Here is a 55,683-nt window from a genome sequence, read left to right as displayed (position 1 = left end):
GCGCGAGGTGGCGCCGACGAATCCGGTGACGCCGGGGGTGTTGCGGACCGCGCCCCACGACTCGTCGTTCAGATCCATCCGGACCAGGATGTAGCCGGGCAGCACCTTGCGCTGCACGTTCTTGCGCTGGCCGTTCTTGATCTCGGTGACCTGCTCGGTCGGCACCTCGACCTGGAAGATGTAGTCCTCGAGTCCGAGGTTCTGCACGCGGGTCTCGAGGTTGGCCTTGACCTTGTTCTCGTAACCGGCATAGGAGTGGATGACGTACCAGTCGCCCGGCGCGCGACGCAGCGCGGCCTTCATCGCGGTGACGGGATCGACTTCCTCGTCGACAGGGGCTTCCTCGGCGGGCGCGGCCTCAGGGGCGGACTCCGCGGACTCCTCGACCTCCGTCGCGGCGAACTCGTCCGCCACGTCGTCGACCAAGAATTCCTCGGTTGTGCCGTTCTCCGGGGTGCTCACTGCGCACTCGCTTCCTGTGTCGTCACTAACTTCCTCTGCGTTCCGGACGTCGAATCACCGCAGATGACATCCGCACCATGCACGTGGGAAATCTGTCACCCACGCCGACGGCCGACTAGCCGAACAGCCAGTTGACGCCCCAGTTGAACGCCAGATCCAGCAACGAGATGAACGCGACCGTGAAGACCACGAACACCAGGACCACCGTCGTATAGGTGACCATCTGCTTGCGGCTGGGCCAGATCACCTTGCGCAGTTCCTGAACGACTTCCTTCAGGAACTTCACCAGGCGTTTGAACGGATTACCCATACCGCCACCGGCCTTCTTGCCGGAAGACTTGGCCGCCTTGCGCGACCCTTCGTCCCGACCGGAGCGCTCGATCGTCGCGACGGAACCCGTCTCGTGATCCGAGGAACCGGAACGAGCTCGCCGAGACGACCGCTTACCGGTCGGACGACTCACCGCGCGGGTGTCATCGTCATCGGACACGTCGATCCTCTCTCGTCGCTGGGCATCTTGCAGGGGTGACAGGACTTGAACCTGCAACCTGCGGTTTTGGAGACCGCTGCTCTGCCAATTGAGCTACACCCCTTCGACCGGACTGATCCGGCACGGTGATCATTCAGTTGTACCCGGGTGGCCACACGAGACGCGCGCCACCCCTGTGGTGTTCCGGCACCGGCGGAAATCCGCCCGGAACCGGCCCGTTCGGAGCAGCGCGCAGCGGCTGGTGTCCCCAGATTTCCGAGTGTACGGTACGCCCCCCTCGCACCGCCAATCCGGGTCCCGGGGCCACCGCGACCACCCGATCCGCGCTGCTGACGCGGGTCAGGCCAGCTGCACGGTCGCGGTCGCGCGCCCGAAGATCTTGCGTCCGGCGGACTTGGCGACCATCGCGACCACCGCGGTCCGAGTCTCCGGATCGACCGACTTGATCTTGCCGGTGTACTCGATCTCCGCGGGCTCGTCGGCCGCCACGTAGACCGGGCTGGTGAACCGGACGTTGTACTCCTTGATCGCACCCGGATCGCCCAGCCAGGAGGTGACGAAACCGCCGCCCAGGCCCATGGTGAGCATGCCGTGCGCGACCACGTTGTCCAGGCCGGCGAGCTTGACCATCTCGTCGCTCCAGTGGATCGGGTTCGCATCGCCCGAGACGCCGGCGTAGTTGACCAGATCGCCGCGGGTCAGCCGGACCACGCGCGTGGGCAGTTCGTCGCCGACGCTGACGTCCTCGAAACGCACCGCGTGCGTACTGGCCGCGAGTTCGGGGACGGTGGCGACCGGCACGGGCGGCGCGGTGACCGGCGGGGTGGTGCGCGGGTGATGGCCCGGCGCCTCGCCGATGCCGTGCATCAGCACGTTGCGCACGGCCTGGGCGATGTTCGGGTCGACATCGCCGCCGCTGCGGCCGACCAGGGTGGTGTAGGTGGTCAGGACCAGTTCGTCGCGCGAGGTGACAATGTTCTTCGTGACGATGATGTCGCCACCGAACGCCTGCCGGAACGAGTGCAGATAGACGTCGCAGACCAGCTGATCGCCGACCCGGATCGGCCGGTGGAATTCCAGGATCTGGTCGGTCTGCATGATCTGGCTCAGGTCGTAGCCCGTGACGACCTGCTCGAACAGCTTGCGCTGCGCCAGAATTCCGACCAGCGAGATGAACGTCACCGGGGCCAGCAGACCGTCGTAACCGTATTCCTGGGCGACATCCTCGTCCCAGTGCACCGGGTGGTAGTCCTGCACCGCGCGGGCGTACTCGCGCACCTTCTCACGGCCGACCTCGTAGTAGTCGTCGACGCGGTAGTGGTGGCCGACCATCGCGGCCGCGTGCGCGGCCGGATCGAACTCCTCGACGATGTCGGTTCCGGTGTCGGTGGTCCCGGCTTGTGTAGTCACGGAAGAATGTCCCTATCTGACCCCGCTACGGGATCTGCCGAAGCACACACTGCCGCGGATACACCAAATGCCGGAGTGGGTTCACACCCAGCTCCGGCACCGAAGGCTGACTCGAATTGCGACATACGCGGGGACCTGGCAGCTACCTGAGCTTCCCGCAGCCGCACCGTCGTCGCACGCGGCAGTGGCACGCGTGGAGGATTAGCGAGATTCGCGGTGAGCCCGGTGCGTACCGCAGTTCGGGCAGAACTTCTTCAGCTCCAGCCGATCCGGGTCGTTGCGCCGGTTCTTCTTGGTGATGTAGTTGCGGTGCTTGCACTGCTCGCAGGCCAAGGTGATCTTCGGCCGGACATCTGTGGACTTCGCGGCCACGATTTGCCTTCTTTCGGTCTACCTGACGGGAGGTATCGGTCTTTGTAGCGATGGCCGGACTTGAACCGGCGACACAACGATTATGAGTCGTTTGCTCTACCGACTGAGCTACACCGCCATACGAGTCGGCTTGCGATGGCGCCTGACCCTGGAGATGCCGTCGGCTACCACCGGCAATCCGGCGAGCCCCCTAACGGAATCGAACCGTTGACCTTTTCCTTACCATGGAAACGCTCTGCCGACTGAGCTAAGGGGGCATGGCTACCTGCGCTCCTGATCGCGATCACTCGCACCCGGGGCGCTGAAGCCTTGAACGAGAGTACACACTGCACCGCAGACTTACCAAACCGGCAGCTCAGAGCCGATTTTCGACGATCCGCACAGCCATCGTCCGCGCACCGGAACCGGAGCCGCACACCGTGGCGCACAACGGCAGTCCGACATCTCACAGAATTCCCGGAAACGACTCAGGGCCCTCCCCGATTCGGAGAGGGCCCTGAGAGTGTGGCGGATGAAGGATTCGAACCTCCGAAGCTTGCGCGGCTGATTTACAGTCAGCTCCCTTTGGCCGCTCGGGCAATCCGCCATACACGCTGCGTAAGCGCGCTGAGCAGAATACAACGATCAGGGCCCCTGGATGCAAACCGGCAGGCCAGCGGGGGTAGCGTCGGGCGCTCGGCGGCTAGTGGCGGCGCGGGCCGCACGGCACTAGCGTCGAAGCCGGAATTCGCGAGACAGGAGCGCAGTGTGGCCGATTCGTCATTCGACGTCGTCAGCAAGGTCGACCGTCAGGAGGTCGACAACGCCCTCAACCAGACGGTCAAGGAGCTCTCGACCCGATACGACTTCCGCGGCACCGGCGCGAGCATCGAGTGGTCCGGTGAGGAGAAGATCGTGCTCACCGCCGAGGCCGAGGAGCGGGTCAAGGCCGCGCTGGACGTGTTCAAGGAGAAGCTGATCCGCCGCGACATCTCGCTCAAGGCGTTCGACGCCGGGGAGCCGCAGGCGTCCGGGAAGACGTACAAGATCACCGGAACGCTGGTGCAGGGCATCTCCACCGAGAACGCGAAGAAGATCGCCAAGAAGATCCGCGACGAGGGCCCCAAGGGCGTCAAGGCGCAGATCCAGGGCGAGGAGCTGCGGGTCAGCAGCAAGAAGAGGGACGACCTGCAGGCCGTCATCGCGCTGCTCAAGGGCGCGGATTTCGATCTGGCGTTGCAGTTCGTCAACTACCGCTAGCGCCGGGGTCAGTAGCGTCTGGGACCGCCCGCCATGTTTTCGAGGCGGGCGATGCGCTCGGCCATCGGGGGGTGGGTGGAGAACATGCGGGCCATGCGGTCGCCGGCGCGGAACGGGTTGGCGATCATCAGGTGCGATTGGGCGGTCAGCCGCGGTTCTGGGGGCAGCGGGGCGGCCGCCACCCCGCGTTCGAGTTTGCGCAGGGCCGAGGCCAGGGCCAGCGGATCGCCGGTGAGTTGCGCGCCGTCCTGATCGGCCTGGTACTCCCGCGAGCGCGAGACGGCCAGTTTGATGAGCGTCGCGGCGATCGGGCCGAGTAGCGAAACCAGAAGTACGCCAAGGATATTCGGGCCCTCGCCGTCCCGATTGCCGCCGCCGAGGCCCGCGAAGAAGGCCAGGTTGGCCAGGCCCGAGATCACCGCGGCCAGCGCGCCGGCGACCGAGGAGATCAGGATGTCGCGGTTGTAGACGTGCGAGAGCTCGTGGCCCAGCACCGCGCGCAACTCGCGTTCGTCGAGCAGTTGCAGGATGCCGCTGGTGCAGCACACCGCGGCGTGCCGGGGGTTGCGGCCGGTGGCGAAGGCGTTCGGCGCGGCCGTGGGGCTGATGTACAGCCGCGGCATGGGCTGGCGCGCCGTGGTCGCCAGTTCGCGGACGATCCGGTAGATGACCGGGGCCTCGAGTTCGGAGACCGGCTGCGCGTGCATCGCCCGCAGCGCCAGCCGATCACTGTTGAAGTAGGCGTAGGCGTTCATGCCGACGGCCAGCAGGATCGCGATCACCAGGATCGCGGGGTTGCGGAACAGCGCGCCGATGCACACGATCAGCGCCGACATACCGACCATCAGGCCGAACGTCTTCAGCCCGTTCGCATACCCACCGTGCATGGCCGGTCCTCCATCTCACCTACCCCGTCGCTCATTATCGTTACACCAGGTCAACGATGCGGGGCCCACTCGGAGTTCCGAGCAGCACTTTCGACGGCGAGAGTGTGTTTCGGCTCACGGGCGCCCGATATCGGCCCAGCCGCATGCCTTCGGGTATGGCGAATACGCGCGAGGGTCCGCTATACCGAACGTTCGATGGTGTAGCGGACCAGGCGTTCGAGGGCGGCGTTGGCGGGGCCGGACGGGAGGGCGTCGAGTTCGGCCTGGGCGAGGTCGGCGTAACTCTGGAGTTTCTCCTTGGCCAGGACCATGCCCCGGGAGCGGGACAGCAGGTCCAGGGCCTCGGTGACCTCTTCGTCGGTCTGCAGGGGGTGGGCCAGCAGGGTGCGCAGGCGGTCGCCGTCGGGGCCCTCGTCGCGCAGGGCGTAGAGCACGGGCAGGGTGTGCACGCCCTCGCGCAGGTCGGTGCCGGGGGTCTTGCCGGATTCCTCTGCGGCCGAGGAGATGTCGATGATGTCGTCGGAGATCTGGAAGGCGGTGCCGACCAGGTCGCCGAGGCGGGCCACCCGCTCCACGTGTTCGCGATCCGCGCCGGAGAAGGTGCCGCCGAAACGCCCCGAGGCGGCGATCAGCGAACCGGTCTTCTCCCACACCACCCGCAGATAGTGTTCGACCGGATCCTGGGATTGCTTGGCGCCCAACGTTTCTCGCATCTGGCCGGTAACCAGTTCGGCGAACGTCTCGGCGATGATGCGGACCGCGTCGGGGCCGAGGGTGGACACCAGCCGGGAGGCGTGCGCGAACAGGTAGTCGCCGGACAGGATGGCGACGCTGTTGCCCCAGCGCGAGTTCACGCTCGGCGCGCCGCGTCGCATCGGGGCCTCGTCCATGACGTCGTCGTGGTAGAGCGTGGCCAGATGCACCAGTTCGATGACGGTGCCCGCGGTGATCAGATCCGGATCGGTCGGGCGCGGGCCCAGCTGTCCGGTGAGGATGGTGAACAGCGGCCGGAACCGCTTGCCGCCCGCGCGCGCCAGGTGCAGCGCCGCCTCCTGGAGGAACTCCGCCCCGTCGGACAGCTCGGCGATCAGCAGTTTCTCGACCTCGACCAGACCGTTGCGCACGGTCGACGCGAGCTCGTGGTCGCCGAGATCCACCCCGGCCACCACCGTGCTCTCATCGCTGATCGCCGATGCACTCATGTCGTCTCCCAATGCCGCGTCCGTCCCCACGCCCCACAACCTAGCGTGTCGGGTTCCGGGTACCCATGAACACCATCACAACATCGCCATTGTGGGACGAATCCGACACCGCCGCACCCCCGCCCGCGCCGCTCACACGGGCCGGTCGCGCCTCGACACGGCTCGGGCGTCGCTCGGCGTTACCCGTTGTCCGTTGCCCGGTATCGGCGGATACGACTCGCGGCACGAGCCACCGCAACATCCGCCATACCGGTCATCGGCTCCAACCCGACTCGCTCGTACGGCCGGCGCAGGCCGTACGACCGGTCACGACTGCCACCCCCGCTCGGCCGTCGCGACCCGGCGCGTCGACGGCGTCCGTACGACCCTGTCAGGATGGGGTGCATGGGTTCACCGGATGCCACCAGCGGGGGCGAGCGCGTGCCGCACGCGCTGCCCGCACATGCCGACGTGCTGGTCGTGGGCGCGGGACCGGCGGGGTCGGCGGCGGCGGCCTGGGCCGCGCGCGCCGGGCACGACGTGCTGCTCACCGATGCCGCGGTCTTCCCGCGCGACAAGACCTGCGGCGACGGGCTGACCCCGCGCGCCACCGCGGAGATGGAACATCTGGGCCTGGGCGACTGGCTGCGGGCGCACACGGTCAATCGCGGGCTGCGGATGGGCGGGTTCGGGCGCGAGGCGCTGCTGCCGTGGCCGGGCGGGTCGTTTCCCAGCTACGGGAGTGCGGTGCCGCGGCTCGAACTCGACGACAAACTGCGTGAGACCGCTGTCAAGTGGGGTGCGCGGATGGTCGACGGGGCGCGGGTGGCGGAGGTTGCCCGCGAGGGCGATCGAGTGACCGGCGTCAGCGTGCGCACCGATGCGGGGACGCGCGAAATCACCTGTCGCACTTTGATCGTCGCGGACGGGGTGCGGTCCCCGGTGGGCAAGCTGCTGGGCCGGACCTGGCATCGCCGGTTCGCCTACGGGGTGGCCGCGCGCGCCTACATCCGTTCCGCGCGCAGCGATGACGAGTGGATCACCTCGCATCTGGAACTGCGGGACGCCGAGGGCACGCTGGTGCCCGGGTACGGCTGGGTGTTCCCGCTGGGCAACGGCGAGGTGAACATCGGCGTCGGCTCACTGGCCACCGAACACCGGCCGTCCCACATTTCCCTGAAACCGCTTCTGCAACACTATGTTTCGCTGCGCCGGGAGGAATGGCAGTTCGACGGCGAGGCCCGCGCGGTCGCCTCGGCGCTGCTGCCGATGGGCGGTGCGGTCTCCGGGGTGAGCGGGCGCAACTGGGCGCTGGTCGGCGATGCGGCGGGCTGCGTCAATCCGCTCAACGGCGAGGGCATCGACTACGGCCTCGAGGGCGGGCACCTGCTGGCCGGACTGCTCGACGAACCGGATCTGACCACGCTGTGGCCGGATCTGCTGCGCGCCCGCTACGGCCGCACCTTCTCCGTCGCGCGCCGGATCGCGGCCATGGCCACCCATCCGCGCATGGTGCCGACCGGCGGGCCGCCGATGATGCGTTCGAAGCTGTTGCAGCGCACCGCGGTTCGAGTGATGGGCAATCTGGTGAGCGAGGAGGACGCGGATCTGACCGCCCGGCTGTGGCGCACCGCGGGCCGCGCCTCCATGCGCTTCGACGAGCCGACCCCGTTCAGCTGATCGCGGGGCGGGAGAGCGAGGAGGCGGTATGGCCGAGCAGCCGCGAACGGTCCCCGAGGACCTGCTCCCCCACCTGCGCCGGGCCCGCGATCTGGCCGACCGGCACTACGCCGAACCGCTGGACCTGGACGGTCTGGCCGCCGCGGCCGGGGTGTCGAAATACCATTTCCTGCGCTGTTTCGCCGCGACCTACGGCCGGACTCCGGCGTTGTACCTGGCCGAACGCCGGATCGAGCGGGCCCAGGATCTGCTGCGCGCGACCAATGTGACGGTCACCGAGGTGTGCATGCTGGTCGGATACAGCAGCCTCGGGTCGTTCAGTCGTAAATTCACCGAGTTGGTCGGCATGTCGCCGTCGGCCTACCAGGCGAAATTCGTCGCCGAGGGGATGCCGCGCATCCCGGGCTGCTACGTCTTCATGCACGGACTCTCGGACCGGAAACGCATCTGAAAGCGCAGCGACAATCGGCGTACTGCAACCGGTCCCGAGGGAACGGGTCGTCGATTCACGCAGGGCACGAATATTCCGGCGTGAACCGAGACCCGCAGACGCGACACAGCAATTTCGGAGAAGCGCTCGGCTGCTTCGAGCTCATAGCCTGGTGACATGACAACCATCACCAATGTGTCTCTGGTCACCGTGCACGTCACCGATCAGACCGCGGCGAAGAACTGGTACATCGAGAAGCTCGGCTTCGTGGAGATGACCGATATCACCATGGGGGACAACGGTTTCCGCTGGGTGTCCATCGCCCACCCGGATCATCGGGAGCTGGAGATCACCCTGATGGCGCCGGGTCCGCCGCTGGCCGAGGATGTGGCGGAGGCGATTCGGCGCGCGCTGGCCAACGGCACCAACGGCGGGCTGGGGCTGCGCACCGACGACTGCCACAAGGCGTACGAGGAATTGACGGCCAAGGGCGTGGAATTCGTGCAGCCGCCGTCGGATCGGCCGTACGGGGTCGAGGCGATCATCCGCGACAACTCCGGCAACTGGCTGGTGCTGGTGGAGCCCAAGGAATTCGACGGCGGCGACTTCGGGCCGGGCGCGCAGTAGCGCCGCCGCAGGGCTTTTCGCGCACCGCCGCGTGAGACCCGCACACCGCCGCGCGACGCCTTGCATGCGAGCACTCGAAATCCGCTCGCATGCAAGGTTTTCGGCCCGGATCAGCGACTCAGGCGTCGGCCTTGGCGGCGAACCACTTCTCGATGAACTTGCGTTCGCTCTCGATCACGCGGTGCTGCAACTGTTCCGCCAGCGGCTCGATCGCGCCACCGACCAGCGGCACCTTCACCGCGACGGCGCCGGACACCACGATCTCCGAACCCGTTGCGGCGGATCGCATCTCGTAGGTCCCGGACATCTTGGTGGTGATGCCCTGCGACGTGCCCGAGAACACGCCCCGGGCGGTGTCACCCTCGAGCGGTCCCCAGTTGTCGGTGCGCTCGACCACCAGATCGTTCTTGAGCACCTTGCGCACCAGCGCCGGAATCTTGTCCGGCCGTGCGGTTTCGGTCATGTGCACGCGAATGGTGCCGGGGCCGTCGTCGTGAGCCAGGTCCAGGGTGGCCGTGGCCGCGCCGTCGAAACGGTCCTGCCACAACTCGTCACTGGTGATCGCCCGGTGGAGCTCCGCGACCGGGACGCTGTAAGACACGGTGAAGCTGAATTTTCGGGACATGGGCGCACACGCTATCGGAGCGATGCAATAGCCTGAAGTCGTGTCGGAGAACAGTCAGTCCGCACATCGGCGTACGCGGCGTCTGCGACGGATTCGGATCGGTGTGCTCATCGCGGCGACGGCGATCAGCGCGCTGGCGGTGCTGCTGGTCCTGGCGGCCTGGCGCGACGACGTGCTGATCACCTCGGACAAGGGTGTGGCCAGTGCGGAGGTGCTCTCGGCGGGTCGGCTGCGTTCGGCGGTGACATTCGTCACTCCCGACGGCGTGACCCGCAATCCCCGCCTCGGTGTGTTGTACCCCACCAGGCTCACGGCCGGTGAACGCATCAACGTCGAATACAGCCGGGCCGATCCCGAACTCGTGCGGGTCGCCGGTCGGGACGCGCGGGTGGCGATCGTGCCCGCGCTGTCGGTGATCGTGGTGGTGTGGGCGATCGCGCTGCCGGCGTTGTGGCTGATACGGCGGTTGCGGTTGCGTGGTCCGCAGCCGGTGCCGGAAGTCGCCGGAACTCCCTGAGTAAGCCGCTCGGTCGGCCGCGCGCCGCGTGGTGAACGCAGATGTTCGCCGGAACTTCGCATACCCGTCACATGGTCGTGGCGGCTTCGCGTCGCCGCTCGAACACACTCGAAGGGTGCGTGTAGCGATCGTTTCGGAGTCGTTCCTGCCGAATATGAACGGCGTCGTCAACTCCGTGCTGCAGGTGCTCGGGCATCTGGAGCGGCACGGCCACGACGCGCTGATCATCGCCCCCGACACCCCGCGCGGGGAACCACCCGCGCCGCGGTCGTACGGGAAGTTCCCGGTGGTGCGGGTGCCCGCGGTGATGGTGCCGAAGATCAGTTCGCTGCCGGTCGGGCTGCCGCAGCCCGGGATCACCGCGGCGATCGAGGAGTTCGACGCCGATATCGTGCATCTGGCCTCGCCGTTCCTGCTCGGGGCCGGGGGGATGTCCGCGGCGCTGCGGCTGGATCTGCCCGCGGTGGCGGTATATCAGACCGATGTCGCCGGATTCGCGCAGAGCTATGGGCTCGGCCCGGCCCGGCGGGCGGCGTGGGCGTGGACCCGGCGCATCCACCAGCGCGCCGCCCGCACCCTCGCGCCCTCCTCGGCTGCCGCGGAAGATCTTGCGCGGCACGGGATTCCGCGTGTGCACCGGTGGGCGCGCGGGGTCGACATCGCGCGCTTCACGCCCTCGGCGCGGTCGGCGGAACTGCGCGAGGCGTGGTCGGCGCAGCAGCGTCTGGTGGTCGGGTTCGTCGGGCGGCTGGCTCCAGAGAAGCATGTGGAACGGCTCGCCGTATTGGACGGGGATCCGGATATTCAGCTGGTCATCGTGGGTGACGGCCCCGATCGGGCGCGCCTGGCCGAGTTGATGCCCTCGGCGATCTTCACCGGCGAGCTCGGCGGCGACGAACTGGGCCGCGCCTACGCGAGCCTGGACGTGATGGTGCACGCGGGCGAACACGAGACCTTCTGCCAGGGCGTGCAGGAGGCACTCGCCAGCGGCCTGCCGGTCGTCGGCCCCGACGCGGGCGGCCCGCGCGACCTGATCGCCCACTGCCGCAACGGATATCTGCTCCCGGTCGACCGTTTCAGCGAACTGCTCCCCAGCGCCGTCGGTGCCCTCCAGGACCCCGCCCACCGCGCCCGCTTCGCCGCCGCCGCCCGCAAATCCGTCCTGCACCGCACCTGGCCCGCCATCTGCGACGAGTTGATGGGGCATTACGCGGACGTGCTGGGGACGACGACCGACCAGATCTACCGCAGCGCGTAGGCGTCACACGGCCACACGCCCGGCCCGAAGCTGGGAATCGGCTGCAAGATCACTCCGGAATCGGCATCGATCCGGATGCGGTGCGGCGGGCGGGAAGTGGCCCGGGTCGGCGGCGCGGGCGGATCAGGCTAGGGTCGGGGACGTGGCGAAAACAGAGTCGTTCCGTGCCTCGCTGGACAAGGAACCGCACGAGGTCGCGTCGATGTTCGATGGGGTCGCGAAGCGGTACGACCTGACCAACACCGTGATTTCGGCGGGGCAGGACAGGTATTGGCGGTGGGCGACCCGGCAGGCGCTGGCGTTGCGGCCCGGGGAGCGGGTGCTGGATCTGGCGGCCGGGACCGGGGTGTCGACGCTGGAGTTCGCCAAGTCGGGGGCCTGGTGTGTGGCGGCGGATTTCTCGCGGGGGATGTTGGACGCGGGGCGGTTCCGCAAGGTGCCGATGGTCGCCGCGGACGGTACGCAGCTGCCGTTCGCCGATGATTCCTTCGACGCGGTCACCATTTCCTATGGGCTGCGCAACTTCTCGGATCCCGACGGGGCGATGCGGGAGATGCTGCGCGTCACGAAACCCGGTGGGCGGCTGGTGATCGCGGAATTCTCGACGCCGGTGTTCGGGCCGTTCCGGACGATCTACATGGAGTATCTGATGCGGGCGCTGCCGCAGGTGGCGCGGGCGGTCAGCAGTAATCCGGACGCGTACGTCTATCTGGCCGAGTCGATTCGCGCCTGGCCGAATCAGCGTCAGCTGGCGCTGCGGATGACCGACGCGGGTTGGTCATCGGTCAAGTGGCGCAACCTCACCGGCGGCATCGTCGCGCTGCATCGGGGTTACAACCTCGGTTAGGGCGCGTAGATCGGCGGCCGTGCGAACGAGTGCGGCGACCGCGCGGGAGCGGCTGTGCGACGGCCAGGCGATGACGGTGGTGACGTCCGGGGCGTCGACGACGGGGACCGCGACGTGTTCGGGCCATTGCCATGCGCGGCTGGATGCGGGGATGACCAGCAGGGTTCGGCCCAGGGCGACGAGTTGGGCGAGCTTGGATTGGGTGCGGACCTCGGGGCCGGGGCCTTCGGGGTAGGTGCCGTCGAGACGGGGCCAGCGGGCGATCGGCAGGCCGGGGACGTGGCTGACCTCGGCGAGAGTGAGTTCTTCGCGGGCGGCGAGAGGGTGGGTTGCGGGCAGGATCGCGACCTGGCCCTCCACGTGCAGGTCCTCGGTGTCGAATCCGGCCAGGTCGTCGTAGGGGCGGTGCATGATCGCCACGTCGGCGCGGCCGTCGCGCAACGCGCCCGCCTGCTCGCCGACCTCGCACAGCAGGATCTCCACCGACGCCGCGTCCGGGTCGGCGGCGTGGGTGTCCAGGAGTCGGCGCAGCAGATCGTGCGACGCCCCGGCCTTCGTGACCAGGACCAGCGAATTCGTCGACGCACCGGCACGCTGGGTGCGACGGGCGGCGGCCGCGACCGCGTCCAGCGCGCTACCGGCCTCCCGAACCAGCACCCGACCGGCCGCGGTCAGCGCCACCCCGCGCCGGTCCCGATCGAAGAGTTGCACGCCGAGCCGCCGCTCCAACTGGCGAATCGCGCGGGACAGCGGCGGTTGCGCCATGCCCAGGCGTTCGGCGGCCCGCCCGAAATGCAGTTCCTCGGCGACGGCGAGGAAATAGCGCAGCTCGCGGGTTTCCAGATCCACCCACGCAGCGTAGCGCGCTGATACCCGGCGAGTATCACAGCCGATCCGGTTGATCTTGGACGCCGCGTTCGGCCCGGTCGAGCATGGATCTCGTGAAGGATACGAAGACCGCGCTGGTCACCGGCGCGAACAAGGGCATCGGCTTCGCCATCGCGCAGGGGCTGGGCACGCTCGGGTACACGGTCGCGGTGGGGGCACGTGACGACGGCAGGCGGGCCGACGCTGTCGAGAAACTGCGGGCCGAGGGGATCGACGCGTTCGGGGTCGCGCTGGATGTCACCTCCGACGAGAGCGTCGCCGCGGCGGCCGCGGCCATCGAGCGGCTCGACGTGCTGGTCAACAACGCGGGCATCGGCGGCCGGGCCGACGACGGCGCGCAGGATCCGACAACGCTCGACCTCGGCGTCGTGCGAACCGTGTTGGATACCAACGTCTTCGGCGTCGTCCGGGTGACCAACGCGATGCTCCCGCTGCTGCATCGCGCACCCGCGCCCCGCATCGTCAACGTCTCCAGCAACATGGGCTCGCTGACCTTGCGGACCGGCCCGATCATGGCTGCCTACGCCCCGTCGAAATCCATGCTCAACAGCCTCACCGTGCAGTACGCGCGCCGACTCGCCGAAACGAACATTCTCGTCAACGCCTGCTGCCCCGGTTATGTGGCGACCGATTTCACCGGGCACAATTCGACCCGCACCCCGAGGGAGGGCGCGGCGATCGCGATCCGGCTGGCCACCCTGCCCGACGACGGACCGCGCGGCGGCTTCTTCGATGACGCGGGCGTTGTCGCGTGGTGAGGTCCGACTAGCACCGATCCGGGCGGATTTCCGCTGCGTCCGCCGGTTTTCCGGTGACATCGCTCACTCCTCACAAGATCGACTACGGCGTGTGCGGAGTTTTGTCACCCGCCGATAACGTTCGGTAAATCCGGCGCAATCGCGGCTCGCGATGATCGAGTCATGTCCCCTGCACCCTCCGGCCCGGCGAACGTCGACACCACGTGTTCGTACTGCGGCGTGGGGTGCGGGATCACGGTCGAGACGAAGGTGGACGAATCCGGCGCGCCCGTCATCGCGTCCGTGCGCGGTAACAAACTGCATCCGGTCAACGCCGGACGGCTGTGCACGAAGGGCGCCACCCACGCCGAGATGATGCGCGCGCCGGGCCGGATGACCACGGCCCTGCGTCGCGACGAACGCGGGCACGAACCCACACCGGTCGCGATGGACGACGCGGTCCGCGAGGTCGCCGGGCGGCTGCGGGCCATCCTGGACACGCACGGGCCGGACGCGATCGCGCTGTACGTCTCGGGGCAGATGTCGTTGGAGGCGCAGTACCTGGCCACCAAACTGGCCAAGGGCTATCTGCGCACGGTGCACATCGAATCGAATTCGCGGTTGTGCATGGCCAGCGCGGGCACCGGATACAAGCAGTCGCTCGGCGCGGACGGGCCGCCCGGATCCTACGACGACATCGACAATTCCGATCTGTTCCTGGTGATCGGCGCGAATATGGCCGACTGCCATCCGATTCTGTATCTGCGCCTGGCCGACCGCCGCAAGAGTGCCGGGGCCAAACTCATCGTGGTCGATCCGCGACGCACCGAAACCGCCCGCAACGCAGACCTTTTCCTGCAGATCGCGCCCGGCACCGATCTCGCGCTGCTCAACGGGCTGCTGTATCTGCTGGTCGAAAACGGTGACATAGACAGCGATTTCATCGCCGCGCACACCGAGGGCTGGGAGGCGATGGGCGAATTCCTCGCCGACTATCCCCCGGACCGGGTCGCGGAGATCACCGGGCTGGCCGAGGCCGATATCCGCACTGCCGCAACGTGGATCGGTGAGGCGGGCGAATGGATGTCGCTGTGGACGATGGGGTTGAACCAGTCCACGCACGGCACCTGGAACACCAACGCGCTGTGCAATCTACATCTGGCCACCGGCGCGATCTGCCGCACCGGCAGCGGGCCGTTCTCGCTGACCGGGCAGCCGAATGCCATGGGCGGCAGGGAAATGGGGTACATGGGTCCGGGGCTGCCCGGTCAGCGCAGCGTGTTGTCCGAGGCCGATCGGACGTTCGTGGAGACCGCGTGGGGGTTGGCGCCCGGGACGATTCGTACCGAGTCCGGGCCGGGCACGATCGAGATGTTCCGGGAGCTGGCCGACGGGAAGATCCGGGCGTGCTGGATCATCTGTAGCAATCCCGTTGCGTCGGTGGCGAATCGGAAGACGGTGATCTCCGGGTTGGAGGCGGCCGAATTGGTCGTCACCCAGGACGTCTACGCCGAGACCGCGACCAATGCCTACGCCGATGTGCTGCTGCCCGCGACATTGTGGGCCGAGGCAGACGGTGTGATGGTGAATTCCGAACGCGATGTGAGTCTGTTGCAGCGGTCCATCGATCCGATCGGCGACGCGCGTCCGGATTGGTTGCTGATCGCGCAGGTGGCCACCGCGATGGGGTTTCCTGGATTCGAATTCGCTTCCAGTGCGGAGGTTTTCGAGGAGGTACGCGGGTTCGCCAACCCCGCTACCGGATACGATCTGCGCGGGGTCTCCTACGAGGAATTGCGGGCCGGGCCGTTGCAGTGGCCGTGTCCGGATCCGGCGCGGCGGCGCAATCCGATTCGTTATCGCAACGACGGAGTGAGCCAGCACCTGTTCACCGACGCCGCGGGGAACACCCCCGAACTGGCCTTCGCGACGCCGAGCCGCCGCGCGGTGTTCTGGCCGCGCCCGCACCTGGAACCGCGCGAAATGCCCGACGACGACTACCCTTTCGTGCTCAACACCGGACGGCTGCCGCATCAGTGGCACACCATGACCAAGACCGGCAAGGTCGCCAAACTGACCAAGCTGAACGGCAAACCCTTCGCCGAGATCCACCCCGAGGACGCCGCGCGGCTCGGTGTGCGACCGGAGGATCAGCTCGAAATCACTTCTCGCCGTGGACGTGCCGTGCTGCCGGTGCAAATCAGTGACCGGGTGCGGCCGGGCAACTGCTTCGCGCCCTTCCACTGGAACGACGAGCAGGGGGAATACCTGACGGTGAACGCGGTGACCAATGACGCGGTGGACGACGCGTCGCTCCAGCCGGAGTTCAAGGCGTGCGCGGTCTCGCTGCGCCGGATCGCGGCCGAGCCGCCCGCGCCCATGCAGACGCCGCCGGTCACGGCACCTGCGCCCGTGACCTCGGGAAACGGGCACCCGCTGGCCCGGATGCTCGGGCTGGACACCGCCGCCGCGCCGATGCTGAGCGATACCGAGCGGATCTACCTCGGCGGGTATCTCGCGGCGCTGGATTCGCTTCCGGTGCAGGGACAACCGGTGCTGCCCGAATCCGCGCCGATGGCCCGCAGCAGTCGGCTGTGGATCGACGGGTTGCTCGCGGGGATGTACTCGCGGGCCACGGGGGGCGGGGTCATCGAGACCGAACACGTTGCGGCGGTGGCGGAACCGCGTGTGGTCACCGTGCTGTGGGCCTCGCAGACCGGGACCGCCGAGGAGTTCGCCGCCGAGGCCGCGCGGAAATTGTCCGAATCCGGTTGTGCGCCACGGTTGTTGGAGATGAATTCCGGGGAATTGGCCGACCTGGACGGTGATGTGCTGGTGATCACCAGTACGTTCGGGGACGGCGGGCCACCGGACAACGGTGCCGAATTCTGGGATATGTTGTCCGACAGTTCGATTCGCCTGAACAATGTGCGTTATGCGGTGTTCGCCATCGGGGATTCGTCATACGACGACTTCTGCGGTCACGGGCGGAAACTGGACGAGCTGCTCGCGAAATTCGGTGCCACCCGGTTGCTTCCGCGCGTGGACAGCGAGCCGGATCATGGTGAGTTGTCGGCGAAGTGGCTCGAGGATGTGCTCGGCGCGTTGGGGCCGGGCGACGATTCGGGTGCCGGGACAGGCGATTCCGGAGCTGGCGGACCGGGCCACACCGGGTCCGGAAGCGCGCCCGCCGGGCTCGGTGGCCACGGCCAGGCAGGATCGAGCCCGTCGGGCGTCGGCGTACTGAGTCCTGCTCGCACCCAACAGGTTTCATCGACCGAACCCAAATCTCGCCCGGCCGCACCGGCATTCACCCGCAACGCCCCCACCCCCGCCCCGCTCGTGCGCAACGAACTCCTCTCCCGCCCCGGATCCTCGAAGGAGGTGCGGCAGTTCGGATTCGATCTGCGCGACCGGGGCGCGACCTACGAGGTCGGCGACTCGCTCGGCGTCTGGCCCACCAACGACGAAACGCTCGTCGCGCAATGGCTCGACGCGACCGGCCTGGACGCGCAGCACCCGACCGAGATCGAGGATCGCGAGGTATCGCTCGAACACGCGCTGCGCACCCACTACGACATCACCCGGGTCAGCAACGATCTGCTGACCTTCATCGCCGCGCACAACCCCAGCCCGCAGCTGGCCAAACTGCTGCGCCGCGACAACCGCACCGAACTCGACGGCTACCTCTGGGACAAGCAGGCCGTGGACGTGCTGCGCGACTTCCCGATGCGCGCCGATCCGGTGGACTGGCTCGGCGCGCTGAAAAAGCTACAGCCACGGCAGTATTCGATCTCCTCCAGCCCGCTGGTCGATCCGCACGAGGTCCAATTGACCGTCGGCGTGGTGCGTTACGGCGATCCGGCCGCACCGCGCGGCGGCGTCTGCTCCACCTTCCTGGCCGATCGCGGTGCGGGCGCGCAGATTCCGATCTTCCTGCAGCGTGCACCGCATTTCCGCCCGCCGCTGGACCCCGGGGCGCCGATGATCATGATCGGCCCCGGCACCGGCATCGCGCCGTTCCGCGGGTTCCTGCACGAACGCCGCGCCCTGGGCTGCCGCGGCCGCAACTGGCTGCTGTTCGGCGATCAGCACGCCGCCGACAACTTCTACTACCGCACCGAACTCGAGGACATGTTCCGCGACGGCTTCCTCACCCGCCTCGACCTGGCCTTCTCCCGCGACCAACGCGAGCGCGTCTACGTCCAGCACCGCATGCTCGAGCACGGCGCGGAACTGTGGTCCTGGCTGCAATCCGGCGCCCACATCTACGTCTGCGGGGACGCCAGCCGCATGGCCCGCGACGTCGACCAGACGCTGCTGACCATCGCCCAGATCCACGGCAATCTGACCCCCGAGGCCGCCACCGCGTACAAGAAGCAGCTCACCACCGAGAAGCGCTACGTTCGCGACATCTACTGACCGGGTTCCCGCCTACACGGCCGGTGGGTTGAGCCGGGCGAAGTCCGGTAGCCGGTAATAGGGGTAGTACGGATACGGCGGCGTACGGCCGCTGACCTTGTCCAACCGGGCGATCTGGTCGGCGTCGAGCTGCCAGCCGACCGCGCCCAGATTCTGACGTAGCTGCTCCTCGGTGCGCGCGCCGATGATGACACTCGCGACGGTGGGCCGGGACAGCAACCAGTTCAACGCGATCTGCGGAACCGAACGTCCGGTCTCGGCGGCCAACTCGTCGAGGACATCGACCACGTCGTAGAGCAGTTCGTCGTCCACGGGCGGTCCGGCCTCGGCGGTCCGATGCAGTCGACTGGTCTCCGGAAGTGGTTGTCCGCGACGGACTTTCCCCGTCAGCCGCCCCCAACCCAGCGGACTCCACACCACCGCGCCGACGCCCTGATCCAGCCCCAGCGGCATCAGCTCCCACTCGTAATCGCGACCGAGCAGCGAGTAGTACACCTGATGCGCGACATAGCGGACATGCCCGTTCCGTTCCGCTGCCGCAAGGGATTTCATCAACTGCCACCCGGCGAAATTGGACGCGCCGACATACCGGATCTTGCCGCCGCGCACCAGATCGTCCAGTGCGGCAAGCACTTCCTCGACCGGGGTGCCCGCATCGAACGCGTGCAGCTGGAACAGATCGAGATATTCGGTGCCGAGACGACGCAGCGCGCCCTCCACCGCGCCGATCAACCGCGAACGCCCCGATCCGGCCTCGTACGCCGCCGGACCCGTGGGCAGGGATGCCTTGGTGGACAACAGCACTCGATCGCGACGTCCTCGAATCGCCTCGCCCAGAACCTGTTCCGACGCGCCCTCGGAATACACGTCCGCGGTGTCGAACATGGCGACGCCCGCGTCCAGCGCGACGTCGACCATCCGGCGCGCCTGCCGCGCATCGGTGTCACCCCACGCGCCGAACAGTTCGCCGCGCCCACCGAAGGTGCCCGCACCGAAACTCAACGCGGGAACCGTCAACCCCGAAGCACCCAACCGCCGATACTCCATGACCACTCCTAACGGAACAGAAGTTTCATTAACAATGCCCACGCTACACTCGGGCGACCGTTAACGGAACTGGAGGACCGTTATGAATCAGGACACCACCACTCCGGGCTCACTGCGCCCCGGCGGCCGCACCGCCCGCGTCCGCGAATCAGTCCTGCGAGCAGCCGGTGACCTCCTCGCCGAACGCGGTTTCGCCCACCTCGACCCCGCCGAGGTCGCCGCCCGCGCGGGCGTCGGCAAAACCACCGTCTACCGCCGCTGGCGCACCCCCGCGGGCCTGGTCGCCGACCTCCTCACCGAGATGGCCGAAACCTCACTCCCCCGTGCCGACACCGGCTCCCTGCGCGAGGACCTGCTCGCCAACGCCCGCCTGGTCGCCCACACCCTCAACGACCCCCGCCAGGGCAAACTCTTCGCCTCCCTGATCGCCGCCGCCACCGCCGACCCCACCACCGCCACCGCCCTGCGCCACTTCTACGACACCCGCCTCACCGAATGGACCCCCTGCATCGAAGCCGCAGCGACCCGAGGCGAGATCCCTCCCGAAACCGACCCTCGCGCAGTCCTTTCCGCCGTCGCCGCCCCCCTCTACTACCGCCTCCTGACCACCGGCGACCCCATCGACGACCACACCGCCACCCTCGCCGCCGAATCCGCCACCCTCGCCGCCCACTCCGGCCTCTTCACCCCCTAACCACCCCGCCCCAACGCATTACGACCTCAGAAACGTGTCGTACCCCTACGTCATACTTCCGAACATGGGGATGAAGCTGTACGTTCGCACACTCGCAGGGGGCATCAGCTGCTCGTCGCGTTCGGCCAGGGGTCTCGGACAACCGCGCGACACCGTCGATGGAATTGCGCATGTCCGGCGGCGTCTCGGAGAACGCGTCCGAGAGCACCTCCACGCTCCTGGCCGACTGCGCGGTATCGGTCTGCTCGATATTCTTCGCAGCGTCCTGGAACGCCTCGTTTCACCGAGGCCACGCAGCGGATCGGGCACGCCGGTCCTTCGGGTCTTCGGGCTGCTCGTGGGCGGGGTGGTCGACGCGCTCGGGATTCAGGCGCGCCAGGCCGGGTCGCGGCCGGTGAGGGCGATGACGCGGTCGAGGAGGGAGGCTTCGGGGGTGACGGGTCTGCGGGGGCCGAAGAGGCCGGGGACGCCTTCGGGCGGGGTGTCGGCGAGCATTTCCAGGAGGGGGACCAGGTCGTGGTCGGTGGGGGTGAAGGGTTGGGCGGTGGCGCGGGCCAGGTCCCAGCCGTGCACGATGACCTCGTCGAGGGCGAACAGGGCCATTCCGGGGGCGGGGGCGGTCGCGCCGCCCACTTCGGTTTCGCCCTCCCAGGCGGTCGGCTCGCGCCAGGCGGCGACCAGGGCTTTCAACTGGGCGGGGACGAGGGAACGCCAGTCCCGCGGGAGGGTTTGCGGTGCGGCCTCGGAGGGTGGGACCGAGGCTCCGATGCCCTCCTTCGTGGCTCCGCGCCGGAATCCCTCGGTAAATCCGAGGACGTGCTGCACCATCTCGCCGACCGTCATATCGGTGGGAGTCGGGTTGTCGAGCTGGTCGTCGGTGATTCCGGCGACGACCAACTCCAGCAGCGTCGCGGCATTCTCCAGATCGAACAATGGTGTGGTCATGGTTCTCCTCGCATGCGGCGGCCCGGACATACCGGTCCCTCGCAGATCTGACGACCCGCACTCGTCGAATTCATCGGTGCGCGTGCGGAACTCCCCGAAATGCGGTCACCAGCATCGGAACACCTCGCACGCGATCAGATCGCCGACAGGTTGCCAGTCTCTCCCGAACGGAGGACTCTCGACCTTGTAGAGCAGCAGCGGGCGACTCGCCCCCGCCGGACAGGAGCACCCGATGACCGATCGCATCCTCACCATCGATGACGTTCCCGAGGCCGATCGCGCCGAACAGTCCGTCCCGGCCTACCGCACCGACGACGCACCCGAACCCGAATTCCCCACGGCCGCAGCCGATCGCGAAGCCGACGAAGCCGACATCATCGAGCAGACCCTCGAGGTCCCCCTCGACGACGACTACGCCGAGAACTCCGAAGACGCCGACACCGACTACTGACCGCGCCCCACCTCCGGCCGAATACCGCCGGCCCGTCCCGAGCCCTGCGCACCCTCCGACCGGTAACCGGTCATCAGCCACCCGACCGCTGGTCGCAATCGTCGACTCGTCCGGCCGCCTACCCGCTGATCCCCGCCCGCACCGCAGCGTGCAACTCCCGCAGACTCGACCGCTCGGTGGCCACCTCCAACACCCGCATCCCATGCGCGTGCCGAGTCAGCTCCACCCCCAGCTCGGCCGGATCGACCTGCCGATGCGGCACCCGATACGCCGCGCACATCGCCGCCAGATCCATCCCGTGCGGCGTCCCGAAAACCCGCTCGAAAACCCCGGCGTACTGCGGATCCCCCTGCTCGAGCAGTTCGAAGATGCCACCGCCGTCATCGTTGGCGACCACGATGGTCAGATCCTCCGGACGCGGCTCCCCGGGCCCGATGAGCAGCCCCGACGCGTCGTGCAGGAACGTCAGATCGCCGATCAGCGCGATGGTGCGGCCGGGATGACTCAGCGCCGCGCCGACCGCGGTCGACACCGTGCCGTCGATCCCCGCGACGCCCCGATTGGATTTCACCGTGATCCCGGACCGCGGATGCGACACCAGGGCCGCGTCCCGCACCGGGTTCGACGCGCCCAGCAGCAGCTGATCGCCCTCGCGCAACGCGTCCATCACGACCGCGGCCACATGCAGTCCGGTCGGCTTGGGATGCCCGGCCAACTCGTCCCGCACGACGCCGGAAGCCTTGGCGTTCAACGCCGCACACCGCTCGAGCCACGCCGGATCGGGCGTCCCCCGGGTGATCGCGCGGGTCCCGGTGCCGATCACATTGCCGGACACATCGGGCCACCGCGGACCGGTGGTCAACGCGAACACCTCGACCTCGGGATCGGCAAGCACCCGCGACACCTGCCGATGCAGCGTGGGCCGCCCGGTGATGATCGCCTGCCGGGGTTTCAACAGCGGCAACGCCAGCGGATGCAAGGCCGGACCGTGCCGCGGCGCGGTGGGTTCGGCGACGGTCGGCAGGTCGGCCAGTTCGGGGCGCAGACCCGCGCCGTGCCCGGAGATGACCACCGTGTCGGGCGTCAGATCCAGTTCCAGGGGCACCTCGAGTGTCGCGTATTGCGTTGCGGTCCAAGCGGATCCATCCGCTCGCCCGGCCGGAATCACCTCGCCCGGCGCGAGATCGGGTACCAGCGGCTCCCGCAGCGGAATATCCAGCTGCACCGGACCGGCATTACCCGACCGCGTCCCGCGCGCCGCGGCCAGCACCCGGCACACCGCCGCCCGCCAAACGCTGTTCTGCCGCCGGTAACCGTCCTCCTGCTCGGCCAGCCCCAAACTGTTCGACAGCCGTACCTGCGACCCGAACAGCCCGAACTGCTCGACGGTCTGATTGGCCCCGCTGCCCAGCATCTCGTACGGGCGATTCGCGCTCAGCACGATCAGCGGCTGCCGCGCGTAATTGGCCTCCAGCACGGCCGGACCCAGATTGGCCACGGCGGTCCCCGACGTCATCACCACCGGTACGGGACTGCCACTGGCGACGGCCAGGCCGATCGCCAGGAATCCCGCGGTCCGTTCGTCGATGCGCATGTGCAGCCGCAACCGCCCCGCGGCATCGGCGGCCTGCAAGGCGAAGGCCAGTGGCGCATTGCGCGAGCCGGGGCACAGCACGACGTCCCGGACGCCGCCGCGTGCCAATTCGTCCACGACGACCTGGGCTTGCGCTGTCGAAGGATTCACACCCCCACCCTGTCAGACTGTTCCCGCCAGTGGTGCGTGGACCCGCTCACACCTACCTCCGGGAGGAGCCTTCGGGCCGCGAACCGCGACACCGAAGGCTGTGCACCACTCAGCCGGCGTGACGCTGAACCAGGTCACCGACCCGCGGCAGCGCCTCGGCGACATTCTTCTTGGCCGAGGACCGCAGCGAGGAGTAGACCTTCTGCAGCGCCGGACGCGAGGAGCTCTCGGCCCGCGCGTCGGTGACCGACAGCAGCGCCTCGGCAACCTCGTCCTGCTTGGAAACCAGCAGGTCGGCAAAGTTGCCGCCGCCGTTGCCCTGGAATTCGGCCCAGTACGGCTCGAGCTTCTCGACGAACTTGGGCGCGAACGATTCCAGCGCATCCGCGACGATCGACGGGCTGACCTTCTTCACCGCGGCGTATCCGCCCTTGACGGCCAGGCCCGACGCGCCACCCTTATCCGACACCTCTGCGTCCAGCACCTCTTTGGCGTCGGCCAGGAATGCCGGACGCTTGGCGTCGTCGAGCAGGGATTCAGACAGTGCTGCAACCACTTTCAGGTTCCTCCGGATTGATTTTCGATGAGCGAGCGCACGCAACTATACGCACCGGACGTTCCAGGCACACTGTCCTACAACCAACTACGGCTGCCAGGGCAGCAACTGCACCATGAGCCCTTCACATTCCGCCAGCAAGTTATCCGATTCGTCGCGCAGGCGCGCGCTGACGAAAACCTTGCGTCCCTCGGCCCGATCGACCGTGCCCTCGACCTTCAACGGCGTGTGCAGCGGGGTGACTTTTCGGTAGTTGATGTGCAGGAACGCGGTTCTGCTGATCGGATGTCCGGCGTAGTGCACGAGCGCGCCGAACAGGTCGTCGAACATCAGCGGCAGCACCCCGCCGTGCACGGCACTGTTGCCGCCGAGGTGGTAGCGGCGGAATTCCCCGCGCATGGAGATGCCGTTCGGCCCCGCCTCGACGATCTGCCACGGCGGCATCAGCAGGCTGCCGCGGCCGGGCAGGGCGCTGACGCGGCCGGCCGGGCCGACGGTCTCCGGTGCGCGATACGGCTCGAGGAGATCGTTGAGCTGGCGCACCCGTTCCAGCGCCTCGCCGAAGACCTCGTCCGGACAGTCCACCGAGACCGCCAGGTCCTGCAACGTGCGCATGGCCTCCACGAACGGCGCGAAGTTCGGCCCCGGCTGGGCCTCGGCGACCTTGGGAAATCCACCGTGCTCGGCGTAACGAGCGGTATCGATCGCACTCCGGTCGATCAACGGCTCGGTGTGTTCACTCATCTCTGCACGGTAACCCGCATTCTTACGGCGTCCAATGGAACTGGCCAGTAGGTGATATTTCAGACAGGCCGCTGACCTGGACCGTTAGAAGTACCAGGGGTACGGGGACCAGTCCGGCGAGCGCTTCTCCAGGAAGGCGTCCCGGCCCTCGACGGCCTCGTCGGTCATGTAGGCCAGGCGGGTGGCCTCACCGGCGAACAGCTGCTGCCCGACCAGACCGTCATCGGCCAGGTTGAACGCGTATTTCAGCATCCGCTGCGCCTGCGGGGACTTGCCCAGGATCTGCGCGGTCCATTCCAGGGCCTCGTCCTCGAGCCGCTCGTGCTCGACCACCGCGTTGACCGCACCCATATGGTGCATCTCCTCGGCCGTGTACGCCCGGCCCAGGAAGAAGATCTCGCGCGCGAACTTCTGCCCGACCATCTTGGCCAGATACGCACTCCCGTACCCGGCGTCGAAACTGCCCACATCCGCGTCGGTCTGCTTGAACCGCGCGTGCTCCCGGCTCGCCAAGGTCAGATCACACACCACGTGCAGGCTGTGCCCGCCACCCGCGGCCCACCCGTTCACCAGGGCGATGACCACCTTGGGCATGAACCGGATCAGCCGCTGCACCTCCAGGATGTGCAACCGCCCCGCCCGCGCCTTGTCCACCGTCTCCGCGGTGTCCCCCGACGCGTACTGATACCCGCTACGCCCCCGGATCCGCTGATCCCCACCCGAACAGAACGCCCACCCACCGTCCTTGGGACTGGGCCCGTTCCCGGTCAACAACACCGCCCCCACATCCGAAGTCATCCGCGCGTGATCCAACGCCCGATACAACTCGTCCACAGTGTGCGGCCGGAACGCATTACGCACCTCGGGCCGATCGAACGCCACCCGCACCGTCCCCTGCTCGACGTGCCGGTGATACGTGATATCGGTCAGATCCTCGAACCCCACCACGGGCTCCCACAGCTTCGCATTGAACACCCCGCCATCTTGCCCCCGCGCCCTCCCGACACAAGCCCCACCCGGCGACACGCCCCGCCCGGGTGTGTCCGGAACCGTGCCACCCACGACTATCGCCGCACGTTGTCCATAGCCCCGCTGGCCCCTCGACATGCACTGCCGGGCGCACACGAACCGATGCGACATCCGGGCAGCGCACGAGACTCCACCCCAAGCGTGCACCGAGGCGGAAGGTATTCGGCGAGTGCGGGATCCGGCAACACCGCATCTACGGTCGCAGCGGACGACGACACCGGTGGCGGCGCACCGCCCGACAGGCACCGCCGCACGGATGCACCGCTCGGGCTCGAAAGATGTTCGGCGGATAGGGAATCCGCGACCGTGGACTGCGGGTCCGGCGACGAGATGGTCGCGGCGGGAGCGATATGCCGGTCGGGGTGGGGGCCTCGCCCTACGCTCGGAGGGTGGACATTCTGAGTAGTCGGGTGATTCTGCGGCCGGTCGATTACGGGCGGACCGTGGAGTTCTATCGGGACGGGTTGGGGTTGGCGGTGGCGCGGGAGTATCCGGGCGGGACGGTGTTCTTCGCGGGGCAGTCGCTGATCGAGGTGGCGGGGCACGGGCGGGACGCGGGGGCGGCTGTCGGGTTCGCGGGGGCGCTGTGGTTGCAGGTGCGCAGTGCCGATGAGACGGCGGCGACGCTGGTGGCGCGGGGTATCGCGCTCGAGCGCGGGCCGGTGCGGGAGCCGTGGGGGTTGATCGAGATGTGGTTGCGGGATCCGGACGGTGTGCCGATCGTGCTCGTGGAGGTGCCGTCGGATCATCCGCTGCGGCGGGACAGCCGGGTGCACGAGGACTGAATCGCGGCGATGCCCGGTTGTCCGGCAACCCGATTCCACTCGATGGCAAATCTGTAGCACCCTCGATTCGGCAGACACGCGCGAAGGTCTCGATTCAGCGGAACCCACGGGTCGGTTTCCCGGCCGTAGCGCACACTGAAACGGTGACCGCCGAACTGATCGTTCTGCTCATCGTCATCATCACCGCCCTTGTCTTCGACTTCACCAACGGTTTTCACGACACCGCGAACGCGATGGCCACCTCCATCGCCACCGGCGCGCTCAAACCCCACACCGCGGTCATCCTGTCCGGCAGCCTGAATCTGGTCGGCGCCTTCCTGAGCGTCGCGGTCGCCGCGACCGTCGCCGAGAGGATCGTCCGACTCGACCAGGTCGACGGCAGCGATCTGCTCGCTATCGTCTTCGCCGGGCTGGTCGGCGGCATCCTGTGGAATCTGCTGACCTGGCTGCTGGGCCTGCCGTCGAGTTCCTCGCACGCGCTGTTCGGCGGCATCATCGGCGCCACCATCGCCGCGCTGGGCTGGGGCGGGGTCATCTGGACCGCGGGCAGCCAGGGCGTGCTGACCAAGATCGTGATCCCGGCGGTGCTGTCGCCGGTGGTGGCCGCCCTGATCGCGACGATCGGCACCTGGCTGGTGTACCGCATCACCCGCGGCAGCGACACCGGCGTGGTGAACCGCGGTTTCCGCTGGGGTCAGATCGGTTCGGCCTCGCTGGTCTCGCTCGCGCACGGCACCAACGACGCGCAGAAGACCATGGGCATCATCTTCCTGGCCCTGATCGCCTACGGCTCGAGCAAGCAGTCGGACTCGCTGCCGCTGTGGGTGATCGTGGCCTGCGCCGCGGCCATCGCGGCCGGAACCGCGCTGGGCGGCTGGCGGATCATCCGCACCCTGGGCAAGGGCCTGGTCGACATCAGCCCGCCGCAGGGTCTGGCCGCCGAATCCACCAGTGCGGCAATCATTCTCACCTCCGCGCACTTCGGGCTGCCGCTGTCCACCACGCAGACCGTCACCGGCGCGATCCTGGGCACCGGGCTGGGACGTCCGGAGGCCGAGGTGCGCTGGAACGTGCTGGGCCGGATGGTGGTGGCCTGGCTGTTCACCCTGCCGCTGGCCGGAGTGGCCGGGGCGATCTGCTGGGCACTGGCGCACGGGATCGGCGGGCTGCCCGGCGTGCTGGTGGTGTTCGCGCTGCTGCTGGTGCTGGCCGGGTACATGTATCTGCGCTCGCGTCGCACACCGGTGCACGCGGGCAACGTCAACGATCAGTGGCAGGGCTCGCGGGAAGACCGGGAAGACCGCGCCGGCCCACCCGACGCTCCGGCGGCGACACGATCCTCCTCGGCCGGGAGGGCGTGATGCATACTCTGCTGACCGATCTGCGGGAGTTGTGGCGGGTCACCCTCGCCGCGCTGATCTTCGGGGCCGGATTGCCCGCGATCTTCGCGGTGGGGATTCGATTCCAGTCCGTCGCCCGGGTCGGCGTATCCGGAACGTCCGAGGTCACCCCGCTGTCCCGCCGACGAGCCGCGGTCGCCATGGCCGCGCTGTGTTACGCCGTCGTGCTGGCGGTGGTGGTCGCCGGAGTGTTGTTCGTAGCCAAGGCTTTTCTCGCTTCCCGTCTCGGCATCCATCTGTTCGGACAGGAATGACCACGGAAAGGACGATCCGTGACCACCGGAGCGGAACCGTCGCAGGAACCGGAACCATCGCGCGAATCAGACCAGCCCCCCGCCCCGAAACAGCAGAGCGCGGCGGAGCGATCCCACGTACCGGAGCAGTCCCGTGATTCGGAGCAGCCGCTCGCACCCGAACGAGCCCGCGCGCCGGAACAGCGCCCGGAACGCGAACAACCGCCGAGCACCGAGGCGAGGCGATCGCTTCTGGGGAAGGTGCTGGCTTGGCTACGCGCGGGTTATCCCCAGGGCGTTCCGCCGACCGATTACGTCGCACTGCTCGCGGTCCTGCACCGCCGACTCACCGATTACGAGGTCCACGCCGTCGTGGACGAGCTGATCCGGGAGCGCGCCGGGGACGACGAGATCGCCCGGCACGAGATCGAGGACGCGATCGGCCGAGTTGCCAAAGAGCTGCCGGGCGAGGACGATATCGCACGAGTGACCTCCCGGCTCCAGGCCGGCGGCTGGCCACTGGCGACACCGACGTCCGAAAGCCCCAACCCCTGAGTTGACCGAAGGGAGGCGGGGACCCGTAACCGGGTCGTCGGCCCCGACATGACACCATCGCGAACGTGAGCACTCTGCGGACCCTCCCCATGCCTACCGGAGCCGCGGTGGGTGATGTCCTGCCGCATCTGCGCGAAGCCCTCGAGGGCGGCGGACCGGCCTGGCTGCCCGTCCCGGGCGGCGACCGGAGGGAGACGACCAGGCTGTCCGGAGCACTGCGTCCGGGCGAACCGATCGATGACGACGTCGCCCTGGTGGTGACGACCTCCGGCACCACCGGTGTGCCCAAGGGCGCGATGCTCACCGCGTCCGCCCTGCGCGCCAGCGGCGAGGCCACCCACGAGCGTCTCGGCGGTCCGGGCCAGTGGTTGCTGGCGCTGCCGACCCATCACATCGCCGGTTTGCAGGTGTTGCTGCGCGCCATCCAGGCCGGGACCGAGCCCGCGGTGCTGGACGTCTCGGGCGGATTTCTGACCAGCGGCCTGACCAGCGCGATCGCCGGGATGACCGGGGAGCGCAAGTACACCTCCCTGGTCCCGACCCAGCTCATCAAGGCCCTGGAGGATCCGGCGTGCGCGGCCGCGCTGGCCACCCTGGACGCGATTCTGGTCGGCGGCGCGGCGACCCCGCGTCCGGTGCTCGAACGCGCGACCGCCGCCGGAATCACCGTGGTGCGGACCTACGGTTCGAGCGAGACCTGCGGCGGGTGCGTCTACGACGGGGTTCCGTTGACCGGGACGAATATCCGCATCCAGGACGGCCGCGTCCTGCTCGGCGGCGCGACGCTCGCCAAGGGTTATCGCGGCATCCCGGATCATCCGGCGTTCGCCGAACCCGGCTGGTTCCGCACCGACGACGCCGGCACCTTCACCGACGGCGTCCTGACCATCACCGGCCGCCTCGACGAGGCCATCACCACCGGCGGTCTGCTGGTGATCCCGCAGGTTGTCGAGGCCGTGCTGGCCGATCATCCGGCCATCGCGGAATGCGTGATCCTGGGCCTGCCCGACGAACGCCTGGGTCAGCGGGTCGCCCTGGTGGTGGTCCCGGTTCCGGGTGCGACGCCGACGCTCGAGGAGATCCGCGATTTCGTGATCGCCCAGCTCGACACCACCGCCGCGCCGCGCGAACTGGCTCTGGTCGAGGAGATCCCGATGCGCGGTCCGGGCAAACCGAACCGCGCGGCCCTGCGCGAACGTCTGATCAGCTCGACCACGCACTGAGCACTTCGCCCACACACCGCCCCCCTCCCCCACACACCGAGTTCTCGGACTCCGCTCCGAGGACTGCCGCGTTACTCGATTCGGGCGGAACCGATGTCGCGAACTCACCTGGCGCAGTGGACTGGCGTGAGCGGCCGAGGCGCGCAATGTGCACGCAAGGGGCATGCAAGACCCGCCCCGCACAGTAATGCCATGACTTCCTACGCACCTGCCGACGCACTCGCCATCGAGGCGGACGGGCTGGTCAAGGTCTTCGGGGAACAGCGTGCCGTCGACGGCGTGAGCCTGACGGTGCCGCAGGGCGCGGTGTACGGCGTGCTCGGACCCAACGGAGCCGGTAAGACCACGACCATCCGCATGCTCGCCACCCTGTTGCGCCCGACCGCGGGCAGCGCGCGGATCTTCGGCCACGACGTGGTCGCCGAGCCGACCGCGGTCCGCTCGCTGATCGGCGTCACCGGCCAGTACGCCTCGGTGGACGAAAAGCTCAGCGCCACAGAGAATCTGATCATCTTCTCGCGCCTGCTCGGATTGAGCCGGGCCGAGTCCCGGCGGCGCGCGACCGATCTGCTCGAGGAGTTCGGGCTCACCGACGCCGCGACCAAACCGCTGGAGAACTTCTCCGGCGGTATGCGCCGCCGCCTGGACCTGGCCGCGAGCCTGATCTCCACCCCGCCGCTGCTGTTCCTGGACGAACCCACCACCGGCCTGGACCCGCGCACCCGCGCCCAGATGTGGGAGACCATCCGCCGCCTGGTCCGCGAGGGCGCGACCGTGCTGCTGACCACCCAGTATCTGGACGAGGCCGATCAACTCGCCGACCGGATCGCGGTCATCGACCACGGCCGGCTGATCGCCGACGGCACCTCCGACGAGCTCAAGGCCTCGGTCGGACTGTCCACCCTGCAACTCACCCTGACCGACCGGACCCTGCTCGGCAAGGCCGGTGACCTGCTCGGCGAATTCCTCGGCCGCGCCACCGGCAAGCCCGTGGAGACCACCATCACCCCGGAGGCCGGCCGGATCACCACCCCGCTGCACGATGCGAGTCTCACCGCGGATCTGCTGATCTGGTTGCGGGACAACGACATCCGCGTCGAGGAGATCAACGTCAGCAAGCCGAGCCTGGACGAGGTGTTCTTCGCCCTCACCGGGCACGGAGCCGAATCCGACACCAGCACAACCGATTCCGAGAGGAGCGCGGCGTGACCACCACAGTCGCCGTCCCCACCGGCGAGCGCGCCACGCGTGCCGTCATACCCGCTGTCAGCAACCACATTCCGATCCGCCAGGCCGTGGCGAACTCGCTCACCATGGCCTATCGCGGGATCCTGAAGATCAAGCACAATCCCGAGCAGTTGTTCGACGTGACGCTGCAACCGATCATCTTCACGCTGATGTTCACCTACATCTTCGGCGGGGCGATCTCCGGTGACGTGCACTCCTACCTGCCGGTCATCATCCCCGGCATCCTGGTGCAGACGGTGATCACCACCTCCATCGTCACCGGCACCCAGCTGCGGGAGGATATGGACAAGGGCGTCTTCGACCGGTTCAAATCGCTGCCGATCGCCCGGATCGCGGCGTTGGCCGGGGCGCTCACCGCCGATATGGTCCGCTACGGCATCGCCACGGTGCTCACCATCGTGATGGGCCTGATCATGGGTTACCGTCCCGGTGGCGGCGTGGTCGGCGTGGTCGCCGCGGCCGTGGTGATCGTGGCCTGCTCGTTCGCGGTCAGCTGGATCTTCGCCCTGATGGGGGTGCTGATGAACAGCGCGTCCTCGGTGCAGGGCGTGTCGATGTTGATCCTGTTCCCGCTGACGTTCATGTCCAGCGCGTTCGTCCCGGTCAAGACCATGCCGGGGTGGTTGCAGGGATTCGTGAACGTCAACCCGGTCACCCACCTGGTGTACGCGTGCCGGGAGCTGATGAACAACGGCAACTTCACCAGCCCGCATCTGGCCTGGTCACTGCTGGGTGCGGTGGTCGTGGTGCTGATCTTCGCACCGCTGACCGTCCGCATGTACATGCGCAAGGCTTGAGTTATCGGCCTCCGCTCCGCTCCGGCGGGGTCGGGGCCCCCAAGGCTCGATTCTTCCCTCCTCCGCTCCTCCGCTTCGCTCCCCCGCTCCGTCAGTCCAGAATCGAGCCGGGCCCCGACCCTTTGCAGTCGGCGTTATCCGGAGCTGGCGGAACTGGGTGACCCAATAGTGTTGTTGCTCAGGAGTATCCGGCCCGTCGGTCACGACTGTGACCGACGGGCTCGGTGTTTCGCTAGACCTTGCCCGAAAGTTCTTGCAGCAGTGCCATGACGCGACCGGCGGCGCTGCGGCGACCGGTGCGGGCGGCACGGCGGTATGCCTCTTCCATCAGCTCCGGCGTGGTCAGCGCGGCGTGGTGGGCCAGGTGCCGATCGATGCGCATGGACGGGGTGTCCTGGCGGGCCACGGTTTTCGGGGCGAGCGCGATCAGTTCCCGGCCGATGTCCGGGAAACGTTGCACGGCAAGCAGATACGAGCCGATCGCCAATGCCACCGAACCGATCTGCGGGATATCGATGTAGTGGCCGAGATGGTCGCGGCCGTTGTCGATCAACTCCTGCGCCAACGTCGGCACCGCGTCCAGACCCCCGTGCAGCACATGGGCGTCCAGCACTCCGGCGGCCACCGCGACCGCGCCGGGGCCACCCCGCATCGGCATGTCCGGCCAGCCGTGCATGGCCAGCACACCGCGCGAGCGCCGCAGTCCGGCCTCCCGATCCCCTTGCGCCAGCGCAAGTTCCGCCCAGCCGACCTGCACGGTGGCCCGGCGGTGGTTGGGTCGCAGCACCGGATCGTCCGGTCCCGGACCGTCTTCCACGAATCCGGCCGCCATCTCCAGTTCCCAGCGGGCCTGTTCCAGATCACCCGAGCCGACCAGTTCGACGGCCAGATAGCTGGCGAGTTCGGCGATCTCGTCGAAGGAATGCAGTTGCCGCAGTGCGGCTATCGCCCGGCGGTAGTTGTCCGCCGCCTCCCGGTAACGCGCGGTCTGGGCCAGCAGCTGGGCCAGATGCTGGAACAGCATCGCCGAACCCCACACGTCACCGGGGGCCAGATCCCGCATGGCACATTGCGCGTCGCGCATCGAACCGTTCACGTCACCGGCGTTCTCCCGCACGTTGGCGCGCAACAGCCGTGCGGCCCAACGGATCTCCCGATCATCGGACCGGCATCCGACGGCCAGCCGCCGCGCGACGTGGATCGCCCGGGGCCGCACACAGATCAGTTCGGCCATGAAACGCGACCCCGGGGACAGCTGCGACGAGGCGCGCAGCAAGCGCCGCAACCGAATTCGCAGCAGCGCCGCGTGCCGCAGCCGGGTGTCGCCGAACGCCAGGTGCATGCCGATCAGCGCGTGCGAGATCACCTGGAGGTCGTCGGCCGCGGACCCGGCGGCCGGGGGCGGCGGCATGCCCAGCACCCGGGCCGACCAGCCGACGAATTCCCCGTGCGCGCCGCGCATCACCCACAGCATGCCGGGCAGCGGGAACACCTGGTACACGGTCACGGCGTCGCCGATATCGCAGGCGTACCGCAGTACCGCGAGCAGGTTGTCGAGTTCGGTGCTGACCCGCGCGACCGTCGCCACCTGTTCCTCGGAGGTATAGCGATTCAGCACCTCGACGGCGAATTCCCTTGCCCACCCGGACATCCGGCTCATCACCGCATCCGCCTCACCGGCGGCGGCGAGCTGTTCCTCACCGAATTCCCGGACGGTCTCCAGCATCCGATAACGGATCCCGGCGCTCTCGTCGTCCAGCACGGACAGCAGCGACTGGCTCACCAGGCCGTCCACGGCGGCGGCGATATCCCCGATATCGGGTCCGTCCGCGACGATGTCGGCGGCGGCGAAGGTGAATCCGGCCGGGAACCGGCACAGCCGCCGCAGCGCGATACGCTGCGGTTCGTCCAGCAGATTCCAGCTCCACTCGATCACCGCGTGCAACGTCCGATGACGTTGCGGCGAGGTGCGATCCCCGCTGCGCAACAACGTGAATCGGTGTTCCAGGCGCGCGTCGATCTCCTCGACGCTCATGGTGCGCACCCGCGCGGCGGCCAGTTCGATCGCCAGCGGCAGTCCGTCCAGGGTACGGCACAGCCGCGCGACCACCTCCGGATCCAGCCGCACCGAGGGCCGCACCGCGCGGGCCCGGGTGCGGAACAGTTCGGTGGCCGGGGAGCCGTGCGCGTCGATCGCCAAGGGCGGCAACGGATATACCGTCTCGGCGGTGATCTCCAGCGGCGCGCGGCTGGTGGTGAGCACGGTGAGCCGGTCGCACGCGCCGACCAGATCGGCGACCACCTCGGCCACGGCGTCGATGAGATGTTCGCAGTTGTCCAGGATCAGCAGCATCGGCCGCGCGGCCACGGCGTCCCGAAGACGTTGGCGCGCATCGATTTTCCGGCCCGGTCGCAGACCCGAACCGTCCCGCGCGGCCTCGGCGATACCGAGCGCCGCGCTGATCGCGGCCTCCACCTCGGCGCGGGCGTCCTCGGGCGCGGCGCGCACCGAGGCCAGTTCGATCAGCGCCACGGGGACGGCCGCGGTCATCCGCTGGCCCAGTTCGTTTGCCACCCTGGTCTTTCCGGTGCCGCCGGGGCCGAGCACGGTGGTCACCCGCGACGTACCGAGCAGATTGTGCAGCGCGCCCAGGTCGGCGGTGCGGCCCAGCAGCGGATTCGGCGCGGCGCGCAAACCGATCGCCGCACCGGAATTCCCCTGTGCGACATCATGTTCGGTATCATCATCCGGCGTGGCCGAGCGCGGCACCGGCGCGCCGTTCGCGCGCGACGTCACCCCGCCCATCGGCTCACCGCGCAGAATCGCCGCGTTCAACTCGACCAGCGCCGGACCCGGATCCGCGCCGAGTTCGTCGACCAGCCCCGCCCGCAGGGTCACGAAGACCTCCAGCGCCTCGTTGGCGCGTCCGACCGCGGCGAGCAGTCGCATCAGGGTGCCGTGCGCGGATTCGTCCAGCGGCCGGGCCGCGGCGATCCGCCGGGCCATCCGCACCGCGCCGTCCAGATCCCCGGACGCTTCCCGCGACGCGAGTTCCAGCTCGTCCAGGGCGTGCCAGCGGGTCACGGCCAGTTCGGCGAGTTCGTCGGCGACCGGTCCGGGCGGTAGGTCCGCGCCCGGTTCGCCGCGCCACAGCGCCCGCGCGCGGGCCACCAGATCCAGGCAGTGGTCGTCGCGCCCCGCGGCGTGCATCTCCCGGCCCTGCCGTTCCAAGCGACGGGCCAGGGTCAGATCGACCTGCTCCTCGCCCAGAGCCAGCCGGTAACCCGCCGGACCGACCTCGAGCGCGCCGTCGGGCAGCGCCGAACGCAACCGGGAGACCTGGGTGTGCAGGGCGTTCATCGGGGCGCGCGGGGGCTGTTCGCCCCAGATGTCCGCGATCAGTCCCTGCGCGCTGCGGCTGCGTCCGGGATGTAGCGCGAGGGCGGCCAGCAGCAGCCGGGCCCGCGCGCCGGGTACCGCGGCCAGACCGGAATCCGCGCGGCACAGCGCGACCTCACCGAGGACCGATACGCGGACCGAGGTATGCGCGGATACCTCGTCGGACCGGTCCCGACCCGATCGGGTGTTCGTCGTCCCGGCACCCGCGGAGCCGCTCTGATCAGGAATCATGCCGTTCACCATCGTATGTGAGCAGTCCACCGATTATTCGGCTCACAGTGCCGGGACCACCCCTCACCAGCATGCACCATGAACCCCGCAATCATACTCCGATATATCGAAATAAATCTACCGATAGGGTGGCCGATACCACCCGACCCGCGACCCGTCCCCGCTGCCGGGATGCGCATAGGCTTCGACCCATGGCTAGTGCAGCACAGTGGCTCGAAGGCGCGCGACCGCGAACGCTCCCCAACGCGATCGCCCCGATCCTGGTCGGCACGGGTGCGGCCGCCTCCCTGGACGCGGCGGTCTGGTGGAAGGCCCTGCTGGCGCTGGTGGTCTCGCTCGCGCTGATCATCGGCGTCAACTACGCCAACGACTACTCCGATGGCATCCGCGGCACCGACGACGAACGCGTCGGCCCGCTGCGCCTGGTCGGTTCGGGCGTGGCCTCGCCGGGCGCGGTGCGGGCCGCGGCGATCGCAAGCCTGAGCGTGGGCGCGGTCGTCGGACTGGTGCTGGTGTTCACCACCGCGTGGTGGCTGCTGCTGATCGGCGCGGGCTGCCTGGCCGGGGCCTGGTTCTACACCGGCGGCCGGAAACCCTACGGCTACAGCGGTTTCGGTGAGATCGCGGTGTTCGTCTTCTTCGGCCTGGTCGCGGTCCTCGGCACCGAATTCGTGCAGGCGCACCGGATCGACTGGGCCGGTGCGGTCGGCGCGGTGGCGGTCGGCGCGTTCTCCAGCGCGGTCCTGGTCACCAACAACCTGCGCGACATCCCCACCGACTCGGTCACCGGCAAGACCACCCTGGCCGTGCGCCTCGGCGACACCCGAACGCGCACACTGCATCTGGTCCTGATGGTGGTGCCGTTCGTGGCCTCGCTGGTCCTGGTCGCCCGCACCCCCTGGGCACTGCTGAGCCTGCTCGCCCTGCCCCTGGCGATCCGCTCCAACAACCCGGTCCGCGGCGGCCAACAGGGCCCCGGACTCATTCCGTCCCTGCGCGATACGGGCCTGGCCATGCTGGCCTGGTCGATCCTGGCGGGCATCGCCCTGGCCGTCGGCTAGTACCCCGTTCCGGGGCAATGCTCCTACCATGAGATATGCCTGTCGAACAGGTTCTGATCGCCGACACCCTCGTGGATGTCGCGATGCCCGCGCCCGGCGACCGGATGCCCGGCCTGAGCATGGCGGGCTTCCATGGCCGAGCCGGTGACGTGCTGGCCCTGGACGTGGTCCCCTATCCGGCCCTGACCATGTTCGTCGACCTCGGCGACAACGCGCTGATCATGGACGACGGCACCGGCGAACGCCGCCACGGCAGCGTCGTCGTCGGCGTGGCCCCCAGCGGTGTGCGCGGCTGCGCGCGCGAGGTGGAACTGCTGCAGATCCGCCTGTCTCCGCTGCTCGCGCAATCGGTTTCGGCGATCGCACCGCACCTCGGCAGCGAATTCCTGGACCTGGCCGAATTCTGGGGCCCCGACACCGAACGCCTGCACGAGCGACTGCGCGACGCCCCGTCCTGGGACGCCCGATTCGCGCTCGTCCGCCGCGCCCTGCTGCGCCGGGTCGAGAACGCCCGCACCGCCGATCCCGAACTCGACTGGATCTGGGACCGCATGGCGACCGAACACGGCCGGGTCCGGGTGGAACGGCTCGCGGACGAGGTCGGCTGGAGCCGCAAACGGCTGTGGTCCCGATTCCGCGCCCACACCGGCCTGACCCCGAAATACGCCGCGAATCTGATCCGCTTCGACCACGCCGTGCACCTGCTGGCGGCCGGACGCACCCCGGCGGCGGTCGCCGCGGACTGCGGTTTCACCGACCAGTCGCATCTGCATCACGACGTCCTGGCCTTCACCGGCCTGACTCCCGCCAAGGCCGCGCACGCCCCGTGGCTGACCGTCGACCCGATCGCCTGGCAACCACAGGCCGGAACATTTCTCCAAGACCCGCCCGTGCGCGCGGGCCCATGCTGACGGTGCCGCAACACAATTCACAGTGAGGTACCGATGAGCAACGATCTGACGAACGTCCCGGGAGCGGCGCGACTGCTGCCGCGACGCGGCGACTACGGCCTGGACGGCGACTACGAGGCGGTGTCCGCGCGCACCCAGGCGATCGTCGCGGCGGTGATCCTGACCGTGCTGATCGCGCTGACGATCGTCTTCGCGGTGACCGGCGTGGTGGTCGGCGCGGTGCTCTCCGCGCTGGTCGCACTCCGGTTCGCGCTGTTCGTCGGCTCGTTCCTGTACACCACGCGAACCGGGAAATACCAAGTGTGGGAACGGATTCTGACCGAACTGCCGCTGCGCGGGAACGAACGGGTCCTGGACATGGGCTGCGGTCGCGGCGCGATCATGTTCATGGCCGCCGAACTCGTCCCCGCCGGACGCACGGTCGGCATCGATATCTGGCAGGCGGATCAGACCGGCAACGGCCCCGAATCCGCCCGGCACAACGCCGAACTCGAGGGCGTGGCCGGCCGGATCGAACTGGTGACCGGCGATATGACCCGGATGCCGTTCTCCGACAACGAGTTCGACCTGATCATCAGCAATATCGCGATCCACAACATCCCCGACGCCGCGGGCCGCCGGGCCGCGGTCGAGGAGGCGTTCCGGGTATTGCGGCCCGGGGGCCGCCTGGTCGTCGCGGATCTGGCGCACACGAACCGCTACCGCGCGCGACTGGCCGAACTGGGCATGGTCGACCTCGCCCGGCGCAGTCTCGGGTGGCGAATGTGGTGGGGCACACCGCTGTTGACGACCCGGCTGCTGACCGGGACCAAGCCGGTCGGTTAGTCCCGGCCGCCCTCGGGCACGAAGATGCCCAGCACCCAGTTGACCACCGTGATGATGATCGCCCCGACCAGCGCCGCGAAGACGCCGTGCACCCGCAGGCCGTACTCGGTGGTCGAGGTGATCACCGCGGTCAGCCACAGCATCAGGGCGTTGATGATCAGCAGGAACAGGCCCAGCGTGACGATCACCAGCGGCAGGGACAGCAGTTTGACGATCGGTTTGACCAGCGCGTTCACCAATCCGAAGATGACCGCGACGATCAGCACCACGATCACCTTGCCGGTGGCGCCGTTGTTCTCTGGGCTGATCAGCTGGATGTTGGGCACCAGGGCCGAGGCGATCCAGATCGCGACGGCGTTGATGATCAGGCGTAGCAGGAGGGCCATGGCGCCATGCTAACCGGCATGACGCCCGCCCACCGGCTACGCGATCCGATCCACCGGTGGTGGGAAGCACAGCGCCGCCGCCCGTTCAGGCGGCCCGGTCCAGCAGCTCGTGCACCGCGCTACGCAGCGCCTCGACCCCCTGTTCACCACCGAGCAACGTGACGGTGCGCGGCGTGGGCGCGCGCAGGATGCCGAGCAGGATGTGCGCGGCCTCGATTCGGTTGTCGCCGCGCGCAATTGCCTCCCGCAGCGACAATTCCAGTACCTTCTTCGCCGATTTGGTGAACGGGATGTGTCCGGTATTCATCCCGCTGGTTCCGCTGCCGCCACCGAAACCGAAACGCCCACGCGGCTTTTCCGGCGCGGCCGCCCGATCGAGCGCGTCCGCGCCGAACGTGGCTTCCAGACTTTCCCGAACCGCGTCCAGATCTATCCCGATGGAACGCAGTGCGGCAGCGTCCTGTTCGCCGAGCGGCTCGGCGGAACGCTTGCGCGACAGCGATTCCCGGATCGTTGCTGCGGTAATTCCGCGGTCCGCCAATACTTTCCGAATTCCGTCGTCGCGGCCCGCCGCCAGTCCCAGCAGCAGATGTTCGACGTCGATGTGCGGCGCGCGCAGCGTGCGTGCCTCCTCCTGCGCCATGACGACCGCGTAGCGCGCCGCCTTGGCAAACCTCTCGAACATCAGCCGATCCCGCCTCTCCGGTTGTACTTCTGATGGACCGCCTGGCGGCTGACCTCGAGCGCGTCGGCGATCGCCTGCCAGGACCACCCCTGACGACGGGCGTTACCCACCTGGATCGCCTCGAGCCGCTCGAGCAACCGCCGTAATGCCAGGACCGCGCGCAGGCCGACCGTCGGGTCGGGGCTGCCCGCGGCGGCGGCCAGGGTTGTCGCTTCACTCATGAACGTCAATTTACGTTGACACTCGGGGCGCGTCAACGAAAATTGACATCACAAGAAAATTGTTCGCCAGGAGTGAAATCCGGACGGGGTCGCGGCGACATCGGCCACGAACGAAAGCCCCGAACACGGCCGGAACTGCCGATTCGGGGCTTTCGATCAGAGGATTCGGAAGGGCTACTCGCCGCGCATCCGGGCGCGCAGCTGCGCCTTGTCGGTGCGACGCCGCTCGTCGACCGCGGCGATGTCCTGATTGACCCGGGAACGCAGCCGCTTGAACAGCAGCAGCGACAGCGGCAGCGCCACGATCAACGCGAACAGCAGCGCCACGATGATCGGCACGTCGACCTTCACCACCCGCGCGACCAGCACGATGATCGCCGCGATGAGCGCGACCAGCGCCAATCGGGCCACGGTGTACAGCGCCAGATTGCGCGCCAGCCGCCGCCCCGGCGAACCGGGGACTCCACCGGCGGGTGCGTCGTCCGGCTGGGCTGCTGCGTCACTCACGCCTCCAGCCTAGGCGACGCGCCCGGACGCGTTCGACCGGCCACGGCCCACGCCGCGATGGCCGCCGCGATGATCGCTGGAGATTCGCCAGAAAGTGAAACGTTCCAAATCATCAAAGCCGTACGCTTATCCGATTTGTCTATTACTTCCCCTTTACCAACGTTAGATCATTCGAGTACGTGGGGTGCCGGGTGCAACGATGTCGCTATCTGATGAGGGAACTGTCGATTACGGAAAGGTTTGCGAATGACTGCGATCACCGCGGCGAGCCGCACGTTTGGTTCCGTCAACGGCCAGGAGGCCCTCCTGACCCCAGGCCAAGTTGCGGCGTTGTTCCACGTCGATCCGAAGACGGTCACCCGCTGGGCACATGCCGGGCGACTGGGCTCACTGCGTACGCCGGGTGGCCACCGGCGCTTCCGTGAGACCGAGGTGATGCAGTTGCTGCGGTCGCTCACCACCGAGGCGACCCGCGTTTAGCCGCTTTTCGATGTCCGCGGTGCCGCGGGTGCGTTCACGGGATTACCCTCGATACAGGAGGTGAGTTACGTGGCGTACCTGTTGGCACTCATCGCTGTAGTGGCCGTTGCGATGCTGTGCTGGAAGGCGTTCGGGCCGCAGCGGGCGAACCGTATCGGTGCCGGCCGTACGGAGTCCCGACGCAACCGAGTCATCGGGCCCGATGACGATCCCGAATTCCTGTGGCACATCTCGCACAAGGGTCACGACGGCGACTCCGGTTCGGGCGAGTAGCCCTCGCCCGAACCGAGCTTTTTTCGAGTGTTCTCCGGGCCGATCCGATCGGGTGACTACGCCCCGGCCAGGTCGTATGCCCGCAACGCGGCCTGCGTCGCCGCTTGGCCCGCCGCCAGCAGCGGCAGCCGCACCGACGCGCTCGGGATGCTGCCCCGCGCCGCCAGAACCGCTTTGAGCACAACGGGATTCGGCTCGGCGAACAGTGCCGCGGCCAGGGGTGCGAGCCGGTTGCCCAGCTCGCGCGCCCGGTCGTTCGAACCCGCGCGCCAGGCCGCGATCAACTCCGCGTAGGCCGCCGGGGCCACGTTGCCACAGGCCAGAATTGCCCCCTGCGCGCCGAGCGCCAGCAGTGGCGCGGCGAACAGATCGTCGCCCGAGAGGATCGAGACCTCGGCGCGTACACCGCTCAGGAATCCGATGGTGGTCTCGTCGATGCCGCCGACGGCCTGTTTGAATCCCACCACATTCGGCAATTCGGCCAGCCTGCACAGTGTCCGCGCGCTCAGCGGACGTCCGGTGCGGTGCGGTACGTTGTAGACCAGCACGGGAACCGGTGCGGCAGCGGCGATTCGGCGGAAATGTTCCACCACGCCGTCCTCCGACGGGCGGGTGTAGTACGGGACCACGACCAGCGCGGCCGCGACCTCCGGCGGCAGTGCGGCCAGGGCGGTCGCCGAGTCCGCGGTCGAATTCGAGCCCGCCCCGGCGATCAGCGGGACGTCGCGTTCCCGGCACACCCGCGCGCAGATCTCGAGCACCCTGTGACGTTCGGCACTCGTCAGCGTCGCGGGTTCGCCGGTCGTGCCGAGGGCGACGATTCCGGCCGCGCCCTCGTCCAGGACGTGCCGGGCCAGGCTCTCCAGGGCGTCGGCGGCGAGTTCGCCGCTGGCGGTGAACGGGGTGATCAGCGGAACGAACAGGCCGGTCAGTGTCATGAGCTCAGCCTGACGGATGCGATTCGTTACGTCTATTACGCATTTCTTGCGGCGAACGTAAGCTGAACTGATGCTCGACGTGCGAAGACTGCGCCTACTGCGCGAGTTGGCCCGGCGCGGCACCATCGCCGGGGTGGCCGAGGCGCTGTCCTACACGCCCTCGGCGGTCTCGCAGCAGCTGTCCGCGCTGGAACGTCAGGCCGGGGTGCGGCTGCTCGAACGCACCGGCCGCAGCGTCACGCTGACACCGGCCGCACTGCGTCTGGTCGAACACGCCGACACGGTGCTGGCGGTGCTGGAGCAGGCCGCCGCCGAACTCGCCACGGCCCGAACCGAACTCACCGGCACCCTCCGCATCGGCGCGTTCCCGAGCGCGATGCACGCGATCCTGTCCCCCGCCCTGGTCGCTCTCAGCCGCGAACATCCCGGCCTGGAACTGTCGGTGATCGAACTCGATCCGGCCGGCGCCCCCGCGGCCCTGCACGCACAGAGCCTCGACATCGCGCTGGTTCAGGAATACGACTACGTTCCCCGCACCCCCGAAACCGGTTTGGACACCGAGGAATTCCTCACCGAAACCGTCTATCTCGCCGCGCCCGACCCCAGTCCCCTACCCGCCCACCGCAATTCGACCTGGATAGCCGGAACCCCCGGTACGCTCTGCCACATCATGACCCAACGAGTCTGTCAGGCAACAGGTTTCACCCCCCGCATCCGTCATCACGCCGACGATTTCGACACCGTCCTGACCTTGGTGGCCGCCAACCAGGGCGTAGCCTTCATCCCCGAACTGGGCCTACAGAACGTGCCCTCTTCCATCCATCTCACCCCACTCCCCACTCGCCGCCGCACCCACCTCGCCTACCGCCGTGGCACCGCCGACCACCCGGTGATAGCCGCTGCCCGCGCCGCATTGCACTCCGCCGCAAAGGATTTGCACAAGGCCGCATCGACATCGCACTGAATACAGCGAATGCCCACCCCGACGACAGGGGCGGGCACCGGTCGCTGCTCGTGCTCCGACCCCAGATTAAGCGGTCGCACCTCCGCCCACGTACCCACCGTTCATTGAACGCACCGAATTCCGCCGCCGATCACTCCTCGCGAATCAACGCATCCAATTCCGCGGCGTCCCACAGCCCCCGAATACCGGGCAGCCCAACAAGATACGAGTGAATCCGCTCAGCATCCCAACCATGCGACTCCCGCAGCCCCTCGACCAACATCCTCAGGTATCGCGGCGCCGGCCGCCGCAATTCGACGGTCGCCGGATCCCAGGGCGCAGTACACGTCAACACCGGAATCCCTTCGCGCTCACCGAGACACACCACGGTCTCGTACCGCCCGTCCCCCACCCGAACCATCCCCTCCCGCACCACCGCATCCACATCGATCCCCACCGCCCCCGGCTCCCGATACATCTCCTGCGCGACAAGATCCTCGAACTGCCCCACCGAAATCAAATATCCCCGCACCGCCGCCTCCCGCCCCCACCCCTCCACTCCCCCAACCGAATAGAACGCAACCCCACCCGTCCACACCGGACTCTCCCAAGCAAAATAAACACACCCCGCCACCACCAACCCCCGAACCTCCCGAGCCCCCGCCCGATCCCGAAACCCCGGATAACTCCGCGCCCCACCCACCGGCCGCCCACCCACCCGATAACAATCCCACCGAGCCCCAGACAAATTCGACCCATAAGCCGCATACCAAACCAACGTCACGTCGGCCTCCCGAGATCCACCACCTGCCGACTCACCCGAGATCATGCAGTGGGGTTCCGGCGGCAAACGCAGCGAGCGCGTCCATATCCGGGTCGGGCCCGGCGTCGGCGAGGATCTCCGCGTCATGCTCGCTGGCCCTGCGCAGACGGTCTCGTTCGAGACCTTGCACGACGGCAGCCGCGCGGCTCGGAGCCCGATCAATGATGCCCATTTCGGAATTGAACTCCCTTCGAAGGTGCAGGTGAACAGTGATGGCTTTCCTATCGCGTCAGTTCGAGTCGGAGGTGCTCGAGCAGGGTGTGCCATGCTCGTTTCCACGGAAACTGTTCGCGCGCTGCGTTTCCCGATCTCGGTTCGTGGGGGGCGTCCTCGGCGAGCACCGTCACGCCCCACTGCGAGAGGTTGCGGATCGCCTCGCCGATGGACGGGAAGCTCATGAGGGCGCAGTTCGCGAACGGGACGGCAACGATCGGAGAAACTGTCTAGTTCAACCCGGCGTACGAGTGCAGCCCGCTCACCACGATGTTGATGATGAACAAGTTGAACAGCATCGCGACGAAACCCGCGATATTGATCCAGGCGGCCTTGGTCTCCCGCCAACCCGACGTCGCCCGAGCGTGCAGATACGCCGCGTAAATCACCCACGCTATGAAGGAAACGGTCTCCTTGGGATCCCAGCCCCAGAAACGCCCCCACGCGGACTCCGCCCAGATCGCGCCCAGGATGATCCCGGTGCCGAAGATGGGGAAGCCGATGATGGTGGTGCGGTAGGCGAGGCGGTCGAGGGAACGGGCGTCGGGGAGGCGGCGGGCGATCGCGCCGAGGAGATTGTCGGATTCCTCGCCGGCGGGCTGGAGCAGGCGCAGCAGGAACAGCAGGCTGGAGACGCCCGCTACCAGGAAGACGCCGCTGCCGATGCTGACGACCGTGACGTGGATGGGCAGCCAGTAGGACTTGAGCGCCGGAACCACCGGGGCCGCATCGGCATACAGCACCGTCCCGGCCAGGAACATCAGGATCAGCACCGGGACCAGCAGGAACGCCCACATGCCGCGGTACCGTTCCTGGCGCAGCAGCACCACGCCCAGCGCGACGGCCGCGCCGGTCGCCATCGTCACGAACTCGTACATGTTGCCGAGCGGGAAACGGTGAGTCGCGAAGCCGCGCAACACGATCGAGATGATGTGCAAGCCGAGCGAGACGTGCAGCACGGCGAACGCCATATTGCCGATCCGCTCCGACACCGGCTTGCCCGCGGGTTCGGCGATCCGGCCCGGCCCCTGCGGTGTCGCGGGCGAATTCGCCCCCACCGCAACGAGTTCGCGCTGCTCGGCCTTACGCGTGTAGGCCATGGCGTACTGCACCAGCAGCATCACGAACACCAGGACGTACACCACGATCGCCGACTTGAACGCGAGATCGCTGTAGGAGGCGATGTTCTCGTCGATCGGCATTGCTACTCTCCCGTACTCTCGGTCGGCGACCCGCCCAGCAGGCGAACGCGCAGGCGGTCGAACTCGCCGCCCCATCCGGCCTGGTCGGTACGGGCCAGACCGCCCATTTCTACTACGGTACGTCGTTTGTCGTCCGGGGTCTCCCCCGGGTCCCGCTCACCGGCGGGATACGCGCGCAACCAGATCCGACGACGTTTGACCAGCAACGACACCAGCAGCCCGGCCATCATCGTGACCGCGCACACCAGCACCCACTGCTGCGACGGATCGTGCGAGACCTGCAGATTCGCCCACTGCTTCGCCCCGTCGAACCGCACCTTCGTCCCGTCGGACAGCGTCGCGAACTCCCCGGGCTTCAGATTCACCCGCGTCTGCTTGACCAGTCGCTGCTGCCGGATCATCTCCGGATCCAGCGAGAACACCGACTGACTGCGACCGGTGTCCAGCCCCGTCTCACCGCGATAGATATCGATCGCCACCGCCGGATCGGTCAACGCCGGATACGACGAGCTCAGCAGGGTCCCGTGCATGAATGCGGTCGGCGCGAACAACCCCTCGATCGCGATCTGATGTTTGCGGGTGTCCGCGTCCGAGGCGTACATCCCCGCGGGCGGATCGAACCGCATCACCCCGCTGGACAGGAACGTCGCATCACCCGTGGGCTCCCACTGCACGGTCTGGGTGCGAGTCTGCCCGTCGGGATAGGTGACGGTGAACGTCGGCGCGTACCCGTGCCCCTGCACGTACACCCGGTCACCCTCGACGCGCAGCGGATGATTCACCTGCACGGTCGTGTTCTGCCAGGTGTTGTCGTTCAGATCCTTCGCGGTCTGATACGAGATGTCCGCGGTGAACATCTGCGCCTCACCGTTCGGCAGATAATCGGCCCGAAAGTCCTTGACGCGCACACACAACGGCGTCAGCCCGGTGCCGTCGATCAGATTGCCCGCGCGGAACGAATCGAACGCCGAGATCGAACTCGTACAGAAGCCGGGCCCACCGTCGGCGATCACGATGACATTGCCCTCGTAACCGAACATCTTCCCGACCGCGATCGCGATCAGCAGCCCGACCAGCGCGAGATGGAACACCAGATTGCCGAATTCGCGGAAGTACCCCTTCTCCGCCGACAGGGTGACCGCGTCGTCGTCGGACCGCTCGATCACCCGCCACCCGCGAAGTTGCTTGCGTGCCTGCGCGATCGCCTCCGCCGGAGGCTGCTCGACCTCGACCGAATAGTGGTGCGGCAACCGGGAGAGCCTGCGCGGCACCGCGACCGGCGGCGTGCGCAACGCCTTGTAGTGGTCGAACACCCGCGGCACGATGCAGCCGATCAGCGAGATGAACAGCAGCGCGTAGATCGCGGTGAACCAGAAGCTGGAGAACACGTCGAACAGCTGCACCCGGTCCATCAGATGGCCGAGGGTGGGCCGGTCGGCGATGTATTTGTCGACCTTCTGCGCGTTGAGGGTGCGTTGCGGCAGCAGCGCGCCGGGAATCGCCGCGAGCGCCAGCAGGAACAGCAGCATCAGCGCGGTGCGCATACTGGTCAGCCCGCGCCAGGTGTTGCGGACGATCGCGAAGAACCGGCGCAGCGGCGATTGGCGCGGCGGGCGGGCGGGGGCCTCGGGGGCCGACATGGTTGCAGTCATAAGTCAGATCGGGAGAGTCACTCGGGAGACGAACATATTGCGGACCCACCCCACGAATTGGTCCCACATACCGGTCACCAGCGCGATACCCACGGCGACCAGCAGAATTCCGCCGATCACCTGAATGGTGCGCGAATGGCGACGCAGCCAGCCGACCCCGCGCAACGCGCTGGCCGACCCGAACGCGAGTATCACGAACGGCAACCCCAACCCCAGGCAGTACGCCACGATCAGCACCACGCCGCGCACGGCGGTGGTCCCCTCGGTGCCCGCCGACACGGCCATCACCCCGGACAGCGTCGGCCCCAGACACGGCGTCCACCCCAGCGCGAACACCGCACCCAGCAGCGGCGCGCCGACCAGCCCGGTCAGACGCCGCGGATGCATCCGGGTGTCCCGCTGGAGCGCCGGAACCAGACCCAGGAAAACCAGGCCCATCAACATCGTGACCACACCGCCGAGGCGTTGCAGCAGTTCACGATTCACGTTCAACGTCTGGATGACACCGAACACCGTCGCCGAGGCCAGCACGAACACGATGGTGAATCCGGCGACGAACAACCCCGCCGCCCCCGCGACCCGCATCCGACCGGATTTGTCGAGCGTCACGGTCTCGGTCTTGCTCTCCCGCGCCTGCGCGACGGTCACCGGCGGCGCTTCGGCCCCCACCAACCCGGCCAGGTACGACAGATATCCCGGCACCAGCGGCACCACGCACGGCGAGGCAAACGACACCAACCCCGCGAGCAGACACGCCCCCAGCGCGAGCAGCAGCGGTCCGGACGCGGCGGTCTGCTGGAACGAATCTCCCACCGACGCAAGCACACTCACATGCATGAGCACCGACCTGCGGCAGCCCGCGCGAAATACGTTGCAGGACAATAATATTCGGTGTCACTCGGACGGATCGATGCCGCGCGGCCCGGCCCTGATCCGACGTGGCCGACATGCGATTCAGCACGCCCCGCACACATCGACACGCATGCTCCGAGGTTCACCGCGCACTCTCCGCGGCGAGCCGATCCACAACCGGTTGCAGATCACCGGCCAGCAATGACCGCAGGAAAACCGCCGCGACCCGATGCTTGCGATCCAGCACCAACGTCGTGGGAATGACGCTGGTCGGAAACTTCCCGCCGAGAGCCAGCAGGCTGCGGAATTCCGGATCGTAGATCGACGGATACCCGATGTGATTGGTGTTCACGAAGTCCTGCGCCTTGTCCTGTTCCGGATCGCGCACATTGATCCCCAGGAACGCGACCCCGCGCGCCTCGGACTGCTCGTACACCTTCTCGAGTTCGGGCGCCTCCGCGCGGCAGGGCCCACACCACTGACCCCAAACATTCAGCACCACAACCTGATTCGGGAAGTCATCCACCGAAACGGTCTTGTTCGTCAGCAGATTCGGCCCCGACAGCTTCCCGATCGTCCCCCGCTTCGCCGCCGGATCGTAGAAGATATCGGTCTTCCCCCCGGGCGAAACGAACTGGAACGTCCCCCCCTGCGCCACCGCGTCACTACCGGTCGAGCACCCGGCGAGCGCCACTACCAGCGCCGCGCACGCGATCAACACCGGCACCACGACCCGCACCCGCCTGCGCTTGCTCACCACACCCGGCGCACCGAATGTCCCACGCCGCGCGACCGCGCCGACGCGATGTCCTGCGCCGAACTGATCCGAACGACCGGGAATCCGCGCTTCGGCCATGGACCCTGTCACCCGGTGCGCATCAGCACAGTTTCGGTCGGCATCGATACCGTGGCGCCGCTCGGCGCTACCGTCACCTGAACGCCCAATCGCACCGAATCTGCGTGGCGCACTGGGCTTTCCGGACGCCGCAACCGACGCGGAACCGCCGCCGGGCCGAACTCCGTACCCCTCGGTTCTGTCGTGTGCCGAGCCGCTCACGCCCCGGTCACCCGAGGATCCGATTCCCCCGCAGGTTCGGAGTAGACGATGTCGATCAACGTATCCCCTTGGTACACAAGGGAAGTCAGGGAGGCGAGGGAGCACTGACGGGTGCGCGGATCGTGCCAGAGGCGCTTACCCTCGAGGAAACGGCGCAGCGTCCAGACCGGAAGCTGATGGGAAACCACGACGGCCTCGTGACCGGCGGCCTCCACACGGGCCTTGTTGACCGCGGCCAGCATGCGATGCGCGATCTGCAGATACGGCTCGCCCCACGACGGAGTGAACGGGTCGCGCAGCTTCCACCAGTGCCGCGGCTTGCGCAGCGCGCCGTCACCGACCGCGACGCGCAGACCCTCGAAGGTGTTGCCCGCCTCGATCAGATTGTCGTCGGTGCGCACGATCAATTCGTGCCGATCGGCGATCGCACCGGCGGTCTCCTGCGCGCGTTGCAGCGGCGAGGCCACCACCAGCGTGATGTCGTGATCGGCGAGCGCGCGCCCGACCGCCGCGGCCTGGGACCGGCCCGTCACCGACAGGGCGAACCCGGGTAGGCGGCCGTACAGGATGCCCTTCGGGTTGTGCACCTCGCCGTGCCGCATCACGTGCACGATCGTCTCGGTATCCGCGACGTCGGCGGACAGTTCCGCGGGCGCGTCGGATACGACCGCGTCGGACGGGCCGTCCTGCGGTGTGTCGGTGGTGGTCTCGTCGGCTGGCTCGGTGCGCTCGTTCACGCGTCGGATCCTTCGGGTGTGGCGGCCGCCGCGGCCGCGGCGGCGGCGGGCAGGGCGGCGGCGATGCGGTCGAATGCGTCCTCGTCGAGCGCGGCGGAGACGAACCACGTCTCGAATGCGCTCGGCGGGGCGTAGACGCCGCGATCGAGCAGAGCGTGGAAGAAGGCCGGGAAACGCCAGGTCTGGCTGGCCTTCGCGGCGGCGTAGTCGGTAACCGGGCGGTCGGCGAAGAACACGCTCACCATATTGCCCGCGAATTGCACCTGATGGGCGACCCCCGCCGTGTCCAGCGCGCCGCTCACCAGCGAACCGAGCCGCTTCGCGTTGCGATCCAGGGCCGCGTAGACCTCCGCGTCGGCCGCGCGCAACGACGCCAGCCCCGCCGCGACCGCGACCGGATTCCCCGACAACGTCCCGGCCTGATACACCGGCCCGATCGGCGCGAGCTTGTTCATCACCTCGGCGCGTCCGCCGAACGCCGCCGCGGGCAGCCCGCCGCTCATCACCTTGCCGAAGGTGTACAGATCGCCCGCGACCCCGTCGATCCCGAACCACCCGGACGAGCTCACCCGGAATCCGGTCATGACCTCGTCCATGATCAGCAGCGCGCCGTGTTCGGAGGTCAGCCGGCGCAGGCCCGCGTTGTATCCGGGCTGCGGGGCGACCGTGCCCATGTTGCCCGCCGCGGCCTCGGTGATGACGCACGCGATGTCGTCGGGATGCGCGGCGAACGCGGCGGCCACCGCGTCCAGGTCGTTGTAGGGCAGCACGATGGTGTCGGCCGCCTGCGCCCCGGTGACGCCCGGCGAGGTCGGCAGGCCCAGCGTCGCGACACCCGATCCGGCGTCGGCGAGCAGCGCGTCGACGTGCCCGTGATAACACCCGGAGAACTTGATGATCTTGCTGCGACCGGTGAACCCGCGGGCCAGCCGCACCGCGCTCATCGTCGCCTCGGTCCCGGAATTGACCAGCCGCACCCGTTCCACGGGTTCCACCCGCGCGGCGATCTCCTCGGCCAGTTCGATCTCCCCGGCGGTCGGCGCACCGAACGACAACCCGTCCAGCGCGACCTTCCGCACCGCCTCCACGACCGCCGGATGCGCGTGACCGAGAATCATCGGCCCCCACGAACACACCAGATCCACGTACTCGGCGCCATCGGCGTCGGTGAGCGTGTACCCGTGCGCGGAGGTGATGAACCGCGGTGTACCGCCGACCGAACGGAACGCTCGCACAGGCGAATTCACGCCGCCGGGAATGATCGCAGCGGCGCGATCGAACAGTTGCGCGGAGGCCGGAGAAGAACTCACGGCCTCCAGTGTCGCAGCCCCGCCCGCACCCGTCGACGACAGGGTGTAGTGGGGTGAGCCACCCCACACCCGATCTCCGGCGCGGCCGCAACACGCCGGAGCGCCGTTCGAGCCCATTTCGATCGCTCGATGGTTGCCACTGCGTACCCTCTGTCCATCATCCGTAACCCTGCGCAGGAGAGATTCATGCGAACCTTGATCGTCGGCGCGACCCTGACCGCCCTCGCGGGCACCGCACTGACCTGCGCCGCGACCGCGGCCTCGGCGGGTCAGGTGGTCGCACAGCCGGATCAGGGGCGGATCGGGGTCAGCCTGTCGCACGAGGAGACCGCGGCCCTGGCCGAAGGCCCGATTCCCGCGTTGATCGGCAAGGTCGTCCCGCTGAACCACATGGGCGCGGGCCTGCATCCGGGCAGTCGGATCTACCGCGATCCGCGGGGCGGCATCCACGCCTCACCGCGCGAGCTGCTGCTCGAATCGGCCGCGCATCCGGACGGGAACGTCATCATCTACCTGGACGCCCCCGGCACACACGGCTCCCGCGTGCTCGACATCTACGAGCACTGGAGCTGACCCCTACCGGTGCCCGGGTCGCAGGCAGGACAGCGCGAATCCGGTCGACACCAGGCAGCTCACCGGCCCGGGCAGGCCGTCGACCAGACGTGATCTGGTCACCGGTTCCGGGGCCGGACCGGCGTCCATCACGGTGAGCACATCCAGGCCCACGGTGGCCAGTCCGATGACGCCGACGGCCACCATCACCACGACTCTGCGCTGCACGGGATACGTGCGGGACATATCTTCAGTGTCCCCACGAAACGTCGAGTTACCAGTGATTGCCGAAAGTTGGCCCCGATCCGCGATATTCGGTCCCGCCCGGCGCTCGGCTCGATCGGCGCTTCGAATTCGACCGGGTGCGTGGGCGTTACCCGGGTAGACGGATCAGGGCGACGGGGGCGTGACTCAGGGCGGCGGACTCGCTGGCTCCGGGGGCGGCGGACTCGCGACTCAGGCCCGGCGAGCGCGTCGAACCGACCGCGCGATCAGATCGATGAGCGCCAATCCGGCCACCGCGACCAGCAGCGCGGCCAACCCCAGCCACGGCCCGCTGTACCGGGTCGCCTCGAAGGCGGGCAGATCCCCCGACGCGGCGAACGGCACCGACTCGATTCCCGCATGCCAGGCCGGTGCGACGCCCGCGATGCAGGCCACCAGCACGACCACGTCCAGGACCGGCCACAGCCGCTGCATCATCGAGTGCCTTCCTCGTCGTCGCTCGCCTGATCTTCGGCCGCCTGCTCCCCGGCAGCCCGTCCCTCGATCGCCGCGGTCAACTCCGCGCGCAGCCGCCGATGATCGCGCGCCCACGCCTGCACCAGACCGCCGTCCCGCAATTTCAGGCCGATGCCCTTGCGGCGCCGCGGCACACCGGCCAGTTCGCCGAGCGCACGCGCCGACTGCCAGTCGTCATCGTCCCAGGACTCGTCGTCGTGCTCGGGCAGGACCGCGGCGATCCGGGACAGCTCCAACGTCTCGGCGCCTTCGCGCAGCGAGGTATCGGTGAGTTCCACGCTGACATGCCGCTTACCCGCGACGACCTGCAACGACACGAATCCGGCCAGCAGCGCCGCGCAGAAGATCAACCCGAACCAGTGCACCGGACCGTGGCCCAGCACCAGTTCCAGGATCAACACGATCAGGCAGATCAGCGGACCGTAGGCGACGGCACGCCAGCGCGCGCCGGGCTCGGCGAAACGCACGTCGGCCGGGGCTCGGGTATCGGTCACGGAAACCTCCAGGCTGTCTCGCCCGCCCGAGGGAACCTCCGAGATGGAGCGAAGCGATTCAGCCGACCATACCGGGCAGCAGCAGCACGGCCAGCGTGAGCAGACCGAGAACGAGGACCAGCGCCATCATCACGACGTCGCGCCGAAGGCTCTGCGGCTGCTGAATCACCACTCGCATCATTGCCTCCGCTTCTCCGGATCGCTCGCGCGATCCGCTCGGGAACGCACGACCTACGACATCCGGTTCCCAGGTCCTCTGTGACAACCCTCACGATACATGCCGCCGCACCGGTGACAAATTCACCGCGGCAACCGATTTCCGTTCCCCGCGAAGTAGGCGTTGGATTCCGTTCGGTGACAAAGGAATACGGCTCCGGCGGCAAGCACCGCCTGCAGGATGGCAGCAGCGCCGGCGACCATCTCACCGGTGCCGGAGATCGCCCCGAGACCGAACATCGAGTTCACGCCGCCGATCACCAGCACGATGGCCGCGATGTCGAACAGCATGCGCGCCCACGGTTTCCCGCGCCGCAGCTGATGCGCCACGCCCAGACCCGCCGCGGCGAGCGCCAGCCCGAAGACGATGCCCATCACGATGAGGACGGTGACCATCAGCTCGTAGGTCGCCAGCGGCGTCTGCGGGTCCTGGGTGCGCAACTGACCGTAGACGTTCCGGGCGATCGTGTGCCGGTGTTCGAAGCGGGTCCACATCCCTGCGAACAGCCGCACCACACCCAGAGTTATTGCGCCCCACCACAATTGGGACGCGGTACGAACGTCGTCGGGCATCGGCCGGTCGGGCGCGGGGGGTACCGGCGGGGTCCACGGATTCACGACAGCCACGAAATCTTTTCGGTCACGACAACCAATGCGCGACTTCGGTGGCCCAGTAGGTGAGCACGATGTCCGCGCCCGCCCGCCGGATGCCCACGAGCGATTCCAGGATCGCGGCACGCCGGTCGATCCACCCGTTCGCGGCGGCGGCGGTGATCATCGAGTACTCGCCGGAGATCTGGTACGCGGCCACCGGCACGGTGGAACGGTCGGCCACATCGCGGAGAATGTCCAGGTAGGACATGGCGGGCTTGACCATCACGAGGTCCGCGCCCTCGGCCAGATCCAGCTCCAGTTCCCGGATCGCCTCGCGGCGGTTGGCCGAATCCTGTTGGTAGGTACGGCGATCGCCCTGCAGCGAGGAGGAGACCGCCTCGCGGAACGGGCCGTAGAACGCCGAGGCGTACTTCGCGGTGTAGGCCAGGATGCCGGTGTCGATGCGCCCGGCCTCGTCCAGCGCCTCGCGGATCGCGGCGACCTGGCCGTCCATCATGCCGCTGGGGCCGAGCAGATCCGCGCCCGCCTCGGCCTGGGCCAGCGCCATCGCGACGTAGCGTTCCAGGGTCGCGTCGTTGTCCACCGCGCCGTCCGGGGACAGCACGCCGCAGTGGCCGTGATCGGTGAATTCGTCCAGGCAGGTGTCGGCCATGATCACCGTCGCGTCGCCGACCTCCGCGGCCAGCGCGCGCAGGCCGCGGTTCAGGATGCCGTCGGGATCGCTGGCCAGGCTGCCGTCCGCATCCTTGTCCTCCGGACGCGGAACGCCGAACAACATCAGCCCGCCGACCCCCGCGGTGACCGCCTCCACGGCCGCCTTGCGCAGCGAATCCATCGAATGCTGGTGCACGCCCGGCATCGAGCCGATCTCGCGCGGTTCGTCCAGCCCGTCGGCGACGAACATGGGCAGCACCAAATGCCTTGGTTCCAGTGAGGTTTCGGCTACGAGACGCCGCAGAGCAGGAGTACGACGCAACCGCCGCGGGCGGTCCATTCCGGTCATGAACCGCACGATACGCCCCGACCCACCCCCACGCCGCACCGCCTCCGCACCCGCTCACCGCCCCGCGAGAGGCCCCCGCAACGACCGTCGCCGATCCCGCGACCAGGCATTCACCGGGCAACAGCGAACCTTCGGACGACAACGGGACCACTTCCCGGCCGAGGCACCCGAGAGCATGCCCACGTGCCCGGACGTCCCGGCACGGCACCCCACCCCAACTATGACCAATCACACACGAGCACACCCGATCCGACCGCGAGACAGCAACCCTCGCCGACCAGTTCGACACCCGGGCGCACACAACCTCAGCGGACAGTCGGACACCTGGCCGCAGACGACATCCCGACGAACAGTTCAACACCCAGCCCCGCACAACAACCCCAACGAACGGTTCGATACCCGGCCGCACACAGCCGACTCGATGCGCGGACAGATGAGCACGGAGACAACCGGACCCGCGCTCGACGTCCGATACTGGGCATCGGTCCAGCAGGGTGACGCCGCCGATGCATGCCGCCCCGCAGTCGGGACGCTGCCTGCACCGAGTTGCCAGCCGTTGCGAGCGGACGAGCGCTCGCCGGGGCGTTACCTCCGGCGCGCTGCCGACCGAGACCAACCTTGATCGAATGTCAGCCGGAACGGGCGGCTTTCAGGGCGGCTTCGAGTGCGGTGGTGAGGGTTTCGAGGTAGGCGTCGTCGCTGTCGCCGGACAGGACCAGGATGCGGAGACCGAGGGGGGCGATGAGTAGGTCCGAGGCGAGTTCCAGGTCGAGATCGGCGGGGAGTTCGCCGCGGTCGATGGCGGCGCGCAGGACCGTGCGGGCGTTCTCGCGGCGGGGCGCGCCGACGACGGTGCGCAGGACCTCGGCGAGGGCCTCGTTGTGGTGGGCCTCGGCGAACAGGGACGCACCGATGCTGCGGACCGTCTTGTTCGTGAGCTGATCGCGGAACGTGTCCAGCAGTTGCCGTAGGTCGGTGCGCAGGACTCCGGTGTCCGGGATCGGCGGCAGGGTGTCGCGGACGGCCTGGCGGATCAGCTCGGCGAGCATCTCGTCCTTGGACGACCAGCGCCGATACAGCGCCGCCTTGCCCACACCCGCGCGGCGCGCGATGGCCTCCATGGACAGCCGCGCATAGCCGGATTCGGCAAGTTCGGCGAAGGTCGCCGCGGTGATCGCGTCGGTGACGTGCTGTCGCAGGGCCGCGCCGCCCGTGGCGGGCCGAGCCGACGTCCGCTCCTTTGCCATGTCCCGAGGATAACCGAGACGGAACCGTTGCGTTCCGTCCGGATCCGGTGTTAGCGTCGATATGAACGGAACGGGACCGTATCGTTCTTCAAGGGAAAGGTGTCCGGCCATGAAATTTCTCTACGACGACGAGTCCTTCTCCTTCGAGGCACTGCGCGCCGCGGGGTACGCGACCTACGGCGGCGCGGAACTCGGCGAAGTGCTGGTGACCTGTCGGCAGATCCCGGAGAACGACGAGGCCGCCTGGTCGACGCAGTGGGCCGCGACGGCCGCGCGGGTCGAGCGCATCGGCCGCTACGCGCTGGCCGCCGGGCATCGAGTCAGCGCTCGCGAAGCGCTGCTGCGGGCGTCGAACTACTACCGAACCGCCGACTTCTACCGGCGCGAGGACCCCGCTGACGACGCCGAATCGGCACGTCTCGCCCGAGCGTCGCAGCAGACCTTCGACGAGGCCGCCGCGCTACTCGACACTCCCGCCCGCCGAGTACGGATCCCCTACGAGGACACCACCCTGCCCGGCTATCTGTTCCTGGCCGACGATTCCGGCGAACGCCGCCCGACCGTGATCTACCACGGCGGATACGA

Annotated in this window: 60 protein-coding genes and 4 tRNA genes (2 of these 64 cut by a window edge); 26 read left to right on the top strand and 38 right to left on the bottom strand. The window is 68.2% G+C overall.

Translation table 11 applies throughout. From position 1 onward, the window contains the following. The 8 genes from nusG to NRB20_RS06650 form a co-directional block, all read right to left on the bottom strand. Window positions 1–462: the 5' portion of a transcription termination/antitermination protein NusG gene (nusG, locus tag NRB20_RS06685; protein ID WP_319944557.1), read on the bottom strand. The gene continues 306 nt to the left of window position 1, outside the view; the window shows 462 of its 768 coding nt (coding positions 1–462); the start codon lies at window positions 460–462; its stop codon lies off the left edge, out of view. A 115-nt stretch (window positions 463–577) separates the two neighbouring features. Beyond that, window positions 578–994, bottom strand: a complete 417-nt coding sequence (gene secE, locus NRB20_RS39235; protein ID WP_406603791.1) for a preprotein translocase subunit SecE — start codon at window positions 992–994, stop codon at window positions 578–580. Continuing rightward, window positions 983–1,055 (bottom strand) — tRNA-Trp (locus tag NRB20_RS06675). The genes secE and NRB20_RS06675 overlap by 12 nt, the downstream gene beginning before the upstream one ends. A 236-nt stretch (window positions 1,056–1,291) precedes the next feature. Then, window positions 1,292–2,284: a fused (3R)-hydroxyacyl-ACP dehydratase subunits HadA/HadB gene (locus tag NRB20_RS06670; RefSeq protein ID WP_153408815.1), complete on the bottom strand. Its 993-nt coding sequence runs from the start codon at window positions 2,282–2,284 to the stop codon at window positions 1,292–1,294. A 279-nt stretch (window positions 2,285–2,563) separates the two neighbouring features. Next, on the bottom strand, window positions 2,564–2,734 hold the full coding sequence (gene rpmG, locus NRB20_RS06665) for a 50S ribosomal protein L33 (RefSeq protein ID WP_011211653.1): 171 nt from the start codon (window positions 2,732–2,734) through the stop codon (window positions 2,564–2,566). 45 nt (window positions 2,735–2,779) lie between these two features. Beyond that, a tRNA-Met gene (locus NRB20_RS06660) sits at window positions 2,780–2,852 on the bottom strand. Between the two features lie 66 nt (window positions 2,853–2,918). Next, window positions 2,919–2,991 (bottom strand) — tRNA-Thr (locus NRB20_RS06655). Window positions 2,992–3,239: 248 nt separating this feature from the next. Continuing rightward, a tRNA-Tyr gene (locus tag NRB20_RS06650) sits at window positions 3,240–3,320 on the bottom strand. A gap of 161 nt (window positions 3,321–3,481) precedes the next feature. On the opposite strand from NRB20_RS06650, the gene NRB20_RS06645 reads away from it, so the two are divergent. Next, on the top strand, window positions 3,482–3,973 hold the full coding sequence (locus NRB20_RS06645; protein ID WP_319944555.1) for a YajQ family cyclic di-GMP-binding protein: 492 nt from the start codon (window positions 3,482–3,484) through the stop codon (window positions 3,971–3,973). A gap of 8 nt (window positions 3,974–3,981) precedes the next feature. Here NRB20_RS06645 and htpX read toward each other — a convergent pair whose 3' ends face one another. Both htpX and NRB20_RS06635 read right to left on the bottom strand, forming a co-directional pair. Next, on the bottom strand, window positions 3,982–4,860 hold the full coding sequence (htpX, locus tag NRB20_RS06640) for a zinc metalloprotease HtpX (RefSeq protein WP_153408412.1): 879 nt from the start codon (window positions 4,858–4,860) through the stop codon (window positions 3,982–3,984). Window positions 4,861–5,039: 179 nt separating this feature from the next. Next, window positions 5,040–6,062 carry a polyprenyl synthetase family protein gene (locus tag NRB20_RS06635; protein WP_153408410.1) on the bottom strand — a complete coding sequence of 341 codons (1,023 nt, stop codon included), beginning with the start codon at window positions 6,060–6,062 and terminating at the stop codon, window positions 5,040–5,042. Between the two features lie 384 nt (window positions 6,063–6,446). Between NRB20_RS06635 and NRB20_RS06630 the strand changes: the two genes are divergently transcribed. The 3 genes from NRB20_RS06630 to NRB20_RS06620 all read left to right on the top strand — a co-directional run bounded on the left by NRB20_RS06630 (window position 6,447) and on the right by NRB20_RS06620 (window position 8,778). Further along, complete coding sequence (locus NRB20_RS06630) at window positions 6,447–7,721, top strand: geranylgeranyl reductase family protein (protein WP_153408408.1); 1,275 nt, start codon at window positions 6,447–6,449, stop codon at window positions 7,719–7,721. Window positions 7,722–7,749: 28 nt separating this feature from the next. Further along, the gene (locus tag NRB20_RS06625) at window positions 7,750–8,172 is read left to right on the top strand and encodes a helix-turn-helix transcriptional regulator (protein ID WP_153408406.1); all 423 of its coding nucleotides are present in this window, start codon (window positions 7,750–7,752) and stop codon (window positions 8,170–8,172) included. 156 nt (window positions 8,173–8,328) lie between these two features. Continuing rightward, on the top strand, window positions 8,329–8,778 hold the full coding sequence (locus NRB20_RS06620; RefSeq protein ID WP_153408404.1) for a VOC family protein: 450 nt from the start codon (window positions 8,329–8,331) through the stop codon (window positions 8,776–8,778). Between the two features lie 118 nt (window positions 8,779–8,896). On the opposite strand, the gene NRB20_RS06615 is transcribed toward NRB20_RS06620, so the two are convergent. Then, the gene (locus NRB20_RS06615) at window positions 8,897–9,403 is read right to left on the bottom strand and encodes a DUF2505 domain-containing protein (RefSeq protein ID WP_153408402.1); all 507 of its coding nucleotides are present in this window, start codon (window positions 9,401–9,403) and stop codon (window positions 8,897–8,899) included. Between the two features lie 40 nt (window positions 9,404–9,443). Between NRB20_RS06615 and NRB20_RS06610 the strand changes: the two genes are divergently transcribed. From NRB20_RS06610 to NRB20_RS06600, 3 genes are all read left to right on the top strand, one after another. Continuing rightward, on the top strand, window positions 9,444–9,920 hold the full coding sequence (locus tag NRB20_RS06610; protein WP_319944554.1) for a DUF3592 domain-containing protein: 477 nt from the start codon (window positions 9,444–9,446) through the stop codon (window positions 9,918–9,920). 115 nt (window positions 9,921–10,035) lie between these two features. Next, window positions 10,036–11,178, top strand: coding sequence for a glycosyltransferase family 4 protein (locus tag NRB20_RS06605; RefSeq protein ID WP_319944553.1), 1,143 nt, complete (start codon window positions 10,036–10,038; stop codon window positions 11,176–11,178). 202 nt (window positions 11,179–11,380) lie between these two features. Then, entirely contained in the window at window positions 11,381–12,025 is a 645-nt protein-coding gene (locus NRB20_RS06600; protein ID WP_194289751.1) for a demethylmenaquinone methyltransferase, read from the top strand. Here the strand turns inward: NRB20_RS06600 and NRB20_RS06595 are convergent. Beyond that, a complete protein-coding gene (locus NRB20_RS06595) occupies window positions 11,957–12,874 on the bottom strand; it encodes a LysR family transcriptional regulator (RefSeq protein ID WP_319944552.1) in 918 nt (305 codons plus the stop codon). The genes NRB20_RS06600 and NRB20_RS06595 overlap by 69 nt on opposite strands. An 83-nt stretch (window positions 12,875–12,957) precedes the next feature. Here NRB20_RS06595 and NRB20_RS06590 point away from each other — a divergent pair, with 83 nt between their 5' ends. Next, the gene (locus tag NRB20_RS06590; RefSeq protein ID WP_153408400.1) at window positions 12,958–13,671 is read left to right on the top strand and encodes an SDR family oxidoreductase; all 714 of its coding nucleotides are present in this window, start codon (window positions 12,958–12,960) and stop codon (window positions 13,669–13,671) included. Between the two features lie 162 nt (window positions 13,672–13,833). Beyond that, window positions 13,834–18,072, top strand: a complete 4,239-nt coding sequence (locus NRB20_RS06585; RefSeq protein ID WP_153408398.1) for a bifunctional nitrate reductase/sulfite reductase flavoprotein subunit alpha — start codon at window positions 13,834–13,836, stop codon at window positions 18,070–18,072. 12 nt (window positions 18,073–18,084) lie between these two features. Here the strand turns inward: NRB20_RS06585 and NRB20_RS06580 are convergent, their stop codons facing one another. Then, complete coding sequence (locus NRB20_RS06580) at window positions 18,085–19,119, bottom strand: aldo/keto reductase (protein ID WP_153408395.1); 1,035 nt, start codon at window positions 19,117–19,119, stop codon at window positions 18,085–18,087. An 82-nt stretch (window positions 19,120–19,201) separates the two neighbouring features. Between NRB20_RS06580 and NRB20_RS06575 the strand changes: the two genes are divergently transcribed. Further along, window positions 19,202–19,813 (top strand): TetR/AcrR family transcriptional regulator, encoded by a 612-nt coding sequence (locus tag NRB20_RS06575; protein ID WP_153408393.1) that lies wholly within the window; start codon window positions 19,202–19,204, stop codon window positions 19,811–19,813. A 366-nt stretch (window positions 19,814–20,179) separates the two neighbouring features. Here NRB20_RS06575 and NRB20_RS06570 read toward each other — a convergent pair whose 3' ends face one another. Continuing rightward, window positions 20,180–20,758, bottom strand: coding sequence for a TIGR03086 family metal-binding protein (locus NRB20_RS06570; protein ID WP_153408391.1), 579 nt, complete (start codon window positions 20,756–20,758; stop codon window positions 20,180–20,182). Between the two features lie 232 nt (window positions 20,759–20,990). Between NRB20_RS06570 and NRB20_RS06565 the strand changes: the two genes are divergently transcribed. After that, window positions 20,991–21,209: a hypothetical protein gene (locus NRB20_RS06565; RefSeq protein ID WP_153408389.1), complete on the top strand. Its 219-nt coding sequence runs from the start codon at window positions 20,991–20,993 to the stop codon at window positions 21,207–21,209. 118 nt (window positions 21,210–21,327) lie between these two features. Here NRB20_RS06565 and menD read toward each other — a convergent pair whose 3' ends face one another. From menD to NRB20_RS06545, 4 genes are all read right to left on the bottom strand, one after another. Then, window positions 21,328–22,953, bottom strand: coding sequence for a 2-succinyl-5-enolpyruvyl-6-hydroxy-3-cyclohexene-1-carboxylic-acid synthase (gene menD / locus NRB20_RS06560; RefSeq protein WP_319944551.1), 1,626 nt, complete (start codon window positions 22,951–22,953; stop codon window positions 21,328–21,330). 109 nt (window positions 22,954–23,062) lie between these two features. After that, on the bottom strand, window positions 23,063–23,509 hold the full coding sequence (locus NRB20_RS06555) for a DUF6918 family protein (RefSeq protein ID WP_319944550.1): 447 nt from the start codon (window positions 23,507–23,509) through the stop codon (window positions 23,063–23,065). 87 nt (window positions 23,510–23,596) lie between these two features. Further along, entirely contained in the window at window positions 23,597–24,253 is a 657-nt protein-coding gene (locus NRB20_RS06550) for a PaaI family thioesterase (RefSeq protein WP_153408387.1), read from the bottom strand. Window positions 24,254–24,337: 84 nt separating this feature from the next. Further along, the gene (locus NRB20_RS06545; RefSeq protein WP_319944549.1) at window positions 24,338–25,228 is read right to left on the bottom strand and encodes a 1,4-dihydroxy-2-naphthoyl-CoA synthase; all 891 of its coding nucleotides are present in this window, start codon (window positions 25,226–25,228) and stop codon (window positions 24,338–24,340) included. Between the two features lie 443 nt (window positions 25,229–25,671). On the opposite strand from NRB20_RS06545, the gene NRB20_RS06540 reads away from it, so the two are divergent. The 7 genes from NRB20_RS06540 (at window position 25,672) to NRB20_RS06510 (ending at window position 31,523) form a co-directional block, all read left to right on the top strand. Next, entirely contained in the window at window positions 25,672–26,067 is a 396-nt protein-coding gene (locus NRB20_RS06540; RefSeq protein ID WP_319944548.1) for a VOC family protein, read from the top strand. 143 nt (window positions 26,068–26,210) lie between these two features. Then, the gene (locus tag NRB20_RS06535) at window positions 26,211–27,428 is read left to right on the top strand and encodes an inorganic phosphate transporter (RefSeq protein WP_319944547.1); all 1,218 of its coding nucleotides are present in this window, start codon (window positions 26,211–26,213) and stop codon (window positions 27,426–27,428) included. Next, entirely contained in the window at window positions 27,428–27,721 is a 294-nt protein-coding gene (locus tag NRB20_RS06530) for a hypothetical protein (RefSeq protein ID WP_153408384.1), read from the top strand. The genes NRB20_RS06535 and NRB20_RS06530 overlap by 1 nt, the downstream gene beginning before the upstream one ends. An 18-nt stretch (window positions 27,722–27,739) precedes the next feature. After that, window positions 27,740–28,255, top strand: a complete 516-nt coding sequence (locus NRB20_RS39230; RefSeq protein WP_319944546.1) for a DUF3349 domain-containing protein — start codon at window positions 27,740–27,742, stop codon at window positions 28,253–28,255. Between the two features lie 65 nt (window positions 28,256–28,320). Continuing rightward, on the top strand, window positions 28,321–29,478 hold the full coding sequence (menE, locus tag NRB20_RS06520; protein ID WP_319944545.1) for an o-succinylbenzoate--CoA ligase: 1,158 nt from the start codon (window positions 28,321–28,323) through the stop codon (window positions 29,476–29,478). 192 nt (window positions 29,479–29,670) lie between these two features. Then, a complete protein-coding gene (locus tag NRB20_RS06515; protein ID WP_153408382.1) occupies window positions 29,671–30,687 on the top strand; it encodes an ATP-binding cassette domain-containing protein in 1,017 nt (338 codons plus the stop codon). Window positions 30,688–30,734: 47 nt separating this feature from the next. After that, window positions 30,735–31,523: an ABC transporter permease gene (locus tag NRB20_RS06510; protein ID WP_319944588.1), complete on the top strand. Its 789-nt coding sequence runs from the start codon at window positions 30,735–30,737 to the stop codon at window positions 31,521–31,523. A 232-nt stretch (window positions 31,524–31,755) separates the two neighbouring features. Here NRB20_RS06510 and NRB20_RS06505 read toward each other — a convergent pair whose 3' ends face one another. Then, window positions 31,756–35,154, bottom strand: coding sequence for a BTAD domain-containing putative transcriptional regulator (locus NRB20_RS06505; protein WP_227833236.1), 3,399 nt, complete (start codon window positions 35,152–35,154; stop codon window positions 31,756–31,758). A gap of 191 nt (window positions 35,155–35,345) precedes the next feature. On the opposite strand from NRB20_RS06505, the gene NRB20_RS06500 reads away from it, so the two are divergent. Genes NRB20_RS06500 through NRB20_RS06490 form a run of 3 tightly spaced genes read left to right on the top strand, consistent with a single transcriptional unit; the run spans window position 35,346 to window position 37,951 of the window. Continuing rightward, a complete protein-coding gene (locus NRB20_RS06500) occupies window positions 35,346–36,215 on the top strand; it encodes a 1,4-dihydroxy-2-naphthoate polyprenyltransferase (RefSeq protein WP_153408379.1) in 870 nt (289 codons plus the stop codon). A 35-nt stretch (window positions 36,216–36,250) separates the two neighbouring features. Continuing rightward, entirely contained in the window at window positions 36,251–37,126 is an 876-nt protein-coding gene (locus NRB20_RS06495) for a helix-turn-helix domain-containing protein (RefSeq protein WP_227833235.1), read from the top strand. Between the two features lie 33 nt (window positions 37,127–37,159). Then, window positions 37,160–37,951, top strand: a complete 792-nt coding sequence (locus NRB20_RS06490; protein ID WP_153408376.1) for a class I SAM-dependent methyltransferase — start codon at window positions 37,160–37,162, stop codon at window positions 37,949–37,951. On the opposite strand, the gene NRB20_RS06485 is transcribed toward NRB20_RS06490, so the two are convergent. The 4 genes from NRB20_RS06485 to NRB20_RS06470 form a co-directional block, all read right to left on the bottom strand. Beyond that, window positions 37,948–38,337 (bottom strand): phage holin family protein, encoded by a 390-nt coding sequence (locus tag NRB20_RS06485; RefSeq protein WP_153408374.1) that lies wholly within the window; start codon window positions 38,335–38,337, stop codon window positions 37,948–37,950. The two genes, NRB20_RS06490 and NRB20_RS06485, sit on opposite strands and share 4 nt — an antisense overlap. An 85-nt stretch (window positions 38,338–38,422) precedes the next feature. After that, window positions 38,423–39,022 carry a Clp protease N-terminal domain-containing protein gene (locus NRB20_RS06480; RefSeq protein WP_153408372.1) on the bottom strand — a complete coding sequence of 200 codons (600 nt, stop codon included), beginning with the start codon at window positions 39,020–39,022 and terminating at the stop codon, window positions 38,423–38,425. Beyond that, complete coding sequence (locus tag NRB20_RS06475) at window positions 39,022–39,243, bottom strand: helix-turn-helix domain-containing protein (protein ID WP_153408370.1); 222 nt, start codon at window positions 39,241–39,243, stop codon at window positions 39,022–39,024. Before NRB20_RS06475 ends, NRB20_RS06480 begins: the two co-directional genes overlap by 1 nt. 174 nt (window positions 39,244–39,417) lie before the next feature. Beyond that, entirely contained in the window at window positions 39,418–39,750 is a 333-nt protein-coding gene (locus NRB20_RS06470; protein ID WP_319944544.1) for a DUF4229 domain-containing protein, read from the bottom strand. A gap of 246 nt (window positions 39,751–39,996) precedes the next feature. Here NRB20_RS06470 and NRB20_RS06465 point away from each other — a divergent pair, with 246 nt between their 5' ends. Both NRB20_RS06465 and NRB20_RS06460 read left to right on the top strand, forming a co-directional pair. Next, the gene (locus NRB20_RS06465; RefSeq protein ID WP_040828156.1) at window positions 39,997–40,230 is read left to right on the top strand and encodes a BldC family transcriptional regulator; all 234 of its coding nucleotides are present in this window, start codon (window positions 39,997–39,999) and stop codon (window positions 40,228–40,230) included. Window positions 40,231–40,299: 69 nt separating this feature from the next. After that, window positions 40,300–40,503, top strand: a complete 204-nt coding sequence (locus NRB20_RS06460) for a hypothetical protein (RefSeq protein ID WP_153408368.1) — start codon at window positions 40,300–40,302, stop codon at window positions 40,501–40,503. A gap of 56 nt (window positions 40,504–40,559) precedes the next feature. On the opposite strand, the gene dapA is transcribed toward NRB20_RS06460, so the two are convergent. Then, complete coding sequence (gene dapA, locus NRB20_RS06455) at window positions 40,560–41,441, bottom strand: 4-hydroxy-tetrahydrodipicolinate synthase (RefSeq protein ID WP_153408367.1); 882 nt, start codon at window positions 41,439–41,441, stop codon at window positions 40,560–40,562. Window positions 41,442–41,511: 70 nt separating this feature from the next. Here dapA and NRB20_RS06450 point away from each other — a divergent pair, with 70 nt between their 5' ends. Beyond that, window positions 41,512–42,405, top strand: a complete 894-nt coding sequence (locus NRB20_RS06450) for a LysR family transcriptional regulator (protein WP_153408364.1) — start codon at window positions 41,512–41,514, stop codon at window positions 42,403–42,405. 130 nt (window positions 42,406–42,535) lie between these two features. Here NRB20_RS06450 and NRB20_RS37915 read toward each other — a convergent pair whose 3' ends face one another. From NRB20_RS37915 to hemL, 8 genes are all read right to left on the bottom strand, one after another. After that, window positions 42,536–42,916 carry a hypothetical protein gene (locus NRB20_RS37915; RefSeq protein ID WP_227833234.1) on the bottom strand — a complete coding sequence of 127 codons (381 nt, stop codon included), beginning with the start codon at window positions 42,914–42,916 and terminating at the stop codon, window positions 42,536–42,538. 283 nt (window positions 42,917–43,199) lie between these two features. Beyond that, window positions 43,200–43,379, bottom strand: coding sequence for a hypothetical protein (locus NRB20_RS06440; protein ID WP_153408361.1), 180 nt, complete (start codon window positions 43,377–43,379; stop codon window positions 43,200–43,202). 271 nt (window positions 43,380–43,650) lie between these two features. Continuing rightward, complete coding sequence (gene ccsB, locus NRB20_RS06435; protein WP_153408359.1) at window positions 43,651–44,622, bottom strand: c-type cytochrome biogenesis protein CcsB; 972 nt, start codon at window positions 44,620–44,622, stop codon at window positions 43,651–43,653. Between the two features lie 2 nt (window positions 44,623–44,624). Then, window positions 44,625–46,274, bottom strand: a complete 1,650-nt coding sequence (gene resB, locus NRB20_RS06430; protein ID WP_153408357.1) for a cytochrome c biogenesis protein ResB — start codon at window positions 46,272–46,274, stop codon at window positions 44,625–44,627. A gap of 3 nt (window positions 46,275–46,277) precedes the next feature. Further along, the gene (locus NRB20_RS06425; RefSeq protein ID WP_153408355.1) at window positions 46,278–47,111 is read right to left on the bottom strand and encodes a cytochrome c biogenesis CcdA family protein; all 834 of its coding nucleotides are present in this window, start codon (window positions 47,109–47,111) and stop codon (window positions 46,278–46,280) included. A gap of 157 nt (window positions 47,112–47,268) precedes the next feature. Next, window positions 47,269–47,982: a TlpA disulfide reductase family protein gene (locus NRB20_RS06420; protein WP_153408354.1), complete on the bottom strand. Its 714-nt coding sequence runs from the start codon at window positions 47,980–47,982 to the stop codon at window positions 47,269–47,271. Between the two features lie 197 nt (window positions 47,983–48,179). Then, window positions 48,180–48,785 carry a histidine phosphatase family protein gene (locus tag NRB20_RS06415; RefSeq protein ID WP_153408788.1) on the bottom strand — a complete coding sequence of 202 codons (606 nt, stop codon included), beginning with the start codon at window positions 48,783–48,785 and terminating at the stop codon, window positions 48,180–48,182. A gap of 131 nt (window positions 48,786–48,916) precedes the next feature. Further along, window positions 48,917–50,230 carry a glutamate-1-semialdehyde 2,1-aminomutase gene (hemL, locus tag NRB20_RS06410; protein WP_406603787.1) on the bottom strand — a complete coding sequence of 438 codons (1,314 nt, stop codon included), beginning with the start codon at window positions 50,228–50,230 and terminating at the stop codon, window positions 48,917–48,919. A gap of 186 nt (window positions 50,231–50,416) precedes the next feature. On the opposite strand from hemL, the gene NRB20_RS06405 reads away from it, so the two are divergent. Next, window positions 50,417–50,803, top strand: a complete 387-nt coding sequence (locus NRB20_RS06405) for a hypothetical protein (RefSeq protein WP_153408350.1) — start codon at window positions 50,417–50,419, stop codon at window positions 50,801–50,803. A 3-nt stretch (window positions 50,804–50,806) separates the two neighbouring features. Here NRB20_RS06405 and NRB20_RS06400 read toward each other — a convergent pair whose 3' ends face one another. From NRB20_RS06400 to NRB20_RS06375, 6 genes are all read right to left on the bottom strand, one after another. Next, window positions 50,807–51,028 (bottom strand): hypothetical protein, encoded by a 222-nt coding sequence (locus tag NRB20_RS06400; RefSeq protein ID WP_153408348.1) that lies wholly within the window; start codon window positions 51,026–51,028, stop codon window positions 50,807–50,809. A gap of 210 nt (window positions 51,029–51,238) precedes the next feature. Beyond that, complete coding sequence (locus NRB20_RS06395; RefSeq protein ID WP_153408346.1) at window positions 51,239–51,484, bottom strand: hypothetical protein; 246 nt, start codon at window positions 51,482–51,484, stop codon at window positions 51,239–51,241. Then, entirely contained in the window at window positions 51,481–52,017 is a 537-nt protein-coding gene (locus NRB20_RS06390; RefSeq protein WP_319944543.1) for a hypothetical protein, read from the bottom strand. The genes NRB20_RS06395 and NRB20_RS06390 overlap by 4 nt, the downstream gene beginning before the upstream one ends. A gap of 300 nt (window positions 52,018–52,317) precedes the next feature. After that, window positions 52,318–52,851, bottom strand: coding sequence for a hypothetical protein (locus NRB20_RS06385; protein WP_153408342.1), 534 nt, complete (start codon window positions 52,849–52,851; stop codon window positions 52,318–52,320). A 22-nt stretch (window positions 52,852–52,873) separates the two neighbouring features. After that, window positions 52,874–53,851: a porphobilinogen synthase gene (hemB, locus tag NRB20_RS06380; RefSeq protein ID WP_153408340.1), complete on the bottom strand. Its 978-nt coding sequence runs from the start codon at window positions 53,849–53,851 to the stop codon at window positions 52,874–52,876. A 629-nt stretch (window positions 53,852–54,480) separates the two neighbouring features. Next, complete coding sequence (locus tag NRB20_RS06375; protein WP_153408338.1) at window positions 54,481–55,098, bottom strand: TetR/AcrR family transcriptional regulator; 618 nt, start codon at window positions 55,096–55,098, stop codon at window positions 54,481–54,483. Between the two features lie 109 nt (window positions 55,099–55,207). Between NRB20_RS06375 and NRB20_RS06370 the strand changes: the two genes are divergently transcribed. Further along, on the top strand, window positions 55,208–55,683 hold the 5' end (the start) of the coding sequence (locus tag NRB20_RS06370) for an alpha/beta hydrolase family protein (RefSeq protein ID WP_153408336.1). The gene runs 694 nt beyond the window's last position; 476 of the gene's 1,170 nt are visible here — the first part of the coding sequence; the start codon lies at window positions 55,208–55,210; its stop codon lies off the right edge, out of view.

The sequence above is a fragment of the Nocardia macrotermitis genome (genome assembly GCF_009604405.1).
GTDB lineage: Bacteria > Actinomycetota > Actinomycetes > Mycobacteriales > Mycobacteriaceae > Nocardia > Nocardia macrotermitis.
The sequence above is the reverse complement of the archived record's forward strand: the minus strand, read 5'-3'. Positions and strand labels throughout refer to the sequence as shown.

Excerpts from the sequence above, each read along its gene's own strand:
- NRB20_RS06405 (WP_153408350.1), top strand. The coding sequence starts at position 50,417 with ATGCGAACCTTGATCGTCGGCGCGACCCTGACCGCCCTCGCGGGCACC.
- NRB20_RS06495 (WP_227833235.1), top strand. The coding sequence starts at position 36,251 with ATGCCTGTCGAACAGGTTCTGATCGCCGACACCCTCGTGGATGTCGCG.
- resB (WP_153408357.1), bottom strand. The coding sequence starts at position 46,274 with ATGACTGCAACCATGTCGGCCCCCGAGGCCCCCGCCCGCCCGCCGCGC.
- NRB20_RS06585 (WP_153408398.1), top strand. The coding sequence starts at position 13,834 with ATGTCCCCTGCACCCTCCGGCCCGGCGAACGTCGACACCACGTGTTCG.
- NRB20_RS06500 (WP_153408379.1), top strand. The coding sequence starts at position 35,346 with ATGGCTAGTGCAGCACAGTGGCTCGAAGGCGCGCGACCGCGAACGCTC.
- NRB20_RS06615 (WP_153408402.1), bottom strand. The coding sequence starts at position 9,403 with ATGTCCCGAAAATTCAGCTTCACCGTGTCTTACAGCGTCCCGGTCGCG.
- NRB20_RS06485 (WP_153408374.1), bottom strand. The coding sequence starts at position 38,337 with ATGGCCCTCCTGCTACGCCTGATCATCAACGCCGTCGCGATCTGGATC.
- NRB20_RS06575 (WP_153408393.1), top strand. The coding sequence starts at position 19,202 with ATGAATCAGGACACCACCACTCCGGGCTCACTGCGCCCCGGCGGCCGC.
- NRB20_RS06515 (WP_153408382.1), top strand. The coding sequence starts at position 29,671 with ATGACTTCCTACGCACCTGCCGACGCACTCGCCATCGAGGCGGACGGG.
- NRB20_RS06420 (WP_153408354.1), bottom strand. The coding sequence starts at position 47,982 with ATGGCCGAAGCGCGGATTCCCGGTCGTTCGGATCAGTTCGGCGCAGGA.
- ccsB (WP_153408359.1), bottom strand. The coding sequence starts at position 44,622 with ATGCCGATCGACGAGAACATCGCCTCCTACAGCGATCTCGCGTTCAAG.
- NRB20_RS06400 (WP_153408348.1), bottom strand. The coding sequence starts at position 51,028 with ATGTCCCGCACGTATCCCGTGCAGCGCAGAGTCGTGGTGATGGTGGCC.
- NRB20_RS06395 (WP_153408346.1), bottom strand. The coding sequence starts at position 51,484 with ATGATGCAGCGGCTGTGGCCGGTCCTGGACGTGGTCGTGCTGGTGGCC.
- NRB20_RS06425 (WP_153408355.1), bottom strand. The coding sequence starts at position 47,111 with ATGCATGTGAGTGTGCTTGCGTCGGTGGGAGATTCGTTCCAGCAGACC.
- NRB20_RS06670 (WP_153408815.1), bottom strand. The coding sequence starts at position 2,284 with ATGGTCGGCCACCACTACCGCGTCGACGACTACTACGAGGTCGGCCGT.
- NRB20_RS06550 (WP_153408387.1), bottom strand. The coding sequence starts at position 24,253 with ATGAGTGAACACACCGAGCCGTTGATCGACCGGAGTGCGATCGATACC.
- NRB20_RS06530 (WP_153408384.1), top strand. The coding sequence starts at position 27,428 with ATGCATACTCTGCTGACCGATCTGCGGGAGTTGTGGCGGGTCACCCTC.
- NRB20_RS06480 (WP_153408372.1), bottom strand. The coding sequence starts at position 39,022 with ATGTTCGAGAGGTTTGCCAAGGCGGCGCGCTACGCGGTCGTCATGGCG.
- NRB20_RS06565 (WP_153408389.1), top strand. The coding sequence starts at position 20,991 with ATGACCGATCGCATCCTCACCATCGATGACGTTCCCGAGGCCGATCGC.
- NRB20_RS06600 (WP_194289751.1), top strand. The coding sequence starts at position 11,381 with ATGTTCGATGGGGTCGCGAAGCGGTACGACCTGACCAACACCGTGATT.
- NRB20_RS06490 (WP_153408376.1), top strand. The coding sequence starts at position 37,160 with ATGAGCAACGATCTGACGAACGTCCCGGGAGCGGCGCGACTGCTGCCG.
- NRB20_RS06625 (WP_153408406.1), top strand. The coding sequence starts at position 7,750 with ATGGCCGAGCAGCCGCGAACGGTCCCCGAGGACCTGCTCCCCCACCTG.
- NRB20_RS06440 (WP_153408361.1), bottom strand. The coding sequence starts at position 43,379 with ATGGGCATCATTGATCGGGCTCCGAGCCGCGCGGCTGCCGTCGTGCAA.
- NRB20_RS06590 (WP_153408400.1), top strand. The coding sequence starts at position 12,958 with ATGGATCTCGTGAAGGATACGAAGACCGCGCTGGTCACCGGCGCGAAC.
- NRB20_RS06630 (WP_153408408.1), top strand. The coding sequence starts at position 6,447 with ATGGGTTCACCGGATGCCACCAGCGGGGGCGAGCGCGTGCCGCACGCG.
- NRB20_RS06580 (WP_153408395.1), bottom strand. The coding sequence starts at position 19,119 with ATGGAGTATCGGCGGTTGGGTGCTTCGGGGTTGACGGTTCCCGCGTTG.
- NRB20_RS06465 (WP_040828156.1), top strand. The coding sequence starts at position 39,997 with ATGACTGCGATCACCGCGGCGAGCCGCACGTTTGGTTCCGTCAACGGC.
- NRB20_RS06635 (WP_153408410.1), bottom strand. The coding sequence starts at position 6,062 with ATGAGTGCATCGGCGATCAGCGATGAGAGCACGGTGGTGGCCGGGGTG.
- htpX (WP_153408412.1), bottom strand. The coding sequence starts at position 4,860 with ATGCACGGTGGGTATGCGAACGGGCTGAAGACGTTCGGCCTGATGGTC.
- dapA (WP_153408367.1), bottom strand. The coding sequence starts at position 41,441 with ATGACACTGACCGGCCTGTTCGTTCCGCTGATCACCCCGTTCACCGCC.
- NRB20_RS06375 (WP_153408338.1), bottom strand. The coding sequence starts at position 55,098 with ATGGCAAAGGAGCGGACGTCGGCTCGGCCCGCCACGGGCGGCGCGGCC.
- NRB20_RS06415 (WP_153408788.1), bottom strand. The coding sequence starts at position 48,785 with ATGCGGCACGGCGAGGTGCACAACCCGAAGGGCATCCTGTACGGCCGC.
- NRB20_RS06475 (WP_153408370.1), bottom strand. The coding sequence starts at position 39,243 with ATGAGTGAAGCGACAACCCTGGCCGCCGCCGCGGGCAGCCCCGACCCG.
- NRB20_RS06505 (WP_227833236.1), bottom strand. The coding sequence starts at position 35,154 with ATGATTCCTGATCAGAGCGGCTCCGCGGGTGCCGGGACGACGAACACC.
- NRB20_RS06570 (WP_153408391.1), bottom strand. The coding sequence starts at position 20,758 with ATGACCACACCATTGTTCGATCTGGAGAATGCCGCGACGCTGCTGGAG.
- hemB (WP_153408340.1), bottom strand. The coding sequence starts at position 53,851 with ATGACCGGAATGGACCGCCCGCGGCGGTTGCGTCGTACTCCTGCTCTG.
- NRB20_RS06620 (WP_153408404.1), top strand. The coding sequence starts at position 8,329 with ATGACAACCATCACCAATGTGTCTCTGGTCACCGTGCACGTCACCGAT.
- NRB20_RS06450 (WP_153408364.1), top strand. The coding sequence starts at position 41,512 with ATGCTCGACGTGCGAAGACTGCGCCTACTGCGCGAGTTGGCCCGGCGC.